A 55,088-nucleotide genomic window follows, 5' to 3' on the forward strand; every position below is an offset into this window, starting at 1 on the left:
GCAAGCCGACCCTAGGCGCCTCGACGCCACCCGCGCCATCCTGCCCGGCACCGAACGCGTCACCATCGCCGACGTCCGCCGCGCCGCCCAGGAGGTGCTGCTGGACGACCGCATGTGGATGCTGGAGATCAAGCCGGCGAAGTAACGGTCAAATTCCTCCCCCAGCGCGCAGCGCGGTTCGGGGGAGGTGGATCGCAGGCTCGCCTGCGAGACGGAGGGGGCCTGGCCCGTGCCGCTGGCAAGGCCCTAACCCCCTCCACCGCTTCGCGGTCCCCCTCCCCCGGTGGGGGAGGAATTGAAAAACGCAGAATGGGCCCGCGTCGCCGCGAGCCCCTCCGCAATTTCAAACCTGGCTGATCGGCCCTAGTACACGATCCCGCCGACCCCGCCGTCCAGGCTCATGGCGGTGGTCACCGACACGGAGCTGCTCTCGCGATCCTCTTCCTCGCGATAGGCCGTGTAGGTCTCGGTCATGATCATGGTCAGGACCTTCACGCCGGCGCCGAACCGGCGCAGCAGCGAGCGTTCGTTGCAGTCGCGGCCGGGCTTCTGCGGCCGGCATTCCACCTTGCCGCCGGGCAGATGGACCAGGGCGTCGCCCTTGCGGCAGACCTTGGTCTGGCCGCCGCCGAAATCGATCTGGCCGTTATACTCGGCGATGGTCCAGGACAGGTAGGTCCCGGCGATGCAGCGATAGAGCTCGCCCTCATAGGCGTCATCGATGTCGCGGTCGGGGGTGACCTGCGACGCGGGATGGGGAATTTCGCGGTCGTCGACGCAGAAGGCCTGGATCACCACCCGGCGCGTCTTGCTGCGCGTCGCCTGGTAGCTGGTCTTCTTCATCCGCCGCCCGGTGTCGACATAGAGGCCCTGGATCATGCCGGTGGACATCGGGGGCGAATAGCCGCCGCCACCGCCACCGCCGCCATAATAGGTCACCGAGCCGGATCCTGCGCCCGCGCCAGATCCGGAGCCGGAACTTGCGCCGGCGCTTGACGCCGCGTTGGCGATGGCGACGTTCACACTGGAGACATTGACGTGGACGCTGGTGCGCGGGCCGTTGTCACAGCAGGGCGGGGTCGGCGGCGGCGGCGCCGGAGGCGGGGTGCAGCAGGGGGGCGTCGGCGGGGTGATGCAGCAGGGCGGGGGCGGGGGCGTGCAGCACACCGGGGGCGGGGCGCAGCACTGGGCCAACGCCTCGTCCGGGGCGGCGCTGCCCAGGAACAGAAGTCCAAATCCGAGCACCAGGCCGAGCAGGGTCGAACGCATCGTCATGGGACGGCCCCTCCTCGTCAGGCCACCTGTTAAGCATGCAAGAACCGCGCCGCACATCGCGGCTGGCCCCGCCTGCCAAGCCGAAGCGTCCCGATTGGAGACGTCCGGCGACTGGTCCGCATCTTTCTGCAAGCCCCATGCGGTCGATTCACGCCGCGGGCAGGGCTGCATCCGGATGTCGGTGTTCCATTCAAATACAGAACGGTTGATAGACTATTGGCGAACGCGCGGTGGTGATGGCCGTTTGCCGCTCCGCAGCGACATCAGCCCGGCCGACTTTTCCGAAATCATCGCCCAGGTCTTCATCCTCGGGCGCGCCAGGTCGGGGGTCTATCCGGTGCGCCTGGCCGGCGGCTTCGTCGCCGAACTGCACCAGCGCGACCTTCGCCAGCAGAACGGCCTGTCCCTGGTGCGCGAGCGCGACCGCTTCAATCTGCACACCGCCCTGGAAACCGCCTGGCGCCGCCCCGAACCCATCGTCGCCACCGTCGAGGTGCTGACCGAAGGGCCCAGCCTGGCCATGGAGGTGCTCTTCGCCCCCCTGGCGGGCGCGGGCGGCTCGGTCGACCGGTTCCTGGGCCTCTACCAGCCGCTGGGCATGGTCTCACGCCTGCGCGGCCTCCCCGCCCAGCCCTTCGCCGTCCGCGACATCCGCGGCATGGGCCCCGCCAACGAGGAAACTCCCCGCCTGCGCCTCGCCACCCTCGACGGCCGCCACGTGGCATAGAAAATCCCTTCTCCCCCTGCGGGAGAAGGACCCAACCACGCCACCCACACTTTCTTCGCGCGTTTAAATCCTCGGGAAAGCCTGTCGGCTTTAGACTGCGTACCCGGAGGAAGCGCAGATGGAACATCCACTGAGCGCCCCAAGACACTGGCTCGCGGGCGCGGCCATCATCTCAAGCCTCGGCGTGTTCGCGCCCTGTGCTCACGCCCAGGATATCCCCGCCCAGGCCGCCGCCTCGCCGCAGCGCAACGAGTTCGTCTCAGCCATCGGCCAGCCGCTCGCCGACTTCAACATCAACCAGGCCGAGATCCACGACAGCCTGCGCAAGGCCGCCCACGGCCCCTATGCCGCCCTGGCCGGCTGCGCCGCCATGGCCAGCGAGATCGCAGGCCTCGATGAGGCGCTAGGCCCCGACCTCGACGTCGCAGCGCTGAAGACCACCAAGCGCAGGATGGCGTCCCGCGCCGCCGCCGGCGCGATCCGCCGGCTGTCGGTCAGCTGGATTCCCATGCGCGGCGTCGTGCGCACGGTCACCGGCGCCGAGGCCCACGCCCGCAAGGTTCAGGACGCGGCCCTGGCCGGCGCCGTGCGCCGCGCCTACCTCAAGGGGCTGGGCGAACGCGACGGCTGCGCGGGCGCCATGCCCAGGCGGGCCCTGGTGGAGCTGGAGATCATCGAGACCGAGCAACTCGCCATCCCGGCCCTCGACGCCCCCACCCAGGTCGTGGCGCTGGACACGCCGTAAGGGCCGGAGCTTTCCTCTGCTTCACGGCGGAGGATGAGCCTACCCAACCTCCGCCAGCGCCCGCGGACTTTCCGCTGCGCGACAGAGGAGGAAATCGCTCAGCGACGTGGGCTCATAGCTGCGCGGTCCCCCTCCCCAATAGAATCGCATGACACAGGCGGTTTCGCGCGTTTCATGCCTCATGGCTTCGAAGACGCGCGACCTGGCGACCCCTCACGACCGCAATTCGCGGCTGCAACGCCTGCGGGCCTGGCTGCGTCACCTGTTCTACGGCGAGAGCCCCGGCGCCATCCGCTTCCGCCTCGGCGTCATCGCCCTGGACTTCGTGCTGATCGGCTTCTTCATCATCACGCCGATGGTGCGCGACCGGCCGGTCTTTCTGATCCTCGACTATGTGATCGCGGTGATCGTGGCCATCGACGTCGCAGCCCGCACCCTGGCCGCCCCCCACCTCGCCCACTGGCTACGGCGGCCGACGTTCTGGATCGACCTGGCGGTGCTGATCACCCTGCTCTTCCCGCTCTGGCTGGCCAACTTCGCCTTCCTGCGGGTCCTGCGCCTTTGGACCTTGTTCCACAGCGACTTCTTCTGGGAGACCGTGGCCCGGCGCTACGACAACACGCGCTGGGAGGAGACCAGCAAGGCCCTGGCCACCCTGGTGACCTACCTCTTCATCGTCACCGGCTTCGTCTACGCCTTCTATGCGCGCAATCACCCGAACATTCACGGCTATGTGGACGCGCTCTATTTCACCGTCAGCACGGTCACCACCACCGGCTTCGGCGACGTCACCCTGCCCGGCGCCTCGGGCAAGCTGCTCTCCATCCTGATCATGCTGTCGGGCTTCACGCTCTTCGTGCGGCTGGCCCAGGCCCTGCTGCGGCCGCACAAGGTGCTGTTCAATTGCCCCGACTGCGGCCTGATGCGCCACGACCTGGACGCCGTCCACTGCAAGGCCTGCGGCAACCTGCTGAACATCCCGAATGATGAGCTTTGAGGCCTACCCCGCCAGCTTGAGTCGGCTCACCGCCTCGGTGCGGTTGCGCGCGCCGGTCGCCGCGAGGATGGCCTGCACGTGCAGCTTCACCGTGGCGATCGAGATGCCGAGCTGCTTGGCGATCTCCTTGTTGGTGCGGCCCAGCTCGATCTGGGCCAGCACCTCGCGCTGGCGGTTCGACAAGCGCTCGGCGCCGGTCTCGGCGGGCGGCTCGGACCCGGCCTCCAGCTCCTCGAAACAAGGAAAGTACTCCCCACCGGCGAGGACCAGCCTCAGGGCCGCCGCCATCAAGGGCCGTTCCGAACTCTTGGGCAGCAGCGCCCTGTAGCCGTGGCCGTGGGCCAGGCGAGCCAGGGCGAGATCGCGCTGCGAGACCACCAGCACTCGATGGCCGGCCGCGATCTGGGCGCCGCGGGCGATCCAGCGCGCCGGGTCGACCCCCGACGGCAGGTCCAGCAGGATGAGGTCGGGTTTGTGGTCGCGTTCCACCCCCGGCAGGTCAGCGGCCGTCACCACCTCGGCGCCCAGATCCTCGCGCGCCACGGCGGCCAGGGCGTCGCGGCAGAGGGGCTGACTGCTGACAATCACAGCACGCATCGGGATGGTGAAATCTCCTTGGAGCCCATGGGCCGGACAGATGGCCCTGCGGCAACTAGGGTCTTTCCGCCCCCTCGTCACCTGGCCGAGCGGCTAGCCATTCAGCCCCCGGCCCCGCCGCGCCTTGATCTGGCGCAGGAAGCCTTGAGCTTTCGGGCCTGATGGCCAGGCCATGGGTAGGATACCCGACACCCTGGCTTGCCTGGAGACTGAGGGATCGCGGGGGTGATTCGAGAATGCCAGACCAGAAACCCTTGATCGAGGCTGCGCAGGTTCGGGTCCGGGAGGCCCTGGCCCTCGCGCCCTCGACCACCTTCTTCCGCCACGCCTTCTCCCTGCTGGCCCTGGACTTCGACGAGCACCTGCGCCTGGTCTCGGCCGCCGGCGTCACCCGCGAGGGCGCCGACGCCCAATGGCCGGGCAAGGCCGGCGTCGGCCTCGCCGACCTGTTCAACGCCGCAGACGCCGCGACCATCGCCCCCGTGGTGGAGGGCGCGATGGCTGGCCGGGCGGGGATGGCCAAGCTCTCGGCCGCCCTGGGGGAGGGCCGAGTCTTACGGGTCTCCTTCCTGCCGCGCCGCATCGACGGCCAGCAGCGCGGCCTGGTCCTGAGCGTCAACGACGTCACCGCGCGCGAGGAAGGGATCGCCAAGCTGCGCGCCCTGGAGGATCGCCTACGGGCGATTCTCACCCACGCGGCGGACGCCATGATCGTGATCCGACCCGACGGGGTCATCGAAGGGGCCAATGAGGCGGCCGCCCGTCTGACCGGCTGGGCCGAGGACGAGCTGGTGGGCCGCCCGATCCAGATCCTGATGGACGAGCCCTATCACAGCAGCCACCAGGGCCAGATCGAGCGCTACCTCGAGAGCGGGGTCAGCGGGATTCTCAATGTCGGCCCGCGCGCCTTGCCCCTGCGCCACCGGCTGGGCCACATCGTTCCCATCGAGCTCTCCATCGGCGAGGCGGTGATCGGCGGCGAGCGCAGGTTCATCGGCGCCTGCCGCGACATCACCAAGCGTCTGCAGGTGGACGAGGCGCTGAGGGCCGCCAATGCCGAGTTGCGCGGCACGGTCTTCGAGCTGGAGACCCTCAGCGCCGGCCTCGCGACCCAGAAGGCCGCCCTGGAGGCTCTCGCCCTGGAGACGGAAGCCGCGCGCCGGACCGCCGAGGTGGCCAACCAGGCCAAGTCGCGATTCGTCGCGACCATGAGCCACGAGCTGCGCACCCCCCTGAACGGCATCCTGGCCGTCGCCGAGGCCCTCTCGCACCGCGCCCTGGCGCCGGACGACCTGGAGCTGGTCACCATCATCCGCTCCTCCGGCCAGGGCCTGCTGTCGATCCTCAACGAGGTGCTGGACCTGGCCAAGGTGGAGGCCGGCGCCCTGCTGCTGGATCCAGCCCCCTTCTCGCCGGCCGAAGCGGTCACCGCCGTGGGCGACGTCTGGCGCTTCGCCGCAGATGCCAAGGGGATCGTCCTGAAGGTCAGCGTCAGCCGCCTGCCCGCGACCCTCCTCGGCGACGCCGGACGCCTCCGCCAGGTGCTCTCGAACCTGGTCAACAACGCCATCAAGTTCACCGACCGCGGTCAGGTCACCCTGGCCGCCCGCCGCATCGGCCGCGGCTCGAACCTGCGCTTCGAGGTCACAGACAGTGGCCCCGGCATCGAGGAGGACCAGCGGGAGCGTCTGTTCGATCCCTTCATCCAGGCCGACGCCGGCACGACGCGCAAGCACGGAGGCACGGGCCTGGGCCTGACCATCTGCCGCGAACTCGTTACCCTGATGGGCGGGCGCATCTGGGCGGAGAACGCGCCGGAGGGCGGTGCCCGCATCGTGTGCGAAATTCCCTTCGAGATCACCGAGGCGGCCGCCCCGCCACCGCCGAGCGCTGCGCTCCGCCAGCCTGGGGGCGTTCCAGCCTCCGGCGACCCGCTGATTCTCATCGCCGAGGACCACCCCCTGAACCGCCGCGTGGCGGGCATCGTCCTGGAGGGCGCAGGCCTTCGCTACGAATTCGCCGAGGACGGCGCCGCCGCCGTCGCCGCGGTGAGAACCGGCCGCTTCGATCTGGTGCTGATGGACGTTCACATGCCCCGGATGGACGGTCTTGAGGCGACCCGCGCCATCCGCGCCCTGCCCGGCCCCCAGTCGGCCATCCCCATCATCGCCGTCACCGCGGCGTCTCCCGACGAGGTGAGCGAATGCCGGGAGGCCGGCATGGACGATTTCGTTTCCAAGCCGATCAGCGCCGCGGCTCTGCTTGAACGGATCGCGGAAAACTTGCCGCCGGCCGACTAGGTTCGAGCAGGGCGGCGTGGCGCCTCAGACCGCGTTGGCCGCGTCGTCGAGGATGCGGGCCACTGCCGTCTCGGCCCAGGCCCGCGCCTTGGGCGCCTTGAAGAGCTTGGTCTGCTGCTGGAAGGCCAGCACACTCCCCGTCACCTCGAAGGCCACCTGTTGGCACATGTCGGCCGGCAGCGGCCCGCCCCGCGGCAGGTCCGCGGCCATGCGCGCCAGGGTTTCCTGCCACTGCAACTGAGACCCCACCAGCAGGTCGTGGATGGCGCCGGGGCGGTCGTCATATTCCTGGGCGGCGACCGAGAACAGGCAGCCGCGCATGCCGGGCTCCCCCTCGATCCAGTCGAACCAGCGGTGGATCAGCAGCTCCATCCGCGCTCGGCCCCGAGGGGTCCTCAACCCCGGCTCCACCACCCGCGCCGTGAAGCGGTTGATGGCCTCCTGCAGCACCGCTAACTGTAGGGTTTCCTTGGATTTAAAGTGCGCGAACAGACCGCTCTTGGAGAGGTTCAGGTCGTCGGCCAACGGCCCCAGCGACAGGCCCGACAGCCCCACCTGCACCGCCCGGTCCAGGGCCTGGCTGACGATCGCCTCACGTGTGGTCGCGCCTTTTCCCATGCCGAGTTTTTAGCACGACCGGTCGTTTTGTCTATCGCGACGCCTCATCGAGGTCGGCGGGTCCTCGCGAACCCCCGAGTCCTCCATCCACGACCACCGACATCAGGCCGCCTGCTGGCCATCCTCATAGACCGGCGCGTCGTCCGCCGGCAGGGCCGGCTTGCCCCGGATCATGTCGGCGGCCTTCTCGGCGATCATGATGGTGGGCGCATTGGTGTTGCCCCCCACCAGGGTCGGCATGACCGAGGCGTCGATGACCCGGAGGCCGGCGATACCGCGCACCTTCAACTCGCCGTCCACCACCGCCATGTCGTCGTCGGCGCCGCCCATCCGGCAGGTGCCGACCGGGTGATAGATGGTCTCGGCGACCTCCTTGATCCAGGCGTCGATCTGTTCATCGGTCTGGACGGCTTCACCGGGAAACAGCTCGGTGGAGCGGTACTTGTCCAGGGCCGGCTGGCGGGCGACTTCCCGCATCATCTTCACGCCCTCGCGCAGGGCGCGGCGGTCTTCCTCGGTGTTCAGGTAGTTGGCGAAGATCGCCGGATCGTCCAGCGGGTTGGCGGAGTTCAGCCCCACCCGGCCGCGGCTCTCGGGCCGCAGCTGGCAGACGTGGAAGGTGAAGCCGTCCTTGGCCACCTGGGTCTTGCCGTGGTTCTGCATGACAGCCAGGACGCAGTGGACCTGCAGGTCGGGACGGTCCAGGTCGGGGCGCGACTTCAGGAAGGCCCCCGATTCCAACATCTGCTTGGAGCCCAGCCCCTTCTTGAACAGCAGATAGTTGATCCCGATCAGCGCGGTCTTGATGCCCTTGCGCGCCGAGAAGACGGTGATGGGCAGCGGGCATTCCCACGACAGCGTCACGTCCAGGTGATCCTGCAGGTTGGCGCCGACCCCTTTCAGGGCATGGACCACCGGGATGCCGTGCTTGGTCAGTTCCTCCGGGTCACCAATCCCCGACAGTTGCAGGATGTGCGGCGACTGCACCGCCCCGGCGCTCAGCAGCACCTCGCGGTCAGCGTGGACCACCTGCTTGACGCCCTTGTCGTCGATGAACTCCACGCCGGTGGCGCGGCCGTTCTCGATGACGATCTTCGTCGTCCGCGCGCCGGTCAGGCAGGTCAGATTCGTGCGCGTCAGGACCGGGTGCAGATAGCCCTTGGCCGCGCTCCAACGCTCGCCGCCCTTGATGGTCAGCTGATACGGCCCCCAACCTTCCTGCTGGAATCCATTGAAATCACTGGTGACCTTGTGCCCAGCCTGACGGCCCGCCTCGATCGTGGCCTTGTAGAGCGGATTGGGGTCCGACGCCTTTGTGACCGCCAGCGGGCCGCTGCCGCCGTGCCACTGGTCGCCGCCACCTTCCAGGCTCTCGGAGCGTTTGAAGTAGGGCAGCACATCCTTGTACGACCAGCCCTGCAGACCCATCTGGCGCCACTGGTCATAGTCGCGGGCGTGGCCGCGGATGTAGATCATGCCGTTGATGGAACTGGACCCGCCCCAGCCCTTGCCGCGCGGCCACCAGAGCTTGCGGTTGTTGAGGTTGGGCTCTTCCTCGGTCCAGAAGCCCCAGTTGTAGGTCCCCTTGGCGCCGATCAGGCCGCCAACGCCGGCGGGCATCCGCACCATCAGCGAATTGTCCTTCACGCCGGCTTCCAGCAGCAGGACCTTGACCGTGGGATCCTCGGTCAGCCGGTTGGCCAGGACGCAGCCGGCCGAGCCCGCACCGATGATGATGTAGTCGTAGCGGTCCATGGCGCGTCCGTCCCCTGGCGAGCTTTATTTAGGCCACCCTTACTGGCCTCGGCGCCTGACACAAGACCGGACGCTGCGTCACCTTGCATAAAGTTGACGCCGGCGTCACGGACGTCGAAACTCCATGATCCAATTGGTTTCCCAGCTCTTCCCGCCGTCATAGGAGAAGGCTTGGCTCCAGCGCGGCGCGTTGGGATCAGCGGTCTGCCAGTCGAACACCACCGCGACCGGACGGTCGCCGTCCATGTCCTGTCCGTGGAAGGTCCCGCGCGTCCCCTCGAAGCGGCCCATCACCGGCGGCTGCATGACGCCATCCCGGTCGGTAATCCACCAGATCGTCCACTCGTCCCGCTCCGGACTGTAGAGCCGGAACGTCATGCCCTTGAACCCCTGCTCGACGAAGTCGATCTCATCGAGGCTGCACATGCCCCCGAGCCGCAGGTCCGAGCGCTGGCGCGCGTCGAACACCTCCCAGTCGACGGAGCCGACGCCACGCCCTTTCAGGCGGCGATTGGTGACGATCCAGTCGCCGTGGTTGAAATCGAAGGCGTGGCGCGAGGTCTGGCGGTCGGCGGACATCAAAGGCTCCTAAGCTGGAGCTTCGATCTACCGCCACCCTGCTGACACCAGGTGGCAGCTACCTACTTGCCCTTCCAGTTCGGCGTGCGCTTCTGAGCAAACGCCATCGGCCCCTCCACGAAGTCCTCGGAGCGGAACAGGGCCGAGATGGCGGGGTAGCGGTTCTGGCCGGCGATGGCGCCCTCCAAGGTCGGCTCGTCGAGGCCACGATAGACCGCCTCCTTCGACGCGCGGATCGACATGGGCGACAGCTCGGCGATCTGGCCCGCCCAGCGGCGAGCCGTGGCCATCAGGTCGGCCGGGGTGCTGACCTCGTTGACGAAGCCCAGCTCGTGGCCCTCGGCGGCGGAGACCCGGCGGCCGGTGAGGATCATGCCCATGGCCCGCTTGGTGCCGATGGCGCGCGGCAGGCGATGCAGGCCGCCGGCCAGGGCGGCCAGACCCACCCGCGGCTCGGGCAGGGCGAAGACGGCGTTGTCGGAGGCCACGATGATGTCGCAGGCGAGCGCGATCTCGAATCCGCCGCCCATCGCCACGCCGTTGACGGCGGCGATCAGCGGCTTGTTGAGGTCAAAGCGCTGGGCGAGGCCCGCGAACCCGCTGGCCGGCATGGCCATGGAACCGCCGGTGGCCTGGTTCTTCAGGTCGTTGCCGGCCGAGAAGGCGCGCTCGCCGGCGCCGGTGATGATGCCGACCCACTGCTCGGGGTCGGCGTTGAAGGCGTTGAAGGCCTCGTCCATCTCGAAGTGCATCGGCGAATGCACCGCGTTCATCACCTCGGGCCGGTTGAGGGTGAAGACCGTGACCGGGCCTTCGCGCTCCACGGAGATGAATTCATAGGCCATCGGGTGTCCTCCCATTGTCTTGTTGGGGGGAAGGCTGGCCGGGCGCCGTGGCGTCCGTCAAGCAGGCTCGGCGCCTGCCGTGCTTGACCGGACGGGCGACCTCCCCCACCAAAAGGCATGACCACGCTTCCAACCCTCGACGGTCCCGCCATTCCCCCCCTCTCCGGCGGCGCGCCGAAAAGTCTCGTGATCCTGCTGCACGGCTACGGATCGAACGGCGCGGACCTGATCGGCCTGGTGCCGCACTGGCAGCACGCCTTCCCCGACACCCTGTTCATCTCCCCGAACGCGCCCCAGGTCTTGCCCGGCATGTTCGACGCTTACCAATGGTGGCCGATCACCAACATGGATGCCCAGGCTCGCATCAATGGGGCGCGGGAAGCCGCGCCGGTGGTGAACGCCTTCATCGATCAGCAGCTGGCCAAGTACGGCCTCACCGAGGACCGCCTGGCCCTGGTGGGGTTCAGCCAGGGGACCATGATGGCCTTGCAGGTCGGCCTGCGCCGCTCGCCCCAGGTGGCGGGCATCCTGGGCTATTCCGGAATGCTGGTGGACGAGACGGGCCTGGACACCGCCAAGGTGAACCCCCCGATCCTGCTGATCCACGGCGACGCCGACCCCATGGTGCCGGTGGCCGCCTTGCATCACGCCGGAGCGACCCTGCAGAAGCTCGGATTCGAGGTCGGCGGGCACGTCTCTCCAGGGCTGGGCCACAGCATCGACCTGGACGGCCTGCAGATGGGCGGAAACTTCCTGCACAAGTTTCTCGCCTGACACAGGCGCGGCTTGGCATCTGAGTTAACCTGGCGATCACAGGCGCCGTTAACGAGCGCCCACATCAGGTGAGGCTCCCCATGGACGACGAACTCAATCCCGCCAGCGCCGACCGCGACTCGCGCCTGACCCGCCGTGGTTTCGCCACCGTCACCATGGCCACCGGCGTCGCCATCGCCGGCGCGGCGCTCGCCGCCGAGGTGGTCGAGACCGACATCACCATCACCACCGCCGACGGCCCCTGCGACGCGGCCTTCTTCCATCCCGCCGGCAAGGGGACCTGGCCCGGCGTGGTGATCTTCACCGACATCCTGGGTCTGCGCCCGGTGTTCCGCGACATGGGCAAGCGCATGGCGGCCGAGGGCTATGCGGTCGTCGTCCCCAACCCCTTCTATCGCACCCGCAAGGCGCCGGTGATCACCGGGCCCTTCGAGTTCTCCAATCCCACCGACCGGGCCAAGCTGGGCGAACTCACCAGCCCGCTGACGCCGGACGCCAAGGCGCGCGACACCGCCGCCTATGTCGCCTGGCTCGACAAGCAGCCTCAGGTGAACGCCCGCAAGAAGATCGGAACCACGGGCTACTGCATGGGCGGCCCCTATACCTTCATGGCCGCGATCAACCATCCGGTCCGGGTGGGCGCGGCAGGTTCCTTCCACGGCGGCGGGCTGGTGGTCGACGGGCCCGACAGCCTGCATCTGCAACTGGGCAAGGCCAGGGCCGGCTTCCTGGTGGCCATCGCCGAGAACGACGACGCCAAGCAGCCGGACGGCAAGGACAAGCTGAAGGCGGCCTTCGCCGCCGCCAAGCTGCCGGCCACGGTCGAGGTCTATCCCGCGCAGCACGGCTGGTGCGTCAAGACCGGCGCCGTCTACAATCCGGCCGAGGCCGAGCGCGCCTGGGCCGCCCTCATCGCGCTCTACGCGCGCGCCCTGGCCTGAGCCGCCAGCCGCTCCAGCCCGCCCAGGGCGATCTGAACGCACAGGTTGACGGCGTCCTCGATCTCGAGCTCCCCGTCGGCGACGCGACTCCCGGCCCGTCCGGTCGCCCCCATCAACATGTCCACGGCGACGATCGCCGGGGCCAGGGGCAGACCATAGGCCCGCCGCGTCGCGCGGACCAGATAGCGGATGGTCTGGTCGCGATTGATCCGGCTTTCGGCCTCCATCAGGGCGGCGGTGGAGGGGTCGGCCAGCAAGGCGGCGATCAACGGGCCACGGTCGCGGACGTGTTCCAGATAGTGCCGGGTGGTCTGGGCGATCAGGTCGGGAAAGGTCTCGGCGCGCAGGGCGGCGGCCATCCCGCGGTCGCCTAGATCCGCCTGTTCCCGCTGCAGAAGCGCGCCCAAGAGGCCGTCGCGCGTGGCGAAATATGTGTAGACTAGCGCCTTGCTCACGTGTGCGGCCCGCGCCAGCCGTTCCATGGTCGCGGCCTGCAGGCCCTCCTGAACGATCACGCGGGCGGCGACGTCGAGAATCTGGTCCCGGCGAGCGGCCGGCGTCAGCCGCGTGCGAATGCGCTCTGTCATGCTCTCCCTATGCCGCGCTCTCGATGCTCAGGTCCAGAGCGGCGAGGAGCCCTTCAAAAGCCGGGTCATGAGGATCAGCCTTGAGACCACGCGCCCGCCTTCGGCGTCGCGCAGGGTGCTCTCGAACCAGGCCACTTCGGTCTTGGGCGATTCCGAGAGGGCGAGCAGCCGACCGTCCGCGAGATAGTCGTGCTCCATGAACACCGGCCCGTCGAGCCACTGGACCTCAATGGCGCCGAACATGCCGACGAAGGCCTCGTCGGGCTTGAACAGCGGTGTCTCCACCTCGCGCATTGCGTCGATGGCGATGGCCGGGGCGGCCACCCGCTCCCCCCACACCGTTGCGTCCTCATATTCCGCCAGCGGCTCGGTGATGAACGCCAGGCGGTTCTCGTTGCGGGACAAGGCCAGGCGCGCGGGAACGCCCAAGCAGGTGTCGCCCACCTTGGACTGCTTGAGAATCCGCAGATCCTCCGCCGGGCGGACGGCCTCCAACTTCTGACGCAGGAAGCTTTCCATATCCGGCGGGCCTGACGCGGCCGTGCCTTCGCAGACCCTTCGGCCCTCGGCGTCCTCCATCCACACCTCAGCGCGCATCCCGCCCTCCACCCGCGGGACCGGAACGCGGGCGAAGACCTGGACCGGTTCCCCGTCGGTGGTGGGGGTGAGGAAATAGAGTGACAGGTTGCCGGTGCGATACCAATCGCGCCCGAACAGCTCGGCCATCAGCGGCGGGAACTGCTCGAAGTGGATGTTTCCAGCCACCGTGCCGCCCTTGAATCCCAGCTTCTGCGCCGTGGCGTCGTCATGGATCGAGCCCTTGGCATGCTTGGAGAAATTGTCGGGACGGCGCACCGGGCCGGCGATGATTCCGTCCTGACGGCTCGTCGTGAAGGGCGCGTGGGACATCTGGACCTCGCTGTCGGTTGACCGGGTGTGGCGGGGCCGGATACTATTGGATGGACCTTACAATAACAATCCGGACTGGCCATGGATCTCGACTTTTCGGCGGAGGAAACCGTCTTTCGCGACGAGGTCAGAGCGCTGATCGCCAGGGTGTTCCCGCCAGACGCGCCCTTCGACGGGTCGGCTGCTGACGAGGCGCGCTGGCATCAGGCCCTGCTGGCCAGAGGCTGGGCCGTGAACAAGTTCCCTGTCGCCTTCGGCGGCCCCGGCTGGACCCCGGCCATGAACTTTATCTGGGAACGGGAGACCGCCGCGGCCGGCGTCCCGGCCCAGGTCGGCGGCATGGGGCCTGGCATGCTGGCGCCGGTCCTATTCGCCTATGGCAGTCCCGACCAGCAGCAGCGGTTCCTGCCGGGCATCGTCGCCGACACCACCCGCTGGTGTCAGGGCTATTCCGAGCCTGGCGCCGGTTCGGACCTCGCCTCGCTACGGACCCGTGCGGTGCGGGACGGCGATGTCTATGTGGTGGATGGCGAAAAGGTGTGGACGAGCGGCGCTCACAAGGCCGACTGGATTTTCTGTCTGACGCGAACCGCCACCGAGGCCAAGCCGCAGGCGGGCATCACCTTCCTGCTCATCGACATGCGCAGCCCCGGCGTGATGGTGACGCCGATCATCTCGATCGACGGCCGTCATGCCTTCAACCGAGTCATCTTCGACGCCGTCCGGGTTCCGGTGGAAAATCGGATCGGCGAGGAAGGTCAGGGTTGGACCTATGCCAAGGGCCTGCTCACCCACGAGCGGACCGGGCAGGCCTTCGTCTCCCTGTCCCTGAACCTCGCCCGCGGCATTCGAATCGCGGCCGCCACGGAAATCTCCGGCTCGCAGGGCGACCGGCTCATCGACGATCCAGGGTTCGCGGGGCGGTTGGCCGTCCTCGAGATCGAGCTGAGAGCCCTGGAGATGACCGAGCTTCGCACCCTGTGGGAGGTCGCGGCCGGCTCCGCCCCAGGCGCGCAATCCTCGATGCTCAAACTGAAGGGCACCGACATCGTCCAGAGGCTGACGGAGCTCTATATGGAGTGCGCCGGCCCCTATGCCGCGCCCTGGTTCCCCGAGGTGGGCGGCGGCGCCGAACCGCTTGGACCGGCCTGGGCGCGCCGGGAAGTGACCCGGTACTTCGAAGGCCGCGCCGCCAGCATCGCCGGCGGATCCGACGAGGTGCAACGCAACATCATGGCCAAGCACGTGCTCAGAATCTGAGCGCGGAACCTTCACCTTGGACGGGCGTTGACGGACTTATCCCCCACGTCCCGGAGACGGTCATGTCCAAGTTTACCGCTACCCTCGCCATGCTTGCCGGCGCGGCTGCCCTCACCGCCTGCACCACCACCGACCCCTATACGGGCATGCCGGTGCGCAACAACACCGGGACCGGCGTCCTGGCCGGCGCCCTGGGCGGCGCGGCCCTGGGCTACCTGACCAACACCAATAGCGGTGAGCAGGGCCGCAAGAACGCCCTGATCGGCGCCGGTATCGGCGCGCTGGCCGGCGGCGCTGTCGGCAACTACATGGACCGCCAGCAGGCTGACTTCCGCCGCTCGCTGGAGGGCTCGGGCGTGCAGATCCGCCGCCAGGGCGACAACATCGTCCTGATCATGCCCAGCGACGTGACCTTCGCCGTCGACCAGTCCGACGTGCAGCCGCGGTTCGAGCCGGTCCTGGCCGACGTGGCCCGCACCCTGAACGCCTATCCGCAGACCACCATCGACATCGTCGGCCACGCTGACTCCAGCGGCGCGGACGACCACAACCAGGCCCTCTCGGAACGCCGCGCCAGTTCAGTGGCCAACTACCTCGTGGGCGCCGGTCGTGTGATGCCGGCCCGTATCTTCGTCGCCGGCGAGGGCGAGCGCCAGCCGGTGGCCAGCAACGGCACACCGGAAGGCCGCGCACAGAACCGCCGCGTCGAGATCATCCTGCGCCCGATCCAGGGCTAGCGGCTTTGAGGGCGGCCTAACCCGCCGCCCTCAGCTCTCTCTTATAGCGCTGCCAATTGGCGACGTAGTGCATCGCCCCGCCGGCCAGCATGCGGGCCTGGCCCTCCGAGACCTCTCGCACCACCTTGCCCGGCGCCCCCATCACCAGAGAGTTGTCGGGGATCTCCTTGCCCTCGGTGATCAGCACATTGGCGCCGATCAGGCAGTTCTTTCCGATCTTCGCCCCGTTGAGGATGATCGAGCCGATCCCCACCAGGGAGTTGTCGCCGATGCTGCAGCCGTGAAGCATCACCATGTGCCCCACGGTGACATTGGCCCCGATGGTCAGCGGCGACCCGGTGTCGGTGTGCAGAACAGAGCCGTCCTGCACGTTGGAGTTCTCGCCGATGATGATGGGGTCGTTGTCGCCACGAATGGTCGCACCGAACCAGACGGACGCATTTTTCTTGAGAATCACGTTCCCCATCACCGCCGCGTTCGGCGCTATCCAGTATTCGTCCGCACCCGGAAGCTCCGGAGCCACGTCGCCCAAGTTATAGACACTCATTGTCGCACCCTCGTTATTGTCACGGATCGTTTGCTTAATCCGCGATTAACCCCGTTAGGATCATCTTAGTCGGGCGATTCGTGAGGGCGATAGCCTTCCCGAACCGGCCATGGCCGGATTTTCGGTCCTGGCGCCCCGCATGACGGAGACGAGGGTGTCGCGTTTGTGGCTTCGGCGGGGTTGCCCGCCAGCATTGCGAAGCGAAAGCGGTCCACCGGGCTGCGCACGACGCCGCTCTGTCTCACATCACCAGTCGACCTCGAAGGGCGATCCATTGCGGATACGCCCTTTTTTCATGCCCTTACGGAGGCTTTGATGACCAAGCGAGCCCTGAAGCGACAAGTGCGCGAAGGCGCCTTCGACGCCGGCCAGTTCCAGGATGACGGCAAGATTCGCCGCCTGCCGGTGGAAAGGGCCTGGTCGCCGCTGGCGCATCACAATGATGACCGCGAGCAGGGGTACCTGAAGACCATCAAGTCCAAATCGCCGGGCCAGGACGAGCTGATCGCCGCCATCGACGCCAAGAACCTGGTGATGGCGCTCGGCCCCGCGGGGACCGGCAAGACCTACCTGGCCATCGCCAAGGCGGTGGAGGCCCTGGAGGCCGGCAAGGTGGGGCGCATCGTGCTCTCCCGGCCCGCCGTCGAGGCCGGCGAATCCCTGGGCTTCCTGCCCGGCGAGATGGAGGACAAGCTCGCCCCCTACCTGCGCCCCCTCTACGACGCGCTGTCTGACCGTCTTTCCATGAAGCGGGTTCGGGCCCTGATGACCGAGGGCGCCATCGAGATCGCCCCGGTGGGCTTCATGCGCGGCCGCACCCTGAACAACGCCTTCGTGGTGATCGACGAGGCCCAGAACTGCACCTACGGCCAGCTCAAGATGCTGCTGACCCGCCTGGGCTGGCACTCCACCATGGTGGTCACCGGCGACCCCAACCAGTCGGATCTGCTGCCGGAACTCTCAGGCCTGGGCCCCGTGGCGGACAAGCTGGAAGCGGTCTCCAATATCGCCGTGGTCCGCCTGAAGGATCGCGACATCGTGCGTCACCCCCTGGTCGCCGAGATGCTGGGGGTCCTCTGAGACCATTCAGGCCGGTCCCTGGTATGTCCGCCAGGGACCGCGCCGATCGACTGGGCTCGATGAGGACCTCGACCCTCAGAGCCCAAGCGCCAGCTTGACGGCCCGCCAGTCGACCAGTTTGAAGTTCTGCCGGCTTCGCACAGTGGAGGCCGTCTCGCCCGGGGTGTCGGCATCGTCCTGAACGACCACCAACCCCTGGGGGTAGGCGCCGACCGGTCCTCCAAGCGCCGCCAGCCCGTCGGTCCCGGTGACCGCATCTGCGCCGGAGCCGGCGACTACAGAGAACCTGCCCGCATAGGCCGGCTCGGCGCCGTCGACCCGCCAGACGGCAAAGGCGCTGTCGCCCTGACTGGAGGCGATCAGCCAGGTTTTGTCTCCCTCCCGCAGCAGCGCCAGACCCTCCACATCGGGAGCCAGCATGGCTGAGGGAGCGCTTGCCAGCAGGGTGCGGGTAGACCCCGTGGCCGGGTCCAGGCTGTAGCGCCAGATCCCCTTGGCCTCCTCGGCCACATAGAGCATCCCCTTGGCGTCATCGACGACGCAGCCCTCCGACTGGGACCCGACCGTGAAGCTACGCTCCTGGACCAGGACCGGGCCGCCAGCGACCTCGGTCACCCCATACTGGCTTACGTCCCCGTCGACGCCCACCATCACCGCCACGAAGGCCTGGCCCCGGCGGCCCAGGCAAAAGCCGTAGGGCTCGCTGACCGTCGTGGCTGCAAAGCCCCAGCGGCGGACCGTCGGCGCCCCCGGCGCCGCAGGATCGGCCAGGAAGAACGAAACGCCCCCCGCCGACCGGTTGCTCGCGCCAATCAGGATCTGGGGGCGGCCTTCCGCGGGGAAGCCGCTGCGCAGATCGACATTGTTCAAACGGCCCTCCGGCAGGAACTGGAGCTGCTGTCCCCCCAGATCATAAACATGGAGCCCCGCCTGCTTGTCGGTGCCCAGGATCACGCCGCGCGCCGGATCGGCCGGGTCAGCCCAGATCTCGGGATCATCGGCCGCGTCGCGGCGTCCCGTGCCAACGGCAGGGGTCTCACCGGAGGCCGCCACGGGCGTCCCCGCGCCAAGCACCATTCGCCCGGAGTCAGAACGGCTCTCAGGATCAAGCATAGCGCAAGACGATCCGATCATGGATGTCGCCAACACCGTCGCAAATCTGAGAATAAACTGTCTAGAAGGCGTCATTGGCCTCACCTTGAGCTCGCCACTATTTCCAGGATCTGGAAATCATGCCGCGCGGGGTCAGGTCAACTACTCCTGGCTCGACAGCGAGGCGGACGACGACTTCGGATCGCGCCGGTTCAACAACCCGTCAGGCGACGTGTTCAATGTCGGCTTCATCCAGGACGCCCCCACCTGGGCCGCCGCCTTTGGCGCGACCTATCGCAAACAGGGTGAAGCTTTGGCGGGATCGTCGGCGAGGAGGTGACCTTCAACTGGAGAGCGACATGGCCGGACCGTTATTCCAGCGGGTCACGCGCCTGACCTTCCAGCCGACGGATCGCGTTCCGTCGAAGGGAACGCGACCGGGCCTCCCCATCAGGACAGGAGGGAGACCCGGTCTGAGGTTCCTCACTTCCCCGCCGGCCCTTTCGGGCGCGGCGTTGAAGGCGCGGGTTCGACGCGGGGGGCGTCGCACCGCTGGCGCCCACTCAGGAGCGGGCGCCCCTGCCAGCTAGCAGGGGGCGTTCGGACCCAACATGATCAAGATCAACAAGGGGGGCGGTCAGCGGCACGCTTCGGACGGCAAGGGTCCAAGACGGACACCCCACCCGGCGCCGCACCGGCGCAGGGCGCCTGGCCTAGGGCAGGTCTTCGGCCAGGATGGCCATCTCGAACATGAAGGACCCGTCGCCGTCTTCGTCCTCGAAGACCACGCCGATGAATTCATCGCTGATATAGACCTCGGCCGAGTCCTTCTGCTTGGGACGGGGGACCAGGCTGATCCGCGCATTGGCGAAGGTGCCGCGAAGGTGGCCCTCGAGCTTGCGCATCATTCTCTCGTCCACGGCCATCTCCTCGGCGATTCAACAGCCGCGGAACCTAGCTGGTCGCGGCCGACACGGAAACCGTCAGATGACGTAGTCGTACACAGCTTCGGCCAGCGTGTGATCCATGCTGCGCGCCGGCTCGTCGCAGGTCGGACAGTTGACCAGGCGCGCCGGAACCCCGGCGGCCGTGCAGTGGGCCGGAACCGGTTTCAGCACCACTGAGCCGGCGGCGATCTTGGCGTAGTCGCCGATATGGATATTTCCCAGCACCTTGGCCCCAGCGCTCAACAGAACGCCCTTACCGATCTTGGGGTGGCGATCACCCCTCTCGGCGCCCGTGCCCCCCAGGGTCACGTCCTGCATCATGGAAACGTCATCGCCGATCACCGCGGTCTCGCCGATGACGATTCCGGTTCCGTGGTCGATGAAGACCCCTGAGCCGATCCTGGTGGCCGGATGGATGTCCACCTGGAACACCTCCGACATCCGGCTCTGCAGATAGAGTGCGATCGTCTCGCGGCCCTGGCCCCACAGCCAGTGCGCGACGCGCTGGGCTTGCAGCGCCTGGAAACCCTTGAAGAACAGGAACGGCTGAACATAGCCCTTGCAGGCCGGGTCGCGCTCGAACACCGCCTTCAGGTCGGCCTCGGCGATATCCACCAGCTTGGGATTGTCCTTGTAGGCGGCGTCGGCCAGCTCGCGCAGGCTCATGGCCCGCAGCTCCTGGTCCCCCAGCTTGCGCGCCAGCTGATAGCTCAGCGCGGCGCCCAGGTCATGGTGGCTCAGCACCACGGCGTTCAGCAGCGAGGCCAGGGCCGGCTCCGACTGCGAGGCCCGCGCGGCTTCGTTGCGCAATGCGGCCCAGACCGGCGGCGGCGATGCCGGATCGATGACTTCCAGACGCTGGCTCATCGCTTCCTCCCGTCCCATGATGTCCCCTTATCCTAGCATGGCCGCCGAAAGTTCGCTCGGCAAAGCGCCCTCCCTGGCCATGTGGTACCCCCGTAGCAGCATCGCAACCGTCAGAGCATCGCGCATATAACCCCCGACCGCCGCCTCCAGCGCTTCCCGAAAAGGTACACGCGCCCTCAGGATATCTTCGGTGCCGTCACCCTGCGGCTCGTCCTCAACCTGGATCAGGCCCGTGGCGAGGTAGCCAAATGCGTGTTCGTCCGTGACGGAGTTGGAGAGCTGCATCTGCAGGATCTCCTGCCATTTGGCCGCGGCCATGCCGGTCTCCTCCAGCAGTTCGCGCTTGGCGCTCTCCAGGGGATCGTCGGCCAGCGGCCCGCCCCCCTCGGGAATTTCCCAACTGTAGTCGGCGCACGGCAGACGATTCTGACCCACCAGAGTGATGGTCCCGTCATCATGGACAGGCAGGATCGCCAAGGCGAAATTCTTGAAGCTGACAACACCGTACAGGGCGTCCGAGCCGGTCGGCGCCACGGCGTCGTACTCGGTCAGGCTGATCCAGGGATTGTCGTAGATGCGCCTCGGCGGGCCCTTGCGCCAGGGCGTCCCGTGGGCGACAAGCCAGTCTGGTTTTTGCGACATGTTCTCAACTAGCTTGCGAAACCACCCCCATATAGAAGAAGTCCCCTGTCGGTTCTCCTAACAAGGCGCGCTCAAAGATGACCCCGTCACTTCCCGCCGCCCCGCTGTTCGGCCAGCCGGTTCCCCAGCATCCCTGCCCTGAACTCCTCAGCTTTCTGGCCACGCGGCGCTCGGCCTCCGCGGTCACCCTGGCCGAGCCGGCTCCCACGGCCAGCGAGTTGGACGCCCTGCTGAGGCTCGCCGCCCGCGTGCCCGACCACGGCAAGCTGGCGCCCTGGCGCTTCATCATCCTGGAACCGGCCGCCAAGGCGGTGTTCGCCGATCGCCTGGAGGCGCTCGCCAATTCCAGGGGCGACACCCGGGCCGCCGCCAAGCTCGGAAAACTGAAGATACCGCCCCTGGGCGTGGCCGTGGTCTCGCGGCCCAGGCCGGGCGAGATCCCCGAGTGGGAGCAACTGCTATCGGCCGGCGCGGTCTGCACCACCCTGCTCTACGCCGCCCAGGCCCTGGGCTATGGCGCCAACTGGATCACCGACTGGTACGCCTATGATGACGAGGCCAAGGCGATCCTGGGCCTGGAGCCTGAGGAAAAGGTGGCGGGCTATATCTTCCTCGGCACCCCGAAGGAGCCGCCGCAGGAGCGGGAGCGGCCCGACCTGGCCGGCCTGATCACCGCCTGGCGGCCCTGAAACACAACGGCCGGACGGCGAAGGGTCGCCGCCCGGCCTGAAGTGTGACACGCCCGAGGAGAGTTGGGCGACAGAGACATACCCCATTTTGGCGACGTCGGCTAGTCGACGCTCGATTCGCGCGCGCCGCGCCCCGCCTGGGACTCACTCGGGCCCGAGACTCTGAAAGATCTCGGAGATCACGGCCCCTCGCTCTACTGTGAAGCTTCAGATTTGACCTGACGATACACAGACGGGCTGTGCGACAGGTCGCCGCAAATGCTGGAAATCTGATCAGCCTCGGCCGCGATAGGGCGCGACACCTTGGTCGGGCAGCCACAGGCCCGCGGGCGCCGCTCCGCTCTGCCAGAAAACATCGATCGGGATACCGCCCCGGGGGAACCAGTAGCCGCCGATGCGCAACCAGAGAGGCTGCGCCACCTCCACGATCTTGCGGCCGATGGCCACCGTGCAGTCCTCGTGGAAGGCGCCGTGGTTGCGGAAGGCGCCCAGATAGAGCTTCAGGGACTTGCTCTCGATCAGCCAGGGGCCGGGCGCATAGTCGATCACCAGATGGGCGAAATCCGGCTGGCCGGTCACGGGACAGAGCGAGGTGAACTCCGGAACCGTGAAGCGCGCCAGATACAGCGTATCGGCCTGCGGGTTGGGGACCCGCTCGAGAACGGCCTCCTCCGGCGAGTCGAAGCCGCGGACGTCGCGGCCGAGTTGGGTCAGGTTGGTCTCGTCCATGCCGCGCGCTTTACGCCGCGCGGCGCGAGCCCGCAACCGAGACTCCGGCGCCGCCAGGCGTTATCACGGCGCAAAGCTTCAGGGAGAGGACGCGCGATGAGCGGCAAGGATTTCCAGGATTTCGTGGTCGTTGTGACCGGCGCCTCCACCGGCCTGGGGCGCGCCATCGCCGTTGAGACCGCCAGCCGGGGCGCGCAGGCCGTGATCATCAACTACGCCTCCAGCGCGGAGGAAGCCGCCGAAACCGCCCGCCAGGTCGAGGCCCAGGGGGCCAAGGCGGTGATCGTCCAGGGCGATGTCGCCTCCGACGAGGATTGCCGCAGGATCGCCGCGGCGGCGCAGCCCTTCGGTCGCATCGACGCCCTGTTCAACAATGCCGGCGTGACCAAGTTCGCGCCCAACCACGCCGACCTGGACGCGGTGACCGCCGACGACTTCCTGCGCCTCTATAGTGTGAACGTGGTGGGGGCCTATCAGATGGTCCGCGCAGCCCGCGCCCTGCTGGAGGCCGCGCCGCAGCCCGGCGCCGTGGTGAACACCTCCTCCATCGCCGGTGTCGCGGGGATCGGCTCCTCGGTGCCCTATGCCGCCTCCAAGGGCGCGCTCACCACCATGACCCTGTCCCTGGCTCGGGCGCTGGCCCCCAGGATCCGGGTCAACGCCATCTGCCCCGGCTTCATCGACACGCCTTGGTTCGGCAAGGGTGTCGGGGCCGAACGCGCCCAGAAGATGCGGGACAGCGCCGCGGCCTCGACGCCGCTGAAGGCCGCCTCGACGGCCGAGGATATCGCCGGCGCCGCAGTCTTCCTGGCTGCGCCTGCATCGAAACACATCACCGGGGAGACCTTGCTGGTGGATGCGGGGACTCACCTGAACTATTCGCCCCTGGCGATGCGTTGAGGCTTGACCCGTGAAAGCCGAACGTGGCGCCCAAGGCACAGCTTGGCGCCTAATTGCGCGGCGCCTAGCTTCATTAACGCACAAATTCCGCGCAGCGAGTAGGTAGGGCGCGCTGCGGCTCCGCCCCGCGTTGATCTGGAGGTCTCCAACTGGCGATCTCCGGCGACGGTTGGGCGAAGCTCGGCTGGATATAAGGGGATAACGAAAATGAACGCTCTGAAGACCATGCTTCTCGCCGCCGCGGCCACCGCCGCCATGGGTGGAAGCGCCCTCGCCGCCGATGACGACATCGCGCTGTCCTTCAACCTCGGCGCCGCGACGGACTACGTGTTCCGCGGTGTCAGCCAGACCGACAACGAAGGCCAGATCTATGGCGGCGCTGACGCCACCCTGTACGGCATCGGCTATGCTGGCGTCTGGGTGTCCAATGTCGAATTCGGCAACGGCACCGACCTGGAATACGACATCTACGGCGGCATCAAGCCGACCATCGGCGTCGTGAACCTCGACCTCGGTGTCTACTACTACGGCTACACCAACCAACCGACCGGCAGCCACGAAGACTACGTCGAGTACAAGGCTGCGGCCTCGACCGCCGTCGGTCCGGCCACCATCGGCGCCTTGGTCTTCTATTCGCCGGAGTTCTTCGGCAAGACCGGTAAGGCCACCTATTACGAGATCAACGGCGCCGTTCCGGTCGCCGAAAAGGTCTCGGTCTCCGGCGCCATCGGCCACCAGGAAATCGAAGGTCCGGCCGACTACAACACCTGGAACCTGGGTGTGGGCTATGCTCTCAACGACACCGTCGGCTTCGACCTGCGCTACCACGACACCGACGAACACGGCTTCGGCGACATCTACGAGTCGAAGGTTGTTGTCGGCGTGAAGGCCAGCTTCTAAGCGCCCAATTTTCTGACGTCTGGGAAAGCCGCCCCCTCGCAGGGGCGGCTTTTCTGATTCTACGGGCCGGAGCGTCGGAGAACTCCACCGGCCCACGCCCGCACGCGATCGGGGATCGCAATCCCAAGACGGGCGCCGGTGAAAAGCTGCGCCGCGCGGCTCATTTCCGGGCGGAAAGCTCCCGGGACGGGAGTTTCATTGGACGGTCGCGCCTACCCCTCTATGGTGATGGGTCGGACGACCGGAGCGGAGCGCGATTCCATGGAGCAGATGGCCAACCGAGCCCAGACCGTCGTCGTCGATACTCTGATCGCGGCTGCGGCCTTCTTTCTCGCCTACCTGCTGTCGTCGTCTCGCGTGCCGGGCCTGGATGGCGGAGATCTCTCCGTCCTGAATGTCGCGCAGCTCATAGGTTTCTACGCCGCCCTGGCCTGCGTGTTTTCCACGGTATTCCGGCGCGAACTTTCGCCCTGGCGCTATGTCTCCATTCCCGACGCCCTGGTCCTGGCCAGGACCGCTGTCCTGACCGCAGGTGTCTTCCTGCTGGCGGTGTTCGTGATCGACCGGGCCAGCGGCCTGCCCCGTTCGGTCCTGGCCATGGCCACCATCTTCCAGATGACCGGCTCCATGGGCGCGCGGATCATGCGCCGCGCCCTGCACGAGCACGCCCTGGACAGCTTCGCGCCACTGAAGTCGATCCATGATCGCGCGCCCCAGGCCCCCTCCCTGTTGCTCATCGGTCCGACAGCGCTGGCCGACACCTATCTGCGCGATGTCGCGCGGCGTCATGACCACGCCTGGACCGCCGTGGGTATCGTCGGACCGGACGCCCGCGATGTGGGCCAACAGGTGCGTGGCGTCTGCATCATCGAGTGCATCGACAACCTTGAGGCGGCCCTGGCCGACCTGCGGCGCTGGAACCGCTATCCGCGGGCCATCCTGTTCCTCGATGAACCCGGCCGCCTGAAGGGCCTCACCGCCGATCAGCTGGGCCGACTGAAGAACGACGGCATCCGCCTGCTGCGCCTGCCCTCCATCGTCGAACTGTCCCAGCACGACGGCATAGCCCTGTTGCCCATGCGCGAGATCAGCGTGGAGGAGCTGCTGGCCCGCGAGCCCATCGAACTGGACCATGAGGCGGTCAAGGCCCTGATTCATGGCCGTCGGGTGCTGATCACCGGCGCCGGCGGGTCCATCGGCGCCGAACTGGTGCGCCAGGTCGCCGCCTTCCAGGCCGCCCACATCACCATGCTCGACTTCTCGGAGACCTCGCTGTTCGAGATCGACCGCGAACTCGGAGAAACCTTCCCCGCCCTGTCGCGCCACGCCGCCCTGGTGGATGTGCGCAACGCCAGCCGCGTCGGCGAGTGCTTCCAGCGCGAGAAGCCCGACCTGGTCTTCCATGCCGCCGCCCTCAAGCATGTCTCCATGGTCGAGCGGCACCCCTGCGAGGGCGTGCTGACCAATGTTGTCGGAACCTGGAACGTGGCCGAGGGCGCTCGCGCCTGCGGCGCGCGACAGATGGTGCTGATCTCCACCGACAAGGCCGTCGACCCCTCCAACGTCATGGGCGCCACCAAGCGTCTGGCGGAGGCCGTGATCCAGGCGCAGCAGAACGGCCGCGGCACGTGTTTCTCAGCTGTGAGATTCGGCAATGTGCTCGGCTCGGCCGGCTCCGTGGTGCCGATCTTCAAGTCGCAGATCGATCGCGGCGGCCCGGTGACGGTGACCCACGAAGACATGGCGCGCTTCTTCATGACCATTCCGGAGGCCGCCCAGCTCGTCCTGCACGCCACGGCCACCAGTGCGGAGGGCGCGGAGACGAGCCACGCCCGGCTGTTCCTGCTGGAGATGGGCGAGCCCGTGCGGATCATGGACCTTGCGCGCCAGATGATCGCCCTGTCGGGCCGCACGCCCGGCAAGGATATCGAAATTGAAATCACCGGCCTGCGCCCCGGCGAGAAGCTCACCGAGGCCCTGCTGGACGAGACCGAGCGGTCCCTGCCCTGCGCACCTAAGGTGATGGAGGTCGTCTCCTCCTCGGCCCTGCGCATCACCGCCAACCACCTGCTGGATCTCGAAGGCCTCGCCGACAAGGGCGATGTCGAGGCTGTGCGCCGCGCGCTCTTCGACTTGGTGGCCCAGATCCGTGGCGAAAAGCCCGGCACGGCGCCGGCGCTCCGTGTCGTCGCCAACGGCTAGACACCCCGGCGGGCGGGCCCAAGGATCGCCTCGCATAGCGTTAAGAGAATCTCATGGCGGTAATTCTGGTCACAGGATCGGCGGGCTTCATCGGCTCGCACACAGCTCATCGGCTGCTGGACCGCGGCGACGAGGTGGTGGGTCTTGATGACCTCAACCCCTATTACGATCCTACACTGAAGGCAGCCCGCCTGGCCCGTCTGGAGGCCCGCGAGGGCTATCGCCACGCCACGATCGACCTGGCTGACCGCGAAGCGGTGGCCAAACTGTTCGCGCAGATCAAACCCGACGGGGTGATCAATCTCGCCGCCCAGGCCGGCGTCCGCTACAGCCTGGAAAAGCCCGAGGCCTATGTGGACTCCAACGTCGTCGGCTTCCTCAACATCCTGGAGGGCTGCCGCGCCACCCAGCCCAAACACCTGGTCTTCGCCTCAACCAGCTCGGTCTACGGGGCCAATGGCAAGCTCCCCTTCTCCGTCCGCGACCCCGTGCACCACCCCATCACCCTCTATGCGGCCACCAAGCTCGCCAATGAGTCGATGGCCCATTCCTACGCCCACCTGTTTGGCATCCCCTCCACCGGCTTCCGGTTCTTCACCGTCTACGGGCCCTGGGGCCGGCCGGACATGGCCTTGTTCAAATTCACCGAGGCCATCCTCAAGGGCGCGCCCATCGACGTCTACGGTCAGGGCAAGATGCAGCGCGACTTCACCTATGTGGACGACATCGTCTCGGGCGTGGTCGCGGCCCTCGATAGGCCCGCCGCCGTCGACCCCACCTGGGACGCCCTGGCGCCGAACCCCGCCACCAGCGGCGTCGCGCCCTGGCGCATCCTCAACCTCGGCAACAGCCAGCGCGTGGAGCTGATGCGCTACATCGAGGTCCTTGAGGAAAAACTCGGCCAGAAGGCCAAGCTCAACCTCCTGCCCATGCAACCCGGCGACGTCACCCGCACCGAGGCCGACACCGCAGAGACCCAGGCCGCCCTCGACTACGCGCCGAAGACCCCTATCGAGACCGGTATCGGCCGCTTCGTCGACTGGTACCGCGACTACTACAAGGCGTAGAGGGCGTCAGGCCGGTAGAGCGGCCCGACGCCCTCTCCTTCTTTGAGCCCTTTTGACGAGGGCAGAGCACGGCCCCTAACAAGGCTCCGGGACGCCTATAGCCCCGCCGGCGCATTGGCGCTCGCCGCGTAACCCGCGAGCGTGATGCGTGATGAGCGACTGAGGTTATTTGGTTGTAATGCGCTCAGCTGTGTTGAACGTTTGGAAGACATCTGGAAGTCACCAAGGGACCCGTCACATCACCACGACGTCGGCAAATCGCGTCTCTGAGGCCCTCGCGAATTGTACGGCTCCGCCCAACAACCGGGTGCTTTCGACACTGTGATCGCCTGCGACGTGTAGGGGATTGAGTGTCCCCCATATTGGGGTCTACGACTTGCACTTCGCGCCGGGGGGGTGCTTCAAAATGATACGTGTCGTCTTCTGGTGTGGCGTGGCTCTGGCCACCATCACCGCCTCGGTGGGGTGGGGTTCGATGGACCGCTCCTTTACCTATTTTCGCGACAATGCCTATGAGCGCGAAGCCGCCCTGCAGCAGTGCCTGTCCGGCCACGTCAAGGGCGTGATCTGCCAGAACGCCGCTCGCGCCGCCCGCGTCGTCGCAGACCGGGAAGGCTTCATCGGCCTCTACTCCCCCACCACCAAGGCCGTGGCCTCGATCCAGTAGGGTCAGCCGCCCGCCGCCAGATACGACAGCAACGCCGCGGGACCTCCCGCGGCGTTTGCCGTTGCGTCGACGGTTTCGCCCGCCGAGCAGTCACGAAAAAGGGCGGCGGACCCGAAAGTCCGCCGCCCCAGTTTCGTTAGCTCAGGCTGGGCTTAGAAGCGCAGCTTCACGCCACCGAACACCCGGCGACCGACGACGTCGTAGGTGGACGGATCGGTGCCCGATTGCACGTTCGGAGCGTAGGTTTCGGCTTCCTTGTTGAAGACGTTGTTCACGCCCAGGCGGAACTCGACGTTGTCCGACAGCGCATAGGTGCCCGACAGGTCGAGGTACCAGACAGCGTCCGGACCGGTGAATTGGGTTTCACCTGGGAACTCGATGTTCAGACGGTTTTCCATCGCCGCGATGTAGCGGGCGCGGGCGTCGAACTTGAAGTCACCGACGGTCCAGTTGGTGTTGATGGTGGCCTTCCAGTCCGGGAAGCTCGTGCCGAGGCCGGCCCCGAAGTAGGAGACGGTGCCAGCGAAGTCGAGTTCCGGCACGCCGGAGATCGGGTCTTGCTGCTTGAACTCGATCACGTGGGTCAGGACAGCGCCCATGCGGACCGAACCCCAAGACGACGGTGCGCCCAGCCATTCCAAGTCAAAGCCATAATCGAACTGGATGTCGATACCGCTCGTCTTCTGGTGGCCGCCGTTAGAGGCGGTGAACTCGTTGTAGCCGTTGTTCGGGTTGTACACCCAGAGGATGTCCGACCCGGTCCGAAGGATACCGTCGCAGTTGGAATTGGTCGGGCTGTAGGTCGGGTTGGTGCCGTAATAGTTGTAGCAGGCGGCCACGATCTGGTTGGGGGTCGGGGTCAGGATCGCATCGGTGATCTTGATGTTGTAGTAGTCGACCGAACCTTGCAGACGCGACAGCCACTGGTTTTCCCACGGGGACTTCCAGACCAGGCCGGCGGTGAAGGTGGAACCTTCTTCCGGCTTCAGGGCCTTGTTGCCGAGCAGGTCGACGCCGATCTGCGAACCCGGGGTCTGGACGAAGGTGCCGATGGAGGCCCCGCTGACGCCGCCGTTGAAGCCGGCGGTCTGGCAGAGCGCCGTGACCTGGGCCGCGCTGGCGCCCTTACGGGCCTGGCTGGTGACCGAGCAGGGGTCGAAGTACTGGGGAGCCGAGCCACCGCCGGAGAACAGTTCCGAGAAGTTCGGAGCGCGGACAGAGCGCTGGTACGAGGCGCGAGCGCGCAGGAGGTCGTTAACCTCCCAGTTCAGCTCGGCCTTGTAGGCCCAGACGCCGTCCAGTTCGACCTTGTCGCCGGCGATCTTGTCGGCGAATTCGTTCACGGAGTAGCGAGCGCCGAGGTCGAGTTCCAGGCTCTTGATGAAGGCCTGATCCTTGATCAGCGGAATGGCGATTTCGCCGAAGTAGTCCTTGAACGAGTTGGTGCCGCGGTCGGGGTTCTGGGTGGAGAAGCCCGAGATCGGGCCCGAGGCCGAACCCGGATCGAAGTCGTATTCGAAGCCGCGATATTCGGCGCCGAGCACGATGGCGACATCGCCGGCCGGCAGAGTGGCGACCTTGCCGGTCACGAAGCCCTGGGCGATCTGGGTGGTCATCGCGGTGGACAGGGTGGTGGCCGAGGCGAGGTAGGTGCGGCAGGCGGCCGAGATCGGCTGACGGCCAAAGATGTTGAAGCCGCCGGCGCAGATGCTGGCGCCGCCGTCAGCCGCTTCGATCAGGGTCTGCATACGCTGGGTGTTGAGGTTCCCGGTCTGCGTCTGGTCGATCTCAGTGCGGCCCTCGCTGACCGAGAACTCGAAGTTGAAGCCGGTGTCGCCCACCGGACCCTTAACACCGGCCATGAACTGGACGACGGTGTTCTCGTAGTTAGACTGGCGCAGGCCGAGGTCCAGGGTGCGCTGACGCATCCGGAAGGCCTCGGTTGCGCCGGCGCCGACCAGGACCGGATCATCGCCGGTGCGGCTGTTCAGCAGGGCGCGCAGGTCGGCCGAGATGAAGGGGTTGGTGACCGGGATCACCAGCTGCTGGGCGACTTGTTGGCCCGGCGTAATCAGGTTGGAGATCACGTCCTGAGTACGCGCGGTGCTCGGGTTGCGGGTGTTGACCGTCGGGAACGGGGTCGGCGCCAGGGCGGTGGCGGCGGTGTATTCGGTCCAGCCGGCGGAGGCGAAGAACTCGATGCCGTTGTCCAGCTCGTAGTTCACCTTCGTCATGAAGGAGTACCGGTCGAGCGGCAGGGTCAGGATGTTCACGAAGTCGAAGTTGTAGCTGTACAGATCCGGGTAAAGGCTCTGGTTCACCGTGCCGTCGATCGGGCCGGTATAGTGCTGCACGTTCAGGGGGTTATTGAACACACCCCGGTAGAACAGCGAACCGTCCTTGTTGAAGCCGAGGGTGCCCGACTGCAGGGAGATCTGCGCCGGCGTCACGCCGTAGGTCCCGAAAACGGCGTCGAGGGCCGCCTTCGTCGGGGCGTTGGCCGAGGCCCAGAACAGATTGCCTTCCGGCAGGAAGGAGGTGGTCGAGGTGGCGTTCTGCGAGAACGCGCGCTGCGACTTGATCATCGGCTGGCGGTAGGAACGGTCGAAGCCGAACACCGCGTTGCCCTTGCCGTCGGCGAAGTTTCCGCCGATGGCGGCCGACAGTTGGTACTCTTCCGCATCCCAGAACTCGGTGGAGTTCGAGTAGTTGGCGCGCATATCGACGCCTTCGAAGTTGCGCTTCAGCTTGACGTTCACCGCACCGGCGATGGCGTCGGCGCCGTAGGCCGCACCGGCGCCGCCGGTGATGACTTCGATGCTCTCGATCAGGGCCTGCGGGATGGTGTTCAGGTCGACCGTCAGGTTGTTGGCGGACACCATCGGACGACGGCCGTCGACCAGCACCACGTTACGGTTCGCGCCCAGACCGCGAAGGTCGATGTTGGACTGACCGCCGTTGCCGGGGTTGTTGGAGGTGGTGGTCCCGGACGGGTTCACCTGCGGCAGGGTGTTCAGATAGGTGTCGAGCGTGATGTCCGCATTGGCCACCGCCTGCTCGCCGGTCACGGTCGAGATCGGGCTGTTGGCCACGTAGTCCTGGCGCACGATCCGCGAACCGGTGACGACGACTTCCGTGACTTCCGCGTCTTGCGCGTAGGCCGCACCGGCGGCGGCGAAGGCCGCGCCGCAGATCATGGTCGACGCCAGCAGGCGCGACCGCATTGAGTCAGCTTTCAAGATTAAGTCCTCCAGCGGCTCGACAGGTCCAAGCGACCCCCGACGCACGCTCCCCAGAATCGGATTTCGAAAAATCCCACTGCCGTGACTAAGGCGTCTCGTATGTTACGGGGTCAATCGTCGAAACATATCGCACATGTGTTTGACCCCGTTCTGTCACATTATCGCCACGCCACGCCCCGTCTCCTCGGCTTCCAGGAGCGAAATTTACCCACTTTTTCCCGGATCAGGCGTGTAGCGGCGGCAGGAGATGCCGCGAAGAGGGCGGGCGTTACCCCGACGCTACGTCAAGCCGCGCTCGCCAGGGCCCATGGAGGATGACGTAACATCCGGTCGGCGAAGCGTTGATTGCAGCCTCGTTTCAGCCAAACGGCGCGGAGCCTACTCGCTCCGCAGCGCCGGGGCCGGACGGCGCGCCAGGGCCTGCAATGACGCCGCCAGACCGCCCAGCGCCGCCAGCAGGGCCGCACCGCCGACCAGGGCCGCGATCCCGCTCCAGTCGACGCTCCAATGGGCCTGGAAGACCTTGGTCACCACCGGCCAGGCCGCCGCGCAGCCCAGGGAGACGCCCGCCGCGCCGGCCACCACGCCCACCGCGCCATACTCCAGGACATAGACGCTGAGGATCTGCCCGCGCGAGGCGCCCAGCACCTTGAGGATCGCGGCCTCCCGCATGCGCGACTGCGCGCCTGCCGCGATCGCTCCGGCCAGCACCAGCAGACCCGCCAGGGCCGCGACGCCCGCAGCCCCGCGAATGGCCAGGGCCAACCGGCCAAACAGCTCCGTCGCCGCCTCAAGCTGCTCGCGCACCGAGATGACGTTGACCTCGGCGAAGTCGGCGCCCAGGGCCCGGGTGGCCGCGGCCTCCTGCGCCTTGCTGGCCTTGGCGATGGCCACGTGGCGCAGGTTGGCCCCCTCCAGGGCGGCCGGGTCCAGCACCAGGGGGAAGCTTGCGCCGAAGCCGCCGAAGTCCACCTTGCGCAGCACCGCGACCTTGGCCTCGATGTCGCGACCCAGCACCGAGAGGGTGACGCTGTCCCCCAGCTTCAGGTCTCCAGCCTTGGCGACCTCGGCCTCCATGGCGAGCAGCGGGGGGCCGGCATATTCCGCGGGCCACCATGTCCCTTCGATGATCCCCGCGGCCGGCGGCTCCGCGCCGATGGCCGAAAGCGAGATATCGTTGTCGTAGGCCCAGCGCTCGGAGGCCGCGATCTGGCTGGTGACCACCGCCTTGCCCTTGACCTGACCGATCCGCCCAGTGGCGAAGGGCGCGCGGAGATAGTTGTCGGAGGTCAGCGGAACGCCGAAGGCCCGGGTGACGGCGGCGTCGAAGGCCGCGACCCGGTCGCCGGGGATCTCGGTGAACACCAGGGCCGGCGCGGTGCGGGGCGCAACCTCGGCCACCTGGCGCAGCAGGCTCGACTGGATCAGCACCACGGCGGCCAGCAGGGCGACCCCCAGGCCGATGGCCGGCGCGGCCGTGCGGGCCGCCGACCGGGGACCGGCCAGGCTGGCCAGGGCGATGCGAAGCGCGCCCCTCGCCCCGATGCGGGCCCGGCCCGCGAGCCAGGCGCCGCCGAGCCCCAGGGCCCACAGGATACCGAAGGCCACCACCACCCCGGCGATCATGATCCCTGCCGCCAGCGGGGTCGGGGCCGTGGCCACGGCCAGAGCGCCCAGGGCGCAGGCCGCGAGGCCCGCGCCAACGATCTCCACGCCCCAGGCGAACCGGGTGGGCAGGTCGTGGCGGAACAGGGTGGCGGGCGAGGTCAGGCGGGCCCGCGCCAGGGGACCCAGGGCGAAGGCCGCGGCCGACAGCAGGCCAAAGGCCCCAGCCTTCAGGAGTGGGATCGGATAGACTCCGAACAGGGCCGGGATCGGCAGGTCGTCGGCGATCAGAGCCCCAAGCACCAGGGGCGCCGCGGCCCCCACCGCCAGGCCGATACCGACCCCCAGCACCGCCAGGGCGCCAATCTGGATGAGGTAGAGGTTCCGCACCAGCGGCCCCTCGGCGCCCAGGGCCTTCAGCACCGCGATCACGGGCTTGCGTTGCTCCAGGAAGGCCGAGACCGCGCCGTGCACGCCCAACCCGCCGGCCACCAGGGAGGCCAGGCCGATGAAGCCCAGGAAGTATTCCAGCTGTTCGATCAGCCGCCGCACGCCGGGCGCGGCTTCGTCCCGCTGCCGGACTCGCGCCTCCGCCCCCTTGAGCGCCTTGCGAAGGGTCTTGGCGGCGGGGGCGGTGTCGGCGCCGGCCGGCAGGGCGATCCGCGCCGTCTCGCCGAACGGCAGGCCGGGCTCCAGGAAGCCCCCCTGCTCCACCACCGCCACGGCGGTGAGCACGCGAGGGCCCAGGGCGAACCCCCGGGAGAGCCGGTCCGGCTCCTGCACCAGCACAGCGCGGGCGATCATCGGGGTGTTGCCCACCAGGATCCGGTCGCCGAGCTTCAGACCCAGCCGATCCAGCAGCGCCTGCTCCACCGCCGCACCGGGCACGCCGTCCACGGGACGCAGCGCCTGGGCGAGGGACGACGCGCCTTGCAGCTCCACCTTGCCCGCCAGGGGATAGGCCTCGCTGACGCCCCGAAGTTCCACCAGCCGCCGCTCGCCGGAAGGCGCCTCGGCCATGGCTCGCGCGCTGACGGCGAAGGCGACCTCGCCCATCTTCAGCATCGCGGTCCGCTCTGCCGGGGTGAAGCGGCGCTGTTCCAGGGTGGCGGCCAGATCGCCGCCGAGGATCTCCCGAGCCTGTCCGGCCAGCCCCTGCCGAAACGCCTCGGCCGTCGAGCCGGCCGCAGCGATCGCCGCCACCCCGAGCGCCAGGCAGGCCAGGAAGATCCGGAACCCTCTCACCCCGCCGCGCAGCTCGCGCACGGCGAACCTCCAGGCCAGGGGGCTCATGACGCAGTCACCGTCCGCCCGTCGCGCAGGTTCACCTGGCGATCGGCGCGGCGGGCCAGGGCCGCGTCATGGGTCACCAGCACCAGGGCCGCGCCGGTCTCGACCACCAGGTCGAACATCAGGTCGGCCACCAGGGCGGCGTTGGCGGCGTCGAGGTTGCCGGTGGGCTCGTCGGCGAACAGCAGGGCCGGTCGGGGCGCGAGCGCGCGGGCGAGCGCGATGCGCTGCTGCTCGCCGCCGGACAGTTGGTGTGGATAGTGACGGCCCCGCGCCGCCAGCCCCACGCGGTCCAGCCAGACGCGCGCAAGGTCGGCGGCGTCACGGCGTCCGGCGATCTCCAGCGGCGCGGCGATATTCTCCGCCGCCGTCATGTTGGGCAGCAGGTGGAAGGATTGGAAGACCAGGGACACCCTGCCTCGGCGCAGACGCGCACGGCCGTCTTCGTCCAGCGCGCCCAGGTCCTGGCCGAACAGGCGCACGGTTCCGGCGGTGGGCAATTCCAGTCCCGCGGCGACAGAGATCAGCGAGGACTTGCCCGAGCCCGACGGGCCGGTCACCGCCACCCGCTCACCCGGCTCAACCCGGAAACTCAGGTCGCGCAGAATCGCCACCGGCCCCGCCGCCGACGGTAGGCTGAGAGAGACTGCGTCCAGTTCCACCGGCGCACCGGCCTGCGTCGTCTGCGCCAAGTGTAATCCTGCTTCCATTGAGCTGTGATGCCGAGCCCTTAAATAGGACAGACTCATGACTGATACACCCGCTCCATGCTGACCCGCCGCCACCTGATCGCCGCCGCCCTGGCCGCCCCCCTCCCCGCGCTCGCCGCGGGCAAGCCTGTCGTGACCATTCTGGGAGATTCCATCACCGCAGGATTTGGGCTTCCGGCCTCCGCCGCCTTCCCGGCCCGGCTGCAGGCGGAACTCGCCAAGCTGGGCCGCAGCGCCGTGATCCGGCCCGCGGGCGTGTCGGGTGACACCACCGCTGGCGGCCTGGCCCGTGTCGACTTCAGCGTCCAGAAGGACACCACCCTCTGCATCGTGGCCCTCGGCGGCAACGATCTGCTGCAGGGTCTCAAGCCCGGGACCACCAAGGCCAACCTCGACGCCATCGTGAGGCGGTTGAAGGCGCGGAAGATCGCGGTGCTGCTGGCCGGCCTCGCGGCCCCGCCGGCGATCGGCGGCGGCTATGCGCGGGAGTTCAACGCCGTCTTCCCGGCGGTGGCCAAGGCCCAGGGCGTGGCCTTCTATCCCAACCTACTGGCGGGCGTGTCCGGCTTGACCCGGCTGAACCAGCGCGACGGCATCCATCCCAACGCCCAGGGCGCGGCCCTGATCGCCCAGCGGCTCGCGCCGGCGGTGGCCAAGGCCCTCGCCTAGAGCGAGATGCGAAAAAGTGGGAACCGGTTTTTCGCGTCAATCCCGCTCTAAACATAAGGAATCGATCACGTTTATGATTTTGGATCGATTCGATCCAAAATCATCGTGATCTAGAGCCGCAGGTCGGCCTCGCCCTTCGGGAACACCGACTTGACGTCGTAGAGGACGGCGGCCGGCTTCCCCAGCGCGCGAATGGCGTCCAGTCCCATCCCCAGGAAGGCCGAGTGGGCCACCGCCACGACGATGGCGTGATAGACGCCCTGGGCCGGCTCGGCGACCGGTCGCACACCGTACTCCGCCTGCGTCTCGTCGGCGTCGACCCAGGGATCGTAGACATCGACCTCGACGCCATAGTCGGCCAGCTCGCGGACGATATCGATCACCCGGGTATTGCGCAGGTCCGGGCAATTTTCCTTGAAGGTCAGGCCCATGATCAGCACCCGCGCGCCGCGCACCTTGGTGTCGCGCTGGATCATCGCCTTGATCAGGCTCTGGGCGATATAGGCGCCCATGCCGTCGTTGATCCGCCGTCCGGCCAGGATCACCTGCGGGTCGTAGCCGGCGTCCTGGGCCTTGTGGGTCAGGTAGTAGGGATCGACCCCGATGCAATGGCCGCCCACCAGACCCGGCTGGAACTTCAGGAAGTTCCACTTGGTGCCCGCCGCGGCCAGCACCTCTTGGGTGTCGACGCCGAGCCGGTTGAAGATCAGCGAGAACTCGTTGATCAGGGCGATGTTCAGGTCGCGCTGGGTGTTCTCGATCACCTTGGCGGCCTCGGCCACCCGGATCGAGCTGGCCAGGTGGGTGCCCGCCGTCACGACCGCGCCGTAGAGGGCGTCGACGAAGGCGGCCACGTCCGGGGTCGAGCCGGAGGTCACCTTGATGATCGACGACAGCCGGTGCGCCCGGTCGCCCGGATTGGCGCGCTCGGGGCTGTAGCCGGCGAAGAAGTCGGCGTTGAACGTCAGGCCCGAGACCTGCTCAACCACTGGCACGCAGTCCTCTTCGGTGGCGCCCGGATAGACGGTGGATTCGTAGATCACCACCCCGCCCTTGGAGATGACCCGGCCCACCGTGCGGCTGGCGGCCAGCAGGGCCGAGAGGTCGGGCCGCTTGTGGCGGTCGATCGGCGTCGGCACCGTGACGATGAAGACGTTGCAGGCTTTCAGATCGGCTTCGTCCAGGGAGAAGGACAGCTGGCGCGCCGCGGTCAGTTCGTCGACGTCGACCTCCAGGGTCCGGTCATGGCCGGCCTTCAACTCGGCGATCCGCTCGGCGCCGATGTCAAACCCGACGACCGTATAGTGACCGGCCAGGGCGACGGCCAAGGGCAGGCCGACATAACCCAGTCCGATCACGCCGATTTTCACCGGGGACTGGGTGAAGGGACTCTCAAGCATTCTCGTCTCGACGCCATCGCGGGCGTCTTCGCCGCGCGGCCCTGACTAGCACGGATCGCGCCCCTGACAGCCCCCTCAGGCGCCGGCGGCCTCGCGGGCCAGCGGGTTCCGGGTCGGCGGGGCCGCCCGGGTCAGGGTGTTGCGGTCGGTGTGGTGGAAGGGGTCGGGCCGGGGCCGGGCGTGATCTCAGTGCTGCAGATGCGCTTCCAGGCGGGCGCAGGCGGCTTCCAGGGTTTCGATGGCGCCCACCACCTCCTCGCGCTGCTGTTCCAGGGCGGTGATCCGCTGCTGGAAGGCGCGCAGCGCCAGGGCGTTCTGCGCCGCGTCCTGATCGGCCGGATTGTGCAGGTCCAGAACCTCGCGGATCTGGGCCAGCGACAACCCCACCCGGCGGCCGCGCAGGATTAGCTGCAGCCGCGCGCGATCGCGGCGGGAATACAGCCGCTGCTGGTCCCGGCGCTCGGGCGACAGCAGACCCTGCTCCTCGTAGTAGCGCAGGGTCCGGGGCGTCACTTCGAACTCACGGCAGAGCTGGCCGATGGTCAGCAGGGTCGGGGGACGGCGAAGACTTGTGGTCATGGCGGGGCCTCTCTCACGCTCGATCATCTTACGCCCCTAGTACTTCACGGTGAAGGAGGCGCCGAAAGTCCGCGTCTGGCCCGGGAAGCGCACGACCACGTTGGCGTTGCTGCTCACCGCCGACCAGTAATATTCGTCGGTCAGATTGCGGCCCCAGACCGAGACCTCCCAGCGGTCGTCGCTGGAATGCAGGCCCAGGCTGGCGTTCAGCGTGCCGTATTCCGGGATGGCGAACAGCGGGTTGCCCTCCAGGTCGGCGTGGGATTCCGCCTGGTAGCGACCATTGATCGCCGCCTGCAGCCCCAGCTTGTCATTGAGGTCGTGGCGGTACAGCAGGGTCATGCTGCCCTGAAACTTGGGGCTGTAGAGGAAGGGCTTGCCGTCGAAGCTGGCGCTTTTCCCCGCCGCGTTGATCCCGACATAGTCCTGCACCTCGGTGTGCAGCCAGGTGCCCGAGGCGATGGCGGTGAACTCCGAGTTGATCTTCCAGGTGACGTCCCCGTCCAGCCCGTAAGCCATGGACTTGGGCACGTTGGCGAGACGCGCCAGCGCCGTGTAGATCGGGTCGGCGAAGTAGACGCTGAGCTGCTTGTCCTCGTAGTCGTAGTAAAACACCGAGGCGTTGGCCTGGACCCGGCGGTCGAACAGGGCCGCCTTGAAGCCGGCCTCATAGGCCAGCAGCAGCTCCTGTGACGCCGGGGCGTCCTGGGTGGAGATGTTCGCCGCATTGATCGGGGTCACCCCGGCCTTGGCGCCGCGCGAGACCGAGGCATAGGCCAGCAGGTTGTCGGTGGGCGTCCAGTTCAGGGCCACCCGCCAGGCGAAGTTGTCCTCATTGAGCTGCGAGGTCACCAGGCCGAAGCGGTGGGTGGCGGGATCGAAGGTGTTGCAATCACCCTGGGAGATCGGGGCCACCAGCCCGTGGACCGCCGAGAACAGGAAGCGGTTGGTGATGTTCACGTTCGGCAACATGTTGCCGTTGAAGTCCCGCGAACAGCCGGCGAAGTCCTGCTTGTCCTTGGTGTAGCGCAGGCCCGTCGTCAGCTTGAACTGGTCATTGATCTGCCAGTCGGCGTTGGCGAACACGCTCTGGGTGGTGGTCTTGATGTCGCCCTGGTCGCGATAGGTGCGGAAAGCCTGGCTGGCCTGCAGGGCGGTATAGCCGCCGGAGTTGAACGGCGTCAGCAGCAGGCTGTTGGTATAGAACCGGATGGTGCCGACATTGGCGTTGTCGCCCAGCAGGGTGCGGTTTGAGTCGAGCAGCGTGTCCTTGCCGACATAGACCCCCACCAGCCAGTTGACGCTGTCGGTCTCGCCTTCCAGCCGCAACTCCTCGGCGATCGAGCGGATCTTGCCGGCGGCCTTCTGGACCAGGATTTCGTAGGGCGCGCCGCTCCAGTCGAAGGTCGCGTCGCGGGTGAAGGTGTTGTAGTTACTCAGCGAAACCAGCCGTAGGTGTTCGCCCAGGTCGTAGGCGATCCGCAGCTTCACCGCCTTGAACTCGTTGTTTTCCCGCAGCGGATCGCCGATCCCCAGGCCCGTCCCGACGTCGGTGGCGCGCCGGCCGTAGGGCGCCCAGTCGGCCTGGGTGGCGTCGGTCGGCATGTGGGTGGCGATGTAGGTCACGAGGCCGGCGGCATTGAACGGGCTCGCCGCCGTCGCCGGGGTGAAGCCGATGCCCTGGGCGGCCACGGTGTCGGACTTGTTCTTCCAGGCGGTCACCGAGGCGTCGACGCTAAGCGACTCCGACGGCTGCAGGGCCAGCGAGGCGCGGAAGCCGTAGCGATGAACCTCGCCCAGCTTCTCGCCGCGGGTATTGCTCTCCTGCCAGCCCTCATCGCTGTCGTCGGTGCGGAAGGCGAAGCGGACCTGGACCCCCTCGGCCAGCGGGCCGCTCACATAGCCCTCGAAATTGTGGGTGCGATAGTTGCCGACCTCGGCGGTGAGACCCGCCTGGAATTCCTCGGTGGGCTTGTTGGTGACGAAGTCGATCAGGCCCGCTGTGGTGTTGCGGCCGTAGAGCGTGCCCTGCGGGCCCTTGAGCACCTCGACCCGCTCCAGGTCCATCATCGGCCCGGTGTTCATCATCGGATAGGCGTAGGCGACCTCGTCGACATAGGTGCCGACCGTCGAGGTGGCCGAGAGGTTGATGGTGTTGAAGCCGATCCCGCGCAGGGTGTAGGTCGGCACGCCCTGATAGCTCTGCGAGACGCTGAAGCTGGGGACCACGCTGGCCAGGTCCTTGACCGTGGTGACGTGCAGTTCGCGCATCTGCTCGCCGCGGAAGGCCTGGATGGCCATGCCGATGGTGTTGACGCTCTCCTCACGCCGGTTGGCGGTGACCACCAGGGTCTCGATGGTGGTGTCGTCGGCGCCCTGGGCCATGGCCGGGGCATAGGCGCCCAGCGCCGCGGTGGAAACGCTCATGGCCAGCATGGCGCGCAGCGTGGAAATCTTAGTCATGGCCTCGTCCCTCCCGAAGTGCGGACGCCTTCTGTCGGGCGTCCGTCATGGTGGTGAGGCTCGCCAAGACGGGCTCGTCGCACAAGCTATCGAAGCTGATAGGGTCCGTAGCGGAAGGCTCAGAGACCGAGGACGAGACGGGCCATGATGTCCCGCTGGATCTCGTTGGACCCGCCATAGATCGAGGCGGCGCGGTCGTTCAGATATCGGGCCGTGGTGGTCAGGGAATGCTCCGGCCCCACCCAGTCGAGATTGGACCCCGGGGCGCGGGCCTCGATCTGGTCGACGGCGGCGTAGGGGCCGGCGGCTTCCAGGGCCAATTCGTCGATCATCTGCAGGGTCTCGGTCCCCTGCGTCTTCAGCATCGAGGAGGCGGGCCCCGGGTTGTTGCCCGCCGCCAGGGCCGCCATCACGCGGTGCTCGGTCATCTCCACCGCCTCCAGGGCGCAGCCCGCGCGGGCCAGCTTGGCGCGGAAGGCGGGATCGCCGATCAGGCCTTCAGTCCTGGCTATGGTGATCACCGCGTCCAGGGCGATCTTCAGTCCCGGCGCGGAACTGCCGCCGCGCTCGAACTCCAGCAGATACTTGGCCACCGTCCAGCCGGCGTTCTCCGCCCCGATGCGGCCGCTCTTCGGCACGCGGACCTGATCGAAGAACACCTGGTTGACCTCGTGCTCCCCGGCCAGGGTGACGATGGGCGCCACGGAAATCCCCGGGCTGGTCATGTCCAGCAGCAGGAAGGTGATCCCGGCCTGAGGCTTGCCGCCCGCGGTGGTCCGCACCAGGCAGAACATGCGGTTGGCCCAGTGGGCATGGGTGGTCCACAGCTTGGTCCCGGTCAGAACATAGTCGTCGCCGTCGGACACCGCGCTCAGCGCCAGGGCGGCCAGGTCGGACCCGGCCTGGGGTTCGGAATAGCCCTGGCACCAATAGTCCTCGCCCGAGAGGATGCGCGGCAGGTAGTGCGCCTTCTGCTCCGGCGTGCCGTGTCCCATGATCACTGGCCCCACCATGCGCAGGCCCATGGGGGCGAGGCTGGGCGCATGCGCCCGCGCGCACTCGGCCGCGAAGATCGCCCGCTGCATGACGCCCCAGCCGGGACCGCCATGTTCCACCGGCCAGGAGGGCGCCGCCCAACCGCGGGCGTGGAGGATCTTCTGCCAGGCCAGGCTGAAACGCTTGTCCATGAAGACGCTGGTGGCGCGCTTGCCGGCCTGTCGCAGTTCCGGCGTCAGGACCTGGGCCAGAAACCCGCGCACCTCGGCCTGGAAGGCGAGTTCGTCGGCGCTGAGGTCGAGATTCATCGGGCGGCCCTCCCGCGCCCCGTTCGGCGCGTCTGCAGGCTTGCGAAATCGGACGACGCGCACAAGCTATCGTCAGTGATAGCTTGCCCGGCATGGACGCTCAGATGACCGAGATCGACGGCTACGCCCACGAGGTCGCCCGCCTGGGCGCCGAGATCGGCCTGCCGTTCATCGCGGTGAGCGCCGACTTCTCCAATCCCGAGCCCGTGCTGGGGGGCGACGGCCGCCCCTACGCCGAGTCCCTGTTCCGCTGGGTCGATCCGACCCTGGAATACTGGAAGGATCGGGGCTTTGCCTTGCGCACGCCCTTCGTCCTGGCCGCCCGTTATGTGTCCGAGCCCTTCTATTACGCCGAAGGGGTCTTCGCGACCTGGCGGCCCGTGCCCCAGCTGACGGCCATCAGCGTCGACCGCTCGGCGCGCGATCATGGGGTGGCCGGCGCCATCATCGCGCCGACCTACCTGCCCGGCGGCCTTATCGGCGCCGTGGTCTGGGCGACCCCCGACCCCGCGGTTCCCGTGGCGCGGATCTTCGAGGCTCACGCCCCGAACCTGCATGCCGCAGCGCTGAAGTTCATCGCCGCCTACAATGACGCGGAAGGTGCCACGCCCCAGGCCGACGCGCCACGCCTGACCCGGCGCGAGATCCAGTGCCTGAAGTGGGCCGCCGCCGGGAAGACCGACGCCGACATCGGGGAGCTGATCCACATCTCGGCCCCGACGGTCCGCTTCCACCTGAAGAACGCCGCCCAGAAGCTGCGGGTGGTGGGCCGTTCCCAGGCGGTGCGCGAGGCCGCGGCCCTTGGCTATGTGGGCGGCGGCCACAACCCTGCCCGGCCACACGTCTAGGCGCCATGGTTCGCGCCATCCTCCCGTGGGCCCTGGTTCTCGCCGCCGGCGCCTTTGCGCTGCAGTGGCTGGAATACAGGTTCCTGGCCCGCGCGTTTTCCTTGGAGATCTACATCGCCCTGATCGGCCTGGCCTTCGCGGCCGGCGGCCTATGGGTCGGCTGGAGGCTCAACGCCCGCAAGCACCCTGCCCCCTTCGAGCTCAACACCGCCGCCGTGACCTCGCTTGGCCTCACTCGCCAGGAGGTGAAGGTTCTGGAGCGGCTGGCGGCCGGGCAGTCGAACAAGGAGATCGCCCGCACCCTGGGGGTCTCGCCCAATACGGTGAAGACCCACGCCGGCAACCTGTTCGCCAAACTGGAGGTCAGCCGCCGCACCCAGGCGGTGCGCAAGGCCCGCGACCTGCACCTGCTGCCCTGAGCCAGGGGGAGCCGCCGCACGATTTCACCCTTTTGGGCGATGGCCGGAAGCGGGGCGGCGGCGCATCCTCACACCCATAAGCCAAGGGGAGCCAACACCATGACCCGCACCATCCTGACCTACGGCCTGATCTCGGGCGTGGTCGCCATCACCGGCATCGTCACCAGCATCATGCTGGCCCCCGATGGCCACGGCAGCATGCTGGTGGGCTACCTGATCATGCTGGTGGCCCTGTCCTCGATCCTGGTGGCGGTGAAGCAGTATCGGGACGGTGTGTTGGGCGGCGTCATCAGGTTCCGCACCGCCTTCCTGATGGGGCTGGGCATCGCGGTGGTGGCGTCGCTGGCCTATGTCGCCGGGTGGGAGGCCTATCTCGCGGCGACCGGCTACCGGTTCATGCCGGAGATGGTGGCCGAAACCCTGGCCGCCAAGCGGGCCGCCGGCGTCACCGGCGCAGAATACGCGAAGGTCGCCGCGGAAATGCAGGCCATGGCTCGCGCCTATGAAAACCCGCTCTACCGCATGCCGATGACCGCCGCGGAGATCTTCCCGGTGGGCCTGCTGGTGGCCCTGGTCAGCGCGGGCCTGCTGCGGATGCCCGGCTTCCTGCCGGCCCGCTCACGCCCGGCCTGACAACAGCGCCTGGACGCTGGCCAGGTCCTGGACGATGTGGCCGAGCGACTTGTAGGCGGTGATCTGCTCGACCGACTGGCGGCCCGCGATAGCGCCCGACAGCACCTGGCCGATCTCTCCCACCACGTGGTCATCCCTGACCCGGCCCGAAGCCCTGGCGTTCAGGAACTCCGCGCCCTGCGCCAAGACGCCCTCGCGGCTGTCGGCGATGAACCGGCAGGCGGCCACCAGGTCCTCGTCCACCTCCACGGGGCCCGGTCGGCTCGAGCCGACCAGGTTGAGATGGGTTCCTGGAGCGACCCAGACACCCTTCAGGATCGGCTCCTGGGCTCCGCTGACCGTGCAGATGATGTCGGCCTGGGCGACCGCGCTCTCAACCTCCACGGACGCCACCACCGGCAGTCCGGTCTCGGCGGCCATGCGCGCGGCGAAGGCCCCGGCCCGCTCCGGCGAGCGGCCCCAGACGGTGACATGGTCGATGGGGCGGACATGGCGCAGGGCGCGGAGGTGAGTTTCGGCCTGCTCTCCATAGCCGAGGATCGCCAGGCGGCGCGCCTCGGGCCGGGCCAGGGCGCCGGTGGCCACGGCGCTGGCCGCCGCCGTGCGGATCGCGGTGACCTCGCCGGCATGGGCCACGCAGATCGGCGCGCCGCTGTCGGGATCAAACAGGATCACCACCCCCTGGTGAGACGGCTGACCGAGGGCGAAGTTCTCCGGAAAGATGCTGATCAGCTTGGCCCCGAAGGCGCCTCGCTCCCCAAGCGCACCCGGCATGATCCCGAACATCCGGCCGTCGGCGAGTGGGATGATGGACCGCAGATGCTGCCGCGTCTGCCCGCTTGAAAGCGCGATCATCGCCGCGCGCACGATGGGAATGGCGACCTCATAGGTCAGCCGTTCCCGCACCTCGTCCTGATCGATCAGCCGCATGGAGACCCTTATCGGGTCAAGGGCGGCCCGATGGAAGCGGTCCGCGGATTTCGTCGCCGGCCGCTGCGGTGCGAATAGGCACCGCGGGGAACAGGGCTCCCCGCGGCGCCTTGCCAAGCCTATTTCGGCCCGGCGCAGGTTTCGGGGCGCAGGACGCAGCCCTTGGGGATCTTGCCCTTGTCGGCAGTCTTGGCTTCGGCGCCGCTGCCGCCGTCATAGGGACCGGGGCTGCCGTCGCCGAGGGTCTTGTCCTTGATGGTCTTGGCCGGGCCGGGGAAGGTCGGACCCGTCGAGGTCAGCGGGATCTTGACCGTGGTTTGCCGCGGAATCCGGCACGCAACCTTGCCGCTGTGGGTCATCTTGGTCCCACCAACCTTGGTGCAATCGTCCTGGAATTTTTGCATCAAGTGAAGGCACAACTGCGGATCCTCCACCTCCACCTTCGAGAGGGTGCACTTCTCGGAGGGCAGGTACTCGAACTTGAACGGCGGCTCGGCGCTGGCGGGCGCGGCGAGGAGGAAGGGCCCTGCGATCAGCAGCGCGGCGGCGAGAAGTTTTCTCATGGATCGATCCCTGTGATTTGTGCGGCCCTCGGGCCCGCTCGGTGTCCCGTTGAGAGGTCGTTGCGGCGGCCCGGAGGGTTCAATGAAATCGTCAGTCCGGTCTCCCGGGTCAGTCGAGTTTCAGGACGTCGCCGCGCTCCGGCGGTTGGCCACTGACCAGCACGGCGGTCGAGACACGCTCGCGCACCTGCTCGATGCGGATGGCGCCGATCGGCTGCATCTCGACATCCAGCACGACGCCGGTGGAGGGATCGGTGAGCACGCGCCCCTTGCGATAGACACGCAGCGGCGTCCCCGGCTGAACGCTGCGGTCGGCGCCGGCGTTGACATAGATCGTCGGTCCGCTGGACTCGATCACCAGGGCTGACCAGGGCACATTTCGCATGCTGGCCGCGATCAGTTCGACGGCCTTGGCGATGGCGTCCTCGCCGGCCTTGCCGATGGGCGTCGCGCGGAACCGGCCGGCATTGGCCGAGGCTCCGGTGTTTGAATCCACCAGTGTGGCGTCGATCGCCGAGGACGACGCCGAGCCCTGCGCCTTTGAGGTGGAGATCACCTGCCCCGTGGCGGCGTCCACCAGCCGCAGGGAGATTTCCATCACGGCCTTCTGGCTCTTCAGACCCGCGCGCGCGGCGAAGATCGAGCCCATCGGCAGGCCCCCGACCCCGAGGCTGGAGCCGCCGGCGTTGGCCTCGTATTTCGTCACCGTGCCGCGCACGACAGCACTGGCCGCGATCAGGGCCGTGGAATCGGCGCCGCCGGTCTTCTCCACCACCACGAAGCGCCCATCGCGGGTCAGGGCGTCGGTCAACATCGCGGTCATGCCGTCGGCGGTCACGGTCCCGCCCACCGCGTCGGCGGCCTGGAAGGTGTCCACCGAGACCGTCTTCTTCAGCCCGTCATAGGCGCCGACGCTCTGGGCGGCGGCCGGCCCGGCCAGGACCAGGCTCGCGGCCAGGGCCACGGCGGTTAGTTTAGAAGGCCTCATGATCAATCCCACCCCTTGGCCTGCATGGCCTTGTGCCAAGGTCGTGGCGACCGGGCGATGGGTTCAAAGGCGGCGGATCTTTCGTTGCGCAGGCGTCATAGCAACCGGCCGAGCAGCTGGACAATCTCCGTCTGCCCCTGCGCGCCGGTCTTGCGCGCGATGCTCTGCAGGTGATTGCGCGCGGTGTTGTGCGCCATCCGCGCATTGGCCGCCGCCTGCTCAAGGCCCGCGCATCGGACCAACTCGATGGCCAGGTCGGCCTCGCGGTCGGTCAACCCGAACACCGCGCCGAGCGTCGCCCGCGAGGGCAGCGCAACGTCGGCCAAGTCCTGCAGATGGACCACACACCCGACCGCATGACCGGACAGAAACCGTTCGGTGGGGGGCGCCGGCATGACGGAGACGACGTAGGGCCGCTTCCCGGACGGGCGAGTGATGAGGACACGCCCCCCAGGACTCCCCGCGCCGCGCGCCGCGTCCAGGGCGCCGTGGACAAGCTGCTGCAGGCGTCGTGTCTCGGGCCGCCGGCGCGCGACAAAGCCCTCTTGGGTGAGCGCCAGACCGTCGTCTGCCAGCAGGATGGCCTGGGCCGCGTCATTAATGAAGGTGGCGCCGCCCGCCAGGTTGAGCAGGATCATGCCCTCGACCTTGCGGGACACGGCCTCCAGCAAGGCCGCTTGGGTCGCCGCCCCGGTTTCCAGCACATGACCGAGGGCGCAGGCCTGCTCAAGATGGGGCGCCACCCGGCGCCAGGCCTCGATGGCGGCCTCCGTGGCGTGACCCTGGCTCATGGAGGTGAGCACCGCCGCGGCGGCGAAGACGTCGTTGGGCAGGCGCAGCATGACGCCCAGGCTGTAACTGATCCCGATGGCGTCCGCGGCGGCCCGACACCAGCGATCCCGAGCCATCTCCTCCACATCGTACAGCATGTGGTCATAGTAGATGCTGCCCGGAGGCGCGTTGTAGAGATAGGGCGTCCGCGGATCGTTGGCGTGGATCTCGCCGGAATAGTATTCCAACGCCGTATCGACCGGCCGGCCGTAGACCTCCAGCGAGATCGGGGCGTGTTGGCAGTCGAAGACGTTCAGCACCGTCGCGGCGCCGCCAAACAGCGCGTTGACCTGCCCAAGGCTATCGCGCCAGGTGATTTCGCCCATCGCGGCCGCATAGAAGCCGCTCACCAGCCGATCATGATCACCTTGATTGAGCACTTCATCCCCCCAGATGAGTTGCGTCGAACGGTGAGCCAGGCCCCCTCGCCTGGTCCGAACAGACTAGTCATGACAGGCGCCTCTTCCCGCCCCAAGCCCTAAAGAAAAACGGGGATATATTTCAGGCGGGAACAAGGTCAGCCCACGGGCGAGCCGATGTTCCGGGGCACGCTATGCTGACGAAAGAGGCGCTTTCTCAGATCGCAGCGGGGGACCGGGCGGCCTTCACGCAACTCTACTTGCACGCGAAACCTTCCCTCATCCGATACGCCGCTGCGTTGTTGGCGGGTGATGTCGACGCCGCCATGGATGTGGTGGATGAGGCGTTCCTCAACATCTGGCGCGAGGCGGGGCGCTACACCGGCGACGGCAGCGCCGATGGCTGGATTCGGCGCATCGTCCGCAACAAGGCCATCGACTGGCTGCGCAGCCGCCGCGAGCGGCCCCTGCCCACCGATGGTGACCGCGGCTTTGCGCATCGCCAGGCCGATGAAGCCGATACGCCCGAAGCGACCGCTGAGAAAACCTCCGCCGCCGATGAACTTCGCCGGGCCTTGGCGCGACTAAGTCCTCAGCACAGGGAGGTCGTCTGGCTTTGCTATTTCGAAGATCGGTCGTTGTCGGAGATCGCGGTCATCGCGGGTTGTCCGGAAAACACCGTCAAGACCCGGCTGTTTCACGCCCGGCGATTGCTTCGAGGCCAGTTGGAGCGGCTGCAGACGAACTGAGGCGCGAGCATGGATGGCGACGAAGCTGATGACGAACGTTCGGCGCTGGCCCTGCTGCTCCCCTTCTATGTGAACGGAACCCTCCCCCAATCTGAGCGGGCGCGGATCGAGACGGCCCTGGCGGCCGATCCCGACCTGCGCGCTGAACTTGAGGCGGTCCGCGACATCGCCGACCTGGTCCGCCGCGGCGGCGCTGAGATCGCCGGGCCGGTCGCCACCCCGGAGCGCCTGGACGCCCTGCTGAGGCGGATCGACGCCGACGCCCCACGCCCCGGCCTGCGCCGCCTGATCCCAGGCCGACGGGCACAGGCCCCGAGCGCCCGGATTGGCGCGCCGGCACGGGTCTGGAAGCGGGCCTTTGCCGCCGCCTTGGCCCTTGCGGTCATTCAGTCCGGCGTCCTGGCCTACCAGGCGCAGAGCCCGAAGACCTATGCCAGCCTCGGCGGACCCGAGCCTTCGAAACCCGCCGTCAGGCGCCTGCTGCTGCGGCTCGACCCCGATGCGAGCTGGGCCCAGATCGAGGCGCTGCTGGAAGTCCACGACCTGACACTGTCGGGCGGCCCGCGCGGCGGCGCCATCGAGGTCGACGTCCCCGCCGACGCCGACAGCGCCGAACTGGTCGCCACCCTGCGGGCCTCGCGCCTGGTGACCTTCGCCGGGGTGGTCAACTGATGCGCCCTGGCCTGCTGATCCTGGCGGCGCTCCTGCCCCTGACGCCTCCGCCTGTCCTGGCGCGCGAGAACCCCTCCCCTGCAATCGAACTGGCCCAGATTGATCCTCGACCGGGTGGCGGAGGAGCAACGCGGGGCCCCGACCGTTCCGGTCCGAGCTTCACGCCAAGCATCTCCCTCAGCTTCACCCTGCCGGCCCGCAAGCCCCGCGACCCCGGCGAGGCGGCGCGCGACGCGACGCTGCCCGAGATCTCGCCCGACACGGTGGTCATCGTCCTGTGGGACGACAAGGCCGACCCCAAGGCGATCGCGGGCCAGGGTGGGGTGATGTTGATCGAGGCTGTTCGGCTGGAGAGCCTGCGCCGGGTGATGGTGGCCGCGGCCCTGTCTCCGGGCGACACCCCCGACGCCGCGATCCTGCGCCTCAGCCGGCTGCCCGGCGTCGCCTGGGCCCAGCCCAACCATGTGTATCAGGGCATGGGCGCGGCCGCCTGGCCCAGGGGTTTGGATCTGCAGGGCCTGACCCGCGCGGAGATCACAAAGCCCGCAAGCGGTCTGGTGGCGATGATCGATACCCCGGTGGCTCTGGACCATGAGGTGTTCGCCGGCGCCGCCGTGCAGCAACGGCTGTTCGCCGGAACCTCGACACCGGGGGCACACGGCACGGCGGTCGCCGCCCTGATGGTCGGGCGCGGGCCAATCCCCGGCAGCGGCGCGGGCGCTCGTCTGGTCAGCCTGGCGGCCTTCCAGCCCGCGGTCGGCGAAGCCCCGCCGCTTTCCCAGACCCGCACCCTGGCCAAGGCGCTGGAGGCCGCGGCGCTGCTGCGGCCCAATGTGCTGAACCTGTCGTTCGGCGGGCCGCCCGACCGCCTGCTGGAGGCCATGATCGGCGCATTGGATCTCAAGGGCGTCTGCGTCGTCGCCGCCGCGGGCAATGGCGGCAAGAACGGTCGCATCCCCTTCCCGGCCTCGCACCCCGCGGTCCTTGGCGTCACCGCCGTGGACGACCGCCTGCGGATCTATCCCTTCGCCACGCCAGGTCCCCAGGTCGATGTGGCGGCGACCGGCGTCGATCTGACGACGCCTGCCCCTGGCGGATACCGTCAGGTCTCGGGCACCTCCTTCGCCGCCGCCCTGGTCTCCGGCGCCCTGCTGCGCACGCCGGCCTGCGCCACGTCCCGCAATCCCGGAGCCATGCGGGCCGCCGTCGCCGCAGCCGCCAAGGACCTTGGTCCCGCGGGCCGCGATGATGTCTACGGCGCGGGCCTCTTCCGCCTGCCGCGATAGCAGAGAGACGCGCCCACCTCCCGACCGTTACGGGACATTGGCTCAAAGGCGTCGGCGCGGCACAGCACGGCGACCGGCTGACCGTCGACCAGCCCCTCGATGCGACAGGTCAGAACCTCCAGGACGTCATATCGGTGGGCGTTGGTGGAGGGCTTGGTCTCCGGGTGCGGCAGGTAGATCAGGCCAGGATAGTCGCGGCCCGCATAGGTGAGCCGGCAGCGGACGAAGGAGAAGGTCTCAGGCGCGATACGCCCCGATCCCGTCAACCCCGCCGTCCAGTCGACATCCGTGACTGTGATGTCGGGCGCCGCGCGTCGCAGCCCATAGCCAAGCTCGACATTGATGGTCCCCCACACCAGTCCAGGAACCTCAGCCGCCAGATCCAGACCCGCCGCCCGGAAGAAGGGCGCCTGCAACTTCACCGTGCTCGCGGGAAACGGATTGCCCGGCTGGCCGACCGAGCCACCCGAGGCCATCTGGAACCCACGGCCCACCCGCCCTTGATGCAGGGTCTGTGGCCCATCATCGCCCACCGGCATCTGCACCTCGTCCTGTGGCCGACCCTGTGTCAGAAATTGCAGCATGTCAGGCCCACAGCTCGCCCCGCAAGTCCCCGCCCCCGTCGTGGTGGTGATGGGCGTATCCGGGGTGGGCAAATCGACCCTGATGGCGGCCCTGGCCGCGCGCCTGGGCTGGGCGCAGCTGGACGGCGACGACCTGCACCCTGCGGCCAATGTGGAAAAGATGCGGCGCGGCGAGCCGCTGACCGACGCAGATCGCGCCCCCTGGCTTGCGGCCGTGCGGCGCTGGATCGACGAGCGCCGCGCGCAGAGCACGCCGTGCGTGCTGGCCTGCTCGGCGCTGAAGCGGAGCTACCGGGAGAGCCTTCGAACCGGGCGGCCGGGCCTGCGGTTCGTCTGGCTGACCGGCGACCGCGAGGTGCTGCATCGGCGGCTGGCCGAACGTACCGGACACTTCGCTGGCCCCCAGATACTGGACAGCCAACTCGCGACCCTGGAGCCGCCCAGGGACGAGGGTGACGTCATCTCTGTCGACGTCACCCTGCCCACCGAGCTCCAGGTGGACCGGGTCCTACAGACGCTGGGCCTCAAGACCTGGTCCGCGCCGGCCTGACCTCCAGCCCATCCAGAAAGGCCTCCAGCCCGAAGGCGAAGGCCGCGTCGGACCCGGCGTTCTCGCTGCGGGCCGAACCAGGGCGCGGACCCGGAAGGGTCTTAGAGACCTGATCCGGCGCCGGGTTGAGGGAAGCCTGAGGCTCCAAAGCGGTCCCGGTAAGCGGCGGGACTGAGACCGAGGCGCTGGCGGAAGTGATGACGCAAGGTGGTCGCCGCGCCAAAGCCGCTCTCGGCTGCGACCTGCTCTACGCTGAGATCGGTGGTTTCCAGCAGGTCGCGGGCGCGATCCACCTTGGCCGCCACGAGCCAGGCCCCCGGGGCGACCCCGGTGGTCTCCCTGAAGCGACGGATGAAGGTCCGCTCGCTCATCGCCGCGCGCGCCGCCAGTTGCTGGAGGCTTGGCGAGGCCTGGGGCTCCTCCTGCAGTTCGGCGATCAGCTGCGACAGCCTGCCCCCAGCCCTGGGGGCCAGCGGGCGCTCGATGAACTGCGCCTGGCCGCCCGGTGCGGCGCGATCACCAGCCGGCGCGCCACCTGATTGGCGACCCGCGCCCCGAAGTCGCGCCTCCCCAGGTGGAGACAAGGGTCCAACCCCGCGGCGCTGCCGGCGCTGGGCAGGACATCGGCGCCCTTCCAGCCAGGCACCACCACCGTCCCGCCAACCTGCAGGGCTTTGCGGCGGCCGAAGGTCTGGCTGAGGTGCTGGCCTTGCTCAGACGGCGATTGCGTCCGCCTGAGGTTGGCCCGACTCGACCGCCTCGGCGATGGCCTGGAACAGCTTGGTCGCGTCGATCGGCTTGGCGACAAATCCGTCCATCCCGGCGGACAGGTACTCGGCTGTCTGATGGGACATGGCGTTGGCGGTCAGGGCGATGATCGGGGTCCGCGCCCGGCCGGCGCGGGCCTCCTCGGCGCGGATCGCTCCCGTCGCCGTGGGGCCGTCCATGACGGGCATCTGGACGTCCATCAGGATGAGGTCCCAGTCATGCTCGCGCCAGGCTTCGAGGGCCTGTTGGCCATCCCCCACCACGAGGGCGTCGATGCCAACCTGTTGGAGTAAGGTCTTCAAGACCAGTTGATTGACAGAGTTGTCCTCCGCCGCCAGGACGCGCAATGGCCGTTCGGCCTCCAAGATGGGGGCGCCGCCGCTCTCCACCACTGGCGGCGCAAGGCGTTCGTCGCCGATCCGCTCGAGGGGAAGCACCACGCGGAACGTCGAACCCTGCCCCTCCACGCTTGTGACCGTGATCGCGCCGCCCAGCAGTTCGGCCAGTTGCCGGCAGATGGCCAATCCGAGGCCCGTGCCACCAAATCGCCGCGTGGTGGAGGCGTCGGCCTGCACGAACTTCTGGAACAACCGGTCCAGCACCTCAGGCGCCATGCCTAGGCCCGTGTCGGAGACCTCGATCACCACGTCCTCGCGCGCCCTCGACACCGCCAGGCGAACCTCTCCGGCGTCGGTGAACTTCAGGGCGTTGGAGACCAGGTTGTAAAGGATCTGCCGCAGCCGCGTGGGGTCCGACGCATAGCGGCCGCGCGCCTCCGGCGCGATGGCCAGGACCAGGGCCACCGCCTTGCGCTCGGAGATGCCCGAGAACGCGTCATGGGCGCTGGTGACCAGGCTGGCCAGGTCGAACTCGGCCATTTCCAGTTCGAGCTTTCCCGCCTCGATCTTCGAGAGATCAAGGACATCGTTGAGAATGGCCAACAGGGTTTCGCCCGACTGCCGGATCACCCCCAGCCGTTCCCGCTGCGGCGGCGAAAGTTCCTCGGCCGCCATGACCTGAGCCATGCCCAGCACGCCGTTCAGGGGGGTGCGAATCTCATGGCTGATGGTGGCCAGGAAGCTGCTCTTGGCGCGGTTGGCGGCTTCGGCCTCCTCCTTGGCCTGCAGCAGCAGGGCTTCAGAAGCTTTCCGCTCGGTGATGTTCTGCATCGCCCCGATCAGGCGGCTGGGGTTGCCGTCTGCGTCGCGGATGAGCTTGACCGTGCAATTGGCCCACACCTCTTTGCCGTCCGTCCGGTTGATCCGGTACTCCGGTCGGAAAGGCAGATCGTGCTCTACCGCGTGGGTCCATTCCTCGCCGATCCGGGCGCGATCGCGCGGATCGATGGTGATGTTGGTGTCCCGGATGAAGGCGTTGGTGTCGACGTCTTGGTCGAAGAAGGTCTCGGTGGCCCCGTCAGTCTCCAAGGTCATCGTCGTGTAGTCGATCTCCCAGACGTGCAGGTCGGCGATCTCCACAGCGAGTTTCAGCCGCTGCTCAGAACGACCGGTGCGCTCCAGAGCCTCCACCATCTCGGTGATGTCCAGGGCGGCCACGATGACCCCGCTAACCTCTCCCTGAGCGTTGCGCCAGGGAGTCAACTCGGCGCGCAAGAAACGCACCGCGTCGTTGGTCCCCGGGCTGGGGACCCGATCGCCATGCACCCTCTCACCGGCGAGACATCGCTCGTAGGCGCGGCGGAAGGGTTCAAAATAGCCGGGCGCGATGTCGAAGATGCTGCGTCCGCGGGCCTCCGCAAGCGTCAAGCCGAAGGTCTCTAGCCAAAGCGGACTGGCCTGCAGGACGCGCAACTCGCGATCAGACACCATCAGGGAAGCAGGCACCGCCTTGACGAAGGCCGACAGGACCGACTGGGTCTCCTCAAGCTCCAGCGCGCCGCGCTGACGGAAGCACTCGTCGGCGACGAACTCCGCGAGCTGCTCCAGCATCCGCAGCTTGGCGGGGTCGAAGATCTTGGCATGCAGGCCCACCACAGACAGCACGCCGATCACCGCGCCGTCCCGACCAAGGATCGGCACGCCGAGATAGAACCGCAGATGTCCGCCTCCCGCCACGAGACCATGGTTGGCTGACAGAGGATGCTGGGTCAGGTCCTCGACCCATAGCGGCGCGCCCGAGCCGATCACCTGCTCGGCCAGCACACTGGTCTTGGGAAGCCGCCCTTCCGGGTCGCGGGTACGCCACATACGCCCCTGGTGGACGATGGCCAGGGCGGCGGCATAGCCGTCGAACATCGCCACAGCCAAGTCGGTTGCGCGCTCGAAGACCGGCTGAGAACTCGCCAGGCCGAAGGCCAGCCCGCGCGGCGGAGTTAGATTTGCCGGCACCCTTACGCCATCCCTTCCCAATTCTCAGCAAGTCTATGATCAGGATCATTAATTCGGCGTTCATCCGACCGGTGGACCGGCTGCAGCGCGTTGTCGCAGCGCGTCAGCAGCCTGCGGGACGCCATCCTATTCGGCGCCGTGACGATGATGACCCGTGGCGCGCGGCGCCCTAAGGGTGGAGCCCTCTTGAACGCCCAGGAACCGAGACCCCGATGAGTGACCCTGCCGCCCCGCGCCCCGAAACCCTGGCCATCCACGCCGGCGCCACGCCCGATCCCACCACCAAGGCGCGGATCACGCCGATCTATCAGACGGCGTCCTATGTCTTCGACGATAGCGACCACGCTGCGGCGTTGTTCAACCTGGAGGCCGGCGGCAACATCTATACCCGTCTCGGCAACCCGACCCAGTCGGTGCTGGAGGCCCGGGTGAGCGCGCTCGAGGGCGGGGTCGCGGGCCTGGCGGTGGCCAGCGGCCATGCGGCCCAGTTCCTGGTGTTCCACACCCTGATGGAGCCCGGCTGCAACATCGTCGCGTCGCGCAAGCTCTATGGCGGCTCCATCAACCAGCTCTCGCAGAGCTTCAAGAAGATGGGCTGGGGCGTCACCTTCATCGACACCGACGACGCCGCCGACTACGCCAAGGCGATCAATGACAAGACCCGCGCGGTGTTCATCGAGTCCATCGCCAACCCCGGCGGCGTGGTCTCCGATATCGCCGCCATCGCCGACGCCGCCCACGCCGCGGGCGTGCCCTTGGTGGTCGATAACACCCTGGCCTCGCCCTATCTCTGCCAGCCCTTCGCCCACGGCGCCGACATCGTGGTCCACTCCCTGACCAAGTTCCTCGGCGGCCACGGCAATTCCATCGGCGGCATGATCGTCGACAGCGGCCGCTTCGACTGGGCGGCCGGCGGCAAGTACCCCTACCTCTCGACGCCCAATCCCAGCTACCACGGCAAGGTCTTCACCGAAGCCTTTGGCCCGGCCGCCTTCATCGTCGCTTGCCGCGCGCTCGGCCTGCGCGACCTCGGGCCCGCCATCTCGCCCTTCAACGCCTTCATGATCCTCACCGGGATCGAGACCTTGCCGTTGCGGATGGATCGGCACTGCCAGAACGCCCTGGCCGTCGCGCAATGGCTGCAGGCCCACCCCAAGGTGGCCTGGGTCTCCTATGCCGGCCTGGCGGGCGACCGCTATCACGCCCTGGCCCAGCGCTACGCGCCCAAGGGCGCCGGGGCGGTGTTCACCTTCGGCCTGAAGGACGGCTACGCCGCGGGCGTGAAGCTGGTGAGTTCGGTCAAGCTGTTCTCCCACCTGGCCA

53 protein-coding genes (1 of these 53 running past the window's edge) are annotated in these 55,088 nt (G+C 67.9%); 25 read left to right on the forward strand and 28 right to left on the reverse strand.

The genetic code is table 11. From position 1 onward, the window contains the following. Positions 1–363: 363 nt before the first annotated feature. Positions 364–1,275, reverse strand: coding sequence for a hypothetical protein (locus Q7J39_RS16575; RefSeq protein ID WP_304827651.1), 912 nt, complete (start codon positions 1,273–1,275; stop codon positions 364–366). Between the two features lie 175 nt (positions 1,276–1,450). On the opposite strand from Q7J39_RS16575, the gene Q7J39_RS16580 reads away from it, so the two are divergent. From Q7J39_RS16580 to Q7J39_RS16590, 3 genes are all read left to right on the forward strand, one after another. Next, positions 1,451–2,002, forward strand: coding sequence for a PAS domain-containing protein (locus tag Q7J39_RS16580; RefSeq protein ID WP_304827654.1), 552 nt, complete (start codon positions 1,451–1,453; stop codon positions 2,000–2,002). Between the two features lie 118 nt (positions 2,003–2,120). Then, on the forward strand, positions 2,121–2,747 hold the full coding sequence (locus tag Q7J39_RS16585) for a hypothetical protein (RefSeq protein ID WP_304827657.1): 627 nt from the start codon (positions 2,121–2,123) through the stop codon (positions 2,745–2,747). Positions 2,748–2,928: 181 nt separating this feature from the next. Beyond that, entirely contained in the window at positions 2,929–3,744 is an 816-nt protein-coding gene (locus Q7J39_RS16590) for an ion channel (RefSeq protein WP_304827660.1), read from the forward strand. Positions 3,745–3,747: 3 nt separating this feature from the next. Here the strand turns inward: Q7J39_RS16590 and Q7J39_RS16595 are convergent, their stop codons facing one another. Further along, the gene (locus Q7J39_RS16595; protein ID WP_304827663.1) at positions 3,748–4,341 is read right to left on the reverse strand and encodes a LuxR C-terminal-related transcriptional regulator; all 594 of its coding nucleotides are present in this window, start codon (positions 4,339–4,341) and stop codon (positions 3,748–3,750) included. Between the two features lie 236 nt (positions 4,342–4,577). Between Q7J39_RS16595 and Q7J39_RS16600 the strand changes: the two genes are divergently transcribed. Continuing rightward, the gene (locus Q7J39_RS16600; RefSeq protein ID WP_304827666.1) at positions 4,578–6,641 is read left to right on the forward strand and encodes a PAS domain-containing hybrid sensor histidine kinase/response regulator; all 2,064 of its coding nucleotides are present in this window, start codon (positions 4,578–4,580) and stop codon (positions 6,639–6,641) included. A 24-nt stretch (positions 6,642–6,665) separates the two neighbouring features. On the opposite strand, the gene Q7J39_RS16605 is transcribed toward Q7J39_RS16600, so the two are convergent. From Q7J39_RS16605 to Q7J39_RS16620, 4 genes are all read right to left on the reverse strand, one after another. Continuing rightward, positions 6,666–7,259, reverse strand: a complete 594-nt coding sequence (locus Q7J39_RS16605; RefSeq protein WP_304827669.1) for a TetR/AcrR family transcriptional regulator — start codon at positions 7,257–7,259, stop codon at positions 6,666–6,668. A 102-nt stretch (positions 7,260–7,361) separates the two neighbouring features. After that, entirely contained in the window at positions 7,362–9,014 is a 1,653-nt protein-coding gene (locus tag Q7J39_RS16610; RefSeq protein WP_304827672.1) for a choline dehydrogenase, read from the reverse strand. Between the two features lie 105 nt (positions 9,015–9,119). Further along, positions 9,120–9,593, reverse strand: a complete 474-nt coding sequence (locus tag Q7J39_RS16615) for a hypothetical protein (RefSeq protein WP_304827675.1) — start codon at positions 9,591–9,593, stop codon at positions 9,120–9,122. Between the two features lie 62 nt (positions 9,594–9,655). Continuing rightward, a complete protein-coding gene (locus tag Q7J39_RS16620; RefSeq protein ID WP_304827677.1) occupies positions 9,656–10,438 on the reverse strand; it encodes an enoyl-CoA hydratase-related protein in 783 nt (260 codons plus the stop codon). 117 nt (positions 10,439–10,555) lie between these two features. On the opposite strand from Q7J39_RS16620, the gene Q7J39_RS16625 reads away from it, so the two are divergent. Both Q7J39_RS16625 and Q7J39_RS16630 read left to right on the forward strand, forming a co-directional pair. After that, complete coding sequence (locus Q7J39_RS16625) at positions 10,556–11,212, forward strand: alpha/beta hydrolase (protein ID WP_304827680.1); 657 nt, start codon at positions 10,556–10,558, stop codon at positions 11,210–11,212. Between the two features lie 80 nt (positions 11,213–11,292). Next, on the forward strand, positions 11,293–12,153 hold the full coding sequence (locus Q7J39_RS16630) for a dienelactone hydrolase family protein (protein ID WP_304827683.1): 861 nt from the start codon (positions 11,293–11,295) through the stop codon (positions 12,151–12,153). On the opposite strand, the gene Q7J39_RS16635 is transcribed toward Q7J39_RS16630, so the two are convergent. Together Q7J39_RS16635 and Q7J39_RS16640 are read right to left on the reverse strand one after the other, a co-directional pair. After that, positions 12,132–12,740, reverse strand: coding sequence for a TetR/AcrR family transcriptional regulator (locus tag Q7J39_RS16635; RefSeq protein WP_304827687.1), 609 nt, complete (start codon positions 12,738–12,740; stop codon positions 12,132–12,134). The genes Q7J39_RS16630 and Q7J39_RS16635 overlap by 22 nt on opposite strands. A gap of 27 nt (positions 12,741–12,767) precedes the next feature. Next, complete coding sequence (locus tag Q7J39_RS16640) at positions 12,768–13,649, reverse strand: hypothetical protein (RefSeq protein WP_304827690.1); 882 nt, start codon at positions 13,647–13,649, stop codon at positions 12,768–12,770. 81 nt (positions 13,650–13,730) lie between these two features. Between Q7J39_RS16640 and Q7J39_RS16645 the strand changes: the two genes are divergently transcribed. After that, a complete protein-coding gene (locus Q7J39_RS16645) occupies positions 13,731–14,909 on the forward strand; it encodes an acyl-CoA dehydrogenase family protein (RefSeq protein WP_304827693.1) in 1,179 nt (392 codons plus the stop codon). A gap of 62 nt (positions 14,910–14,971) precedes the next feature. Next, positions 14,972–15,646, forward strand: a complete 675-nt coding sequence (locus tag Q7J39_RS16650; protein WP_304827696.1) for an OmpA family protein — start codon at positions 14,972–14,974, stop codon at positions 15,644–15,646. Positions 15,647–15,662: 16 nt separating this feature from the next. Here the strand turns inward: Q7J39_RS16650 and Q7J39_RS16655 are convergent, their stop codons facing one another. Then, entirely contained in the window at positions 15,663–16,193 is a 531-nt protein-coding gene (locus Q7J39_RS16655; RefSeq protein WP_304827699.1) for a gamma carbonic anhydrase family protein, read from the reverse strand. 315 nt (positions 16,194–16,508) lie between these two features. On the opposite strand from Q7J39_RS16655, the gene Q7J39_RS16660 reads away from it, so the two are divergent. After that, entirely contained in the window at positions 16,509–17,273 is a 765-nt protein-coding gene (locus Q7J39_RS16660; protein WP_215339601.1) for a PhoH family protein, read from the forward strand. Positions 17,274–17,348: 75 nt separating this feature from the next. Here the strand turns inward: Q7J39_RS16660 and Q7J39_RS16665 are convergent, their stop codons facing one another. Further along, positions 17,349–18,326 (reverse strand): phytase, encoded by a 978-nt coding sequence (locus Q7J39_RS16665; RefSeq protein ID WP_304827702.1) that lies wholly within the window; start codon positions 18,324–18,326, stop codon positions 17,349–17,351. A 79-nt stretch (positions 18,327–18,405) separates the two neighbouring features. Between Q7J39_RS16665 and Q7J39_RS16670 the strand changes: the two genes are divergently transcribed. After that, the gene (locus Q7J39_RS16670) at positions 18,406–18,705 is read left to right on the forward strand and encodes a hypothetical protein (RefSeq protein ID WP_304827705.1); all 300 of its coding nucleotides are present in this window, start codon (positions 18,406–18,408) and stop codon (positions 18,703–18,705) included. 373 nt (positions 18,706–19,078) lie between these two features. Here the strand turns inward: Q7J39_RS16670 and Q7J39_RS16675 are convergent, their stop codons facing one another. From Q7J39_RS16675 to Q7J39_RS16685, 3 genes are read right to left on the reverse strand one after another with little or no spacing between them, the layout of a single operon-like run. Beyond that, positions 19,079–19,291 carry a DUF3126 family protein gene (locus tag Q7J39_RS16675; protein WP_370690093.1) on the reverse strand — a complete coding sequence of 71 codons (213 nt, stop codon included), beginning with the start codon at positions 19,289–19,291 and terminating at the stop codon, positions 19,079–19,081. 57 nt (positions 19,292–19,348) lie between these two features. Next, the gene (gene cysE / locus Q7J39_RS16680) at positions 19,349–20,179 is read right to left on the reverse strand and encodes a serine O-acetyltransferase (protein WP_304827709.1); all 831 of its coding nucleotides are present in this window, start codon (positions 20,177–20,179) and stop codon (positions 19,349–19,351) included. 27 nt (positions 20,180–20,206) lie between these two features. Continuing rightward, positions 20,207–20,821: an NUDIX hydrolase gene (locus Q7J39_RS16685; protein WP_304827712.1), complete on the reverse strand. Its 615-nt coding sequence runs from the start codon at positions 20,819–20,821 to the stop codon at positions 20,207–20,209. A gap of 77 nt (positions 20,822–20,898) precedes the next feature. Here Q7J39_RS16685 and Q7J39_RS16690 point away from each other — a divergent pair, with 77 nt between their 5' ends. Then, positions 20,899–21,510 (forward strand): nitroreductase, encoded by a 612-nt coding sequence (locus Q7J39_RS16690; RefSeq protein ID WP_304827715.1) that lies wholly within the window; start codon positions 20,899–20,901, stop codon positions 21,508–21,510. 273 nt (positions 21,511–21,783) lie between these two features. Here the strand turns inward: Q7J39_RS16690 and queF are convergent, their stop codons facing one another. Next, on the reverse strand, positions 21,784–22,239 hold the full coding sequence (queF, locus tag Q7J39_RS16695) for a preQ(1) synthase (RefSeq protein WP_304827718.1): 456 nt from the start codon (positions 22,237–22,239) through the stop codon (positions 21,784–21,786). Positions 22,240–22,335: 96 nt separating this feature from the next. Here queF and Q7J39_RS16700 point away from each other — a divergent pair, with 96 nt between their 5' ends. The 5 genes from Q7J39_RS16700 (at position 22,336) to Q7J39_RS16720 (ending at position 27,975) form a co-directional block, all read left to right on the forward strand. Next, the gene (locus Q7J39_RS16700; RefSeq protein ID WP_304827722.1) at positions 22,336–23,139 is read left to right on the forward strand and encodes an SDR family NAD(P)-dependent oxidoreductase; all 804 of its coding nucleotides are present in this window, start codon (positions 22,336–22,338) and stop codon (positions 23,137–23,139) included. 207 nt (positions 23,140–23,346) lie between these two features. Next, positions 23,347–24,039: a TorF family putative porin gene (locus Q7J39_RS16705; RefSeq protein WP_304827724.1), complete on the forward strand. Its 693-nt coding sequence runs from the start codon at positions 23,347–23,349 to the stop codon at positions 24,037–24,039. A gap of 261 nt (positions 24,040–24,300) precedes the next feature. Beyond that, entirely contained in the window at positions 24,301–26,241 is a 1,941-nt protein-coding gene (locus tag Q7J39_RS16710; protein WP_304827727.1) for a nucleoside-diphosphate sugar epimerase/dehydratase, read from the forward strand. 53 nt (positions 26,242–26,294) lie between these two features. Next, positions 26,295–27,308 (forward strand): NAD-dependent epimerase, encoded by a 1,014-nt coding sequence (locus Q7J39_RS16715; RefSeq protein ID WP_304827730.1) that lies wholly within the window; start codon positions 26,295–26,297, stop codon positions 27,306–27,308. 406 nt (positions 27,309–27,714) lie between these two features. Next, the gene (locus Q7J39_RS16720) at positions 27,715–27,975 is read left to right on the forward strand and encodes a hypothetical protein (protein ID WP_304827733.1); all 261 of its coding nucleotides are present in this window, start codon (positions 27,715–27,717) and stop codon (positions 27,973–27,975) included. Between the two features lie 152 nt (positions 27,976–28,127). Here the strand turns inward: Q7J39_RS16720 and Q7J39_RS16725 are convergent, their stop codons facing one another. From Q7J39_RS16725 to Q7J39_RS16735, 3 genes are all read right to left on the reverse strand, one after another. Further along, positions 28,128–31,214 carry a TonB-dependent receptor domain-containing protein gene (locus Q7J39_RS16725; protein ID WP_304827737.1) on the reverse strand — a complete coding sequence of 1,029 codons (3,087 nt, stop codon included), beginning with the start codon at positions 31,212–31,214 and terminating at the stop codon, positions 28,128–28,130. 381 nt (positions 31,215–31,595) lie between these two features. After that, positions 31,596–34,115 carry an ABC transporter permease gene (locus Q7J39_RS16730; RefSeq protein ID WP_304827740.1) on the reverse strand — a complete coding sequence of 840 codons (2,520 nt, stop codon included), beginning with the start codon at positions 34,113–34,115 and terminating at the stop codon, positions 31,596–31,598. Then, a complete protein-coding gene (locus Q7J39_RS16735) occupies positions 34,112–34,774 on the reverse strand; it encodes an ABC transporter ATP-binding protein (RefSeq protein ID WP_304827811.1) in 663 nt (220 codons plus the stop codon). Before Q7J39_RS16735 ends, Q7J39_RS16730 begins: the two co-directional genes overlap by 4 nt. 105 nt (positions 34,775–34,879) lie before the next feature. On the opposite strand from Q7J39_RS16735, the gene Q7J39_RS16740 reads away from it, so the two are divergent. Continuing rightward, on the forward strand, positions 34,880–35,491 hold the full coding sequence (locus Q7J39_RS16740; protein WP_304827743.1) for an arylesterase: 612 nt from the start codon (positions 34,880–34,882) through the stop codon (positions 35,489–35,491). A 110-nt stretch (positions 35,492–35,601) separates the two neighbouring features. Here the strand turns inward: Q7J39_RS16740 and tviB are convergent, their stop codons facing one another. From tviB to Q7J39_RS16760, 4 genes are all read right to left on the reverse strand, one after another. Further along, positions 35,602–36,891 carry a Vi polysaccharide biosynthesis UDP-N-acetylglucosamine C-6 dehydrogenase TviB gene (gene tviB / locus Q7J39_RS16745; RefSeq protein WP_304827746.1) on the reverse strand — a complete coding sequence of 430 codons (1,290 nt, stop codon included), beginning with the start codon at positions 36,889–36,891 and terminating at the stop codon, positions 35,602–35,604. A gap of 186 nt (positions 36,892–37,077) precedes the next feature. Next, positions 37,078–37,470, reverse strand: a complete 393-nt coding sequence (locus Q7J39_RS16750; protein WP_215339556.1) for a MerR family DNA-binding transcriptional regulator — start codon at positions 37,468–37,470, stop codon at positions 37,078–37,080. Between the two features lie 36 nt (positions 37,471–37,506). After that, on the reverse strand, positions 37,507–39,933 hold the full coding sequence (locus Q7J39_RS16755) for a TonB-dependent receptor (RefSeq protein ID WP_304827752.1): 2,427 nt from the start codon (positions 39,931–39,933) through the stop codon (positions 37,507–37,509). Between the two features lie 119 nt (positions 39,934–40,052). Beyond that, a complete protein-coding gene (locus Q7J39_RS16760; RefSeq protein WP_304827754.1) occupies positions 40,053–41,237 on the reverse strand; it encodes an acyl-CoA dehydrogenase family protein in 1,185 nt (394 codons plus the stop codon). A 104-nt stretch (positions 41,238–41,341) separates the two neighbouring features. Between Q7J39_RS16760 and Q7J39_RS16765 the strand changes: the two genes are divergently transcribed. The 3 genes from Q7J39_RS16765 (at position 41,342) to Q7J39_RS16775 (ending at position 43,137) form a co-directional block, all read left to right on the forward strand. After that, positions 41,342–42,085, forward strand: a complete 744-nt coding sequence (locus Q7J39_RS16765) for a LuxR family transcriptional regulator (protein WP_304827756.1) — start codon at positions 41,342–41,344, stop codon at positions 42,083–42,085. Positions 42,086–42,090: 5 nt separating this feature from the next. Then, positions 42,091–42,504, forward strand: coding sequence for a response regulator transcription factor (locus Q7J39_RS16770; RefSeq protein ID WP_304827759.1), 414 nt, complete (start codon positions 42,091–42,093; stop codon positions 42,502–42,504). 99 nt (positions 42,505–42,603) lie between these two features. Further along, entirely contained in the window at positions 42,604–43,137 is a 534-nt protein-coding gene (locus tag Q7J39_RS16775) for a DUF4199 domain-containing protein (protein WP_304827762.1), read from the forward strand. Here Q7J39_RS16775 and Q7J39_RS16780 read toward each other — a convergent pair. The 4 genes from Q7J39_RS16780 to Q7J39_RS16795 form a co-directional block, all read right to left on the reverse strand. Further along, complete coding sequence (locus Q7J39_RS16780) at positions 43,123–44,067, reverse strand: ornithine cyclodeaminase family protein (protein ID WP_304827765.1); 945 nt, start codon at positions 44,065–44,067, stop codon at positions 43,123–43,125. The two genes, Q7J39_RS16775 and Q7J39_RS16780, sit on opposite strands and share 15 nt — an antisense overlap. A 119-nt stretch (positions 44,068–44,186) precedes the next feature. Beyond that, entirely contained in the window at positions 44,187–44,630 is a 444-nt protein-coding gene (locus Q7J39_RS16785; RefSeq protein ID WP_304827768.1) for a hypothetical protein, read from the reverse strand. 109 nt (positions 44,631–44,739) lie between these two features. Then, on the reverse strand, positions 44,740–45,618 hold the full coding sequence (locus tag Q7J39_RS16790; protein ID WP_304827771.1) for a CsgG/HfaB family protein: 879 nt from the start codon (positions 45,616–45,618) through the stop codon (positions 44,740–44,742). Between the two features lie 95 nt (positions 45,619–45,713). Continuing rightward, on the reverse strand, positions 45,714–46,799 hold the full coding sequence (locus Q7J39_RS16795) for a helix-turn-helix transcriptional regulator (RefSeq protein ID WP_304827774.1): 1,086 nt from the start codon (positions 46,797–46,799) through the stop codon (positions 45,714–45,716). A 203-nt stretch (positions 46,800–47,002) separates the two neighbouring features. On the opposite strand from Q7J39_RS16795, the gene Q7J39_RS16800 reads away from it, so the two are divergent. The 3 genes from Q7J39_RS16800 to Q7J39_RS16810 are packed head-to-tail and all read left to right on the forward strand — an operon-like array spanning position 47,003 to position 49,515. Beyond that, positions 47,003–47,557: an RNA polymerase sigma factor gene (locus Q7J39_RS16800; RefSeq protein ID WP_304827777.1), complete on the forward strand. Its 555-nt coding sequence runs from the start codon at positions 47,003–47,005 to the stop codon at positions 47,555–47,557. A 9-nt stretch (positions 47,558–47,566) separates the two neighbouring features. Next, positions 47,567–48,229 (forward strand): hypothetical protein, encoded by a 663-nt coding sequence (locus Q7J39_RS16805; RefSeq protein ID WP_304827780.1) that lies wholly within the window; start codon positions 47,567–47,569, stop codon positions 48,227–48,229. Continuing rightward, entirely contained in the window at positions 48,229–49,515 is a 1,287-nt protein-coding gene (locus Q7J39_RS16810) for a S8 family serine peptidase (protein WP_304827783.1), read from the forward strand. The genes Q7J39_RS16805 and Q7J39_RS16810 overlap by 1 nt, the downstream gene beginning before the upstream one ends. Here Q7J39_RS16810 and Q7J39_RS16815 read toward each other — a convergent pair. Continuing rightward, positions 49,482–50,099, reverse strand: a complete 618-nt coding sequence (locus Q7J39_RS16815) for a hypothetical protein (RefSeq protein WP_304827786.1) — start codon at positions 50,097–50,099, stop codon at positions 49,482–49,484. The two genes, Q7J39_RS16810 and Q7J39_RS16815, sit on opposite strands and share 34 nt — an antisense overlap. Between Q7J39_RS16815 and Q7J39_RS16820 the strand changes: the two genes are divergently transcribed. Next, positions 50,098–50,649, forward strand: a complete 552-nt coding sequence (locus tag Q7J39_RS16820; RefSeq protein WP_304827789.1) for a gluconokinase — start codon at positions 50,098–50,100, stop codon at positions 50,647–50,649. The genes Q7J39_RS16815 and Q7J39_RS16820 overlap by 2 nt on opposite strands. 101 nt (positions 50,650–50,750) lie before the next feature. On the opposite strand, the gene Q7J39_RS16825 is transcribed toward Q7J39_RS16820, so the two are convergent. Together Q7J39_RS16825 and Q7J39_RS16830 are read right to left on the reverse strand one after the other, a co-directional pair. Continuing rightward, complete coding sequence (locus Q7J39_RS16825; RefSeq protein WP_304827791.1) at positions 50,751–51,233, reverse strand: helix-turn-helix domain-containing protein; 483 nt, start codon at positions 51,231–51,233, stop codon at positions 50,751–50,753. Positions 51,234–51,362: 129 nt separating this feature from the next. Further along, complete coding sequence (locus tag Q7J39_RS16830) at positions 51,363–53,765, reverse strand: ATP-binding protein (RefSeq protein ID WP_304827794.1); 2,403 nt, start codon at positions 53,763–53,765, stop codon at positions 51,363–51,365. A 212-nt stretch (positions 53,766–53,977) separates the two neighbouring features. On the opposite strand from Q7J39_RS16830, the gene Q7J39_RS16835 reads away from it, so the two are divergent. Next, a protein-coding gene (locus Q7J39_RS16835; RefSeq protein WP_304827797.1) for an O-acetylhomoserine aminocarboxypropyltransferase crosses the window boundary here: on the forward strand, positions 53,978–55,088 show its 5' portion. 176 nt of this gene lie beyond the right edge of the window; 1,111 of the gene's 1,287 nt are visible here — the first part of the coding sequence; the start codon lies at positions 53,978–53,980; its stop codon lies off the right edge, out of view.

It is taken from the genome of Phenylobacterium sp., from assembly GCF_030651185.1.
GTDB lineage: Bacteria > Pseudomonadota > Alphaproteobacteria > Caulobacterales > Caulobacteraceae > Phenylobacterium.

Bases quoted from the DNA above. Each gene is read 5' to 3' on its own strand.
- Q7J39_RS16815 (WP_304827786.1), bottom strand. From the start codon at position 50,099: ATGCTGCAATTTCTGACACAGGGTCGGCCACAGGACGAGGTGCAGATG.
- Q7J39_RS16660 (WP_215339601.1), top strand. From the start codon at position 16,509: ATGACCAAGCGAGCCCTGAAGCGACAAGTGCGCGAAGGCGCCTTCGAC.
- Q7J39_RS16640 (WP_304827690.1), bottom strand. From the start codon at position 13,649: ATGTCCCACGCGCCCTTCACGACGAGCCGTCAGGACGGAATCATCGCC.
- Q7J39_RS16800 (WP_304827777.1), top strand. From the start codon at position 47,003: ATGCTGACGAAAGAGGCGCTTTCTCAGATCGCAGCGGGGGACCGGGCG.
- Q7J39_RS16635 (WP_304827687.1), bottom strand. From the start codon at position 12,740: ATGACAGAGCGCATTCGCACGCGGCTGACGCCGGCCGCTCGCCGGGAC.
- Q7J39_RS16650 (WP_304827696.1), top strand. From the start codon at position 14,972: ATGTCCAAGTTTACCGCTACCCTCGCCATGCTTGCCGGCGCGGCTGCC.
- Q7J39_RS16670 (WP_304827705.1), top strand. From the start codon at position 18,406: ATGGATGTCGCCAACACCGTCGCAAATCTGAGAATAAACTGTCTAGAA.
- Q7J39_RS16750 (WP_215339556.1), bottom strand. From the start codon at position 37,470: ATGACCACAAGTCTTCGCCGTCCCCCGACCCTGCTGACCATCGGCCAG.
- Q7J39_RS16600 (WP_304827666.1), top strand. From the start codon at position 4,578: ATGCCAGACCAGAAACCCTTGATCGAGGCTGCGCAGGTTCGGGTCCGG.
- Q7J39_RS16610 (WP_304827672.1), bottom strand. From the start codon at position 9,014: ATGGACCGCTACGACTACATCATCATCGGTGCGGGCTCGGCCGGCTGC.
- Q7J39_RS16805 (WP_304827780.1), top strand. From the start codon at position 47,567: ATGGATGGCGACGAAGCTGATGACGAACGTTCGGCGCTGGCCCTGCTG.
- Q7J39_RS16720 (WP_304827733.1), top strand. From the start codon at position 27,715: ATGATACGTGTCGTCTTCTGGTGTGGCGTGGCTCTGGCCACCATCACC.
- Q7J39_RS16615 (WP_304827675.1), bottom strand. From the start codon at position 9,593: ATGTCCGCCGACCGCCAGACCTCGCGCCACGCCTTCGATTTCAACCAC.
- Q7J39_RS16775 (WP_304827762.1), top strand. From the start codon at position 42,604: ATGACCCGCACCATCCTGACCTACGGCCTGATCTCGGGCGTGGTCGCC.
- Q7J39_RS16605 (WP_304827669.1), bottom strand. From the start codon at position 7,259: ATGGGAAAAGGCGCGACCACACGTGAGGCGATCGTCAGCCAGGCCCTG.
- Q7J39_RS16690 (WP_304827715.1), top strand. From the start codon at position 20,899: ATGACCCCGTCACTTCCCGCCGCCCCGCTGTTCGGCCAGCCGGTTCCC.
- cysE (WP_304827709.1), bottom strand. From the start codon at position 20,179: ATGAGCCAGCGTCTGGAAGTCATCGATCCGGCATCGCCGCCGCCGGTC.
- Q7J39_RS16675 (WP_370690093.1), bottom strand. From the start codon at position 19,291: ATGGCCGTGGACGAGAGAATGATGCGCAAGCTCGAGGGCCACCTTCGC.
- Q7J39_RS16625 (WP_304827680.1), top strand. From the start codon at position 10,556: ATGACCACGCTTCCAACCCTCGACGGTCCCGCCATTCCCCCCCTCTCC.
- Q7J39_RS16595 (WP_304827663.1), bottom strand. From the start codon at position 4,341: ATGCGTGCTGTGATTGTCAGCAGTCAGCCCCTCTGCCGCGACGCCCTG.
- tviB (WP_304827746.1), bottom strand. From the start codon at position 36,891: ATGCTTGAGAGTCCCTTCACCCAGTCCCCGGTGAAAATCGGCGTGATC.
- Q7J39_RS16645 (WP_304827693.1), top strand. From the start codon at position 13,731: ATGGATCTCGACTTTTCGGCGGAGGAAACCGTCTTTCGCGACGAGGTC.
- Q7J39_RS16785 (WP_304827768.1), bottom strand. From the start codon at position 44,630: ATGAGAAAACTTCTCGCCGCCGCGCTGCTGATCGCAGGGCCCTTCCTC.
- Q7J39_RS16810 (WP_304827783.1), top strand. From the start codon at position 48,229: ATGCGCCCTGGCCTGCTGATCCTGGCGGCGCTCCTGCCCCTGACGCCT.
- Q7J39_RS16655 (WP_304827699.1), bottom strand. From the start codon at position 16,193: ATGAGTGTCTATAACTTGGGCGACGTGGCTCCGGAGCTTCCGGGTGCG.
- queF (WP_304827718.1), bottom strand. From the start codon at position 22,239: ATGGACGAGACCAACCTGACCCAACTCGGCCGCGACGTCCGCGGCTTC.
- Q7J39_RS16580 (WP_304827654.1), top strand. From the start codon at position 1,451: ATGTCGGTGTTCCATTCAAATACAGAACGGTTGATAGACTATTGGCGA.
- Q7J39_RS16760 (WP_304827754.1), bottom strand. From the start codon at position 41,237: ATGAATCTCGACCTCAGCGCCGACGAACTCGCCTTCCAGGCCGAGGTG.
- Q7J39_RS16780 (WP_304827765.1), bottom strand. From the start codon at position 44,067: ATGCGGCTGATCGATCAGGACGAGGTGCGGGAACGGCTGACCTATGAG.
- Q7J39_RS16740 (WP_304827743.1), top strand. From the start codon at position 34,880: ATGCTGACCCGCCGCCACCTGATCGCCGCCGCCCTGGCCGCCCCCCTC.
- Q7J39_RS16590 (WP_304827660.1), top strand. From the start codon at position 2,929: ATGGCTTCGAAGACGCGCGACCTGGCGACCCCTCACGACCGCAATTCG.
- Q7J39_RS16790 (WP_304827771.1), bottom strand. From the start codon at position 45,618: ATGAGGCCTTCTAAACTAACCGCCGTGGCCCTGGCCGCGAGCCTGGTC.
- Q7J39_RS16630 (WP_304827683.1), top strand. From the start codon at position 11,293: ATGGACGACGAACTCAATCCCGCCAGCGCCGACCGCGACTCGCGCCTG.
- Q7J39_RS16755 (WP_304827752.1), bottom strand. From the start codon at position 39,933: ATGACTAAGATTTCCACGCTGCGCGCCATGCTGGCCATGAGCGTTTCC.
- Q7J39_RS16700 (WP_304827722.1), top strand. From the start codon at position 22,336: ATGAGCGGCAAGGATTTCCAGGATTTCGTGGTCGTTGTGACCGGCGCC.
- Q7J39_RS16770 (WP_304827759.1), top strand. From the start codon at position 42,091: ATGGTTCGCGCCATCCTCCCGTGGGCCCTGGTTCTCGCCGCCGGCGCC.
- Q7J39_RS16710 (WP_304827727.1), top strand. From the start codon at position 24,301: ATGGAGCAGATGGCCAACCGAGCCCAGACCGTCGTCGTCGATACTCTG.
- Q7J39_RS16715 (WP_304827730.1), top strand. From the start codon at position 26,295: ATGGCGGTAATTCTGGTCACAGGATCGGCGGGCTTCATCGGCTCGCAC.
- Q7J39_RS16705 (WP_304827724.1), top strand. From the start codon at position 23,347: ATGAACGCTCTGAAGACCATGCTTCTCGCCGCCGCGGCCACCGCCGCC.
- Q7J39_RS16685 (WP_304827712.1), bottom strand. From the start codon at position 20,821: ATGTCGCAAAAACCAGACTGGCTTGTCGCCCACGGGACGCCCTGGCGC.
- Q7J39_RS16620 (WP_304827677.1), bottom strand. From the start codon at position 10,438: ATGGCCTATGAATTCATCTCCGTGGAGCGCGAAGGCCCGGTCACGGTC.
- Q7J39_RS16730 (WP_304827740.1), bottom strand. From the start codon at position 34,115: ATGAGCCCCCTGGCCTGGAGGTTCGCCGTGCGCGAGCTGCGCGGCGGG.
- Q7J39_RS16820 (WP_304827789.1), top strand. From the start codon at position 50,098: ATGTCAGGCCCACAGCTCGCCCCGCAAGTCCCCGCCCCCGTCGTGGTG.
- Q7J39_RS16765 (WP_304827756.1), top strand. From the start codon at position 41,342: ATGACCGAGATCGACGGCTACGCCCACGAGGTCGCCCGCCTGGGCGCC.
- Q7J39_RS16585 (WP_304827657.1), top strand. From the start codon at position 2,121: ATGGAACATCCACTGAGCGCCCCAAGACACTGGCTCGCGGGCGCGGCC.
- Q7J39_RS16575 (WP_304827651.1), bottom strand. From the start codon at position 1,275: ATGACGATGCGTTCGACCCTGCTCGGCCTGGTGCTCGGATTTGGACTT.